The 44,258-nt window shown below is 65.4% G+C and carries 35 protein-coding genes, 3 tRNA genes, 1 pseudogene and 1 riboswitch; of the genes and pseudogenes, 25 read left to right on the top strand and 14 right to left on the bottom strand.

Annotated features, from left to right (window positions below; all coding sequences use genetic code 11):
• From E1N52_RS38195 to E1N52_RS38210, 3 genes are all read right to left on the bottom strand, one after another.
• Positions 1-161 (bottom strand): helix-turn-helix domain-containing protein (locus E1N52_RS38195; RefSeq protein WP_246089378.1); only part of this gene is annotated, 161 nt, incomplete at its 3' end.
• A gap of 261 nt (positions 162-422) precedes the next feature.
• A complete protein-coding gene (locus tag E1N52_RS38205) occupies positions 423-689 on the bottom strand; it encodes a hypothetical protein (RefSeq protein ID WP_133189712.1) in 267 nt (88 codons plus the stop codon).
• A 112-nt stretch (positions 690-801) separates the two neighbouring features.
• Positions 802-1,899, bottom strand: a complete 1,098-nt coding sequence (locus tag E1N52_RS38210) for a substrate-binding domain-containing protein (protein ID WP_133189714.1) — start codon at positions 1,897-1,899, stop codon at positions 802-804.
• A gap of 130 nt (positions 1,900-2,029) precedes the next feature.
• Between E1N52_RS38210 and E1N52_RS38215 the strand changes: the two genes are divergently transcribed.
• The 4 genes from E1N52_RS38215 to E1N52_RS38230 are packed head-to-tail and all read left to right on the top strand — an operon-like array spanning position 2,030 to position 7,304.
• Positions 2,030-2,542 carry an NAD(P)H-dependent oxidoreductase subunit E gene (locus E1N52_RS38215; RefSeq protein ID WP_133189770.1) on the top strand — a complete coding sequence of 171 codons (513 nt, stop codon included), beginning with the start codon at positions 2,030-2,032 and terminating at the stop codon, positions 2,540-2,542.
• Positions 2,539-4,110, top strand: a complete 1,572-nt coding sequence (locus E1N52_RS38220; protein ID WP_133189716.1) for a formate dehydrogenase beta subunit — start codon at positions 2,539-2,541, stop codon at positions 4,108-4,110. The genes E1N52_RS38215 and E1N52_RS38220 overlap by 4 nt, the downstream gene beginning before the upstream one ends.
• Before the next feature lie 13 nt (positions 4,111-4,123).
• Entirely contained in the window at positions 4,124-7,060 is a 2,937-nt protein-coding gene (fdhF, locus tag E1N52_RS38225) for a formate dehydrogenase subunit alpha (RefSeq protein WP_133189718.1), read from the top strand.
• Between the two features lie 4 nt (positions 7,061-7,064).
• Positions 7,065-7,304, top strand: coding sequence for a formate dehydrogenase subunit delta (locus E1N52_RS38230; RefSeq protein WP_042260984.1), 240 nt, complete (start codon positions 7,065-7,067; stop codon positions 7,302-7,304).
• Between the two features lie 44 nt (positions 7,305-7,348).
• Here the strand turns inward: E1N52_RS38230 and E1N52_RS38235 are convergent, their stop codons facing one another.
• The 3 genes from E1N52_RS38235 to E1N52_RS38245 form a co-directional block, all read right to left on the bottom strand.
• Positions 7,349-9,037, bottom strand: a complete 1,689-nt coding sequence (locus E1N52_RS38235) for an FAD-dependent monooxygenase (RefSeq protein ID WP_133189720.1) — start codon at positions 9,035-9,037, stop codon at positions 7,349-7,351.
• 436 nt (positions 9,038-9,473) lie between these two features.
• Complete coding sequence (locus E1N52_RS38240) at positions 9,474-10,556, bottom strand: cation diffusion facilitator family transporter (RefSeq protein WP_246089401.1); 1,083 nt, start codon at positions 10,554-10,556, stop codon at positions 9,474-9,476.
• Complete coding sequence (locus E1N52_RS38245; protein WP_133189724.1) at positions 10,553-10,873, bottom strand: ArsR/SmtB family transcription factor; 321 nt, start codon at positions 10,871-10,873, stop codon at positions 10,553-10,555. Before E1N52_RS38245 ends, E1N52_RS38240 begins: the two co-directional genes overlap by 4 nt.
• A 153-nt stretch (positions 10,874-11,026) precedes the next feature.
• Between E1N52_RS38245 and E1N52_RS38250 the strand changes: the two genes are divergently transcribed.
• On the top strand, positions 11,027-12,964 hold the full coding sequence (locus E1N52_RS38250; protein ID WP_133189726.1) for a tetratricopeptide repeat protein: 1,938 nt from the start codon (positions 11,027-11,029) through the stop codon (positions 12,962-12,964).
• Between the two features lie 84 nt (positions 12,965-13,048).
• Here the strand turns inward: E1N52_RS38250 and tcuC are convergent, their stop codons facing one another.
• Positions 13,049-14,344 carry an MFS transporter gene (gene tcuC, locus E1N52_RS38255; protein ID WP_133189728.1) on the bottom strand — a complete coding sequence of 432 codons (1,296 nt, stop codon included), beginning with the start codon at positions 14,342-14,344 and terminating at the stop codon, positions 13,049-13,051.
• 344 nt (positions 14,345-14,688) lie between these two features.
• On the opposite strand from tcuC, the gene E1N52_RS38260 reads away from it, so the two are divergent.
• Positions 14,689-15,228 (top strand): GNAT family N-acetyltransferase, encoded by a 540-nt coding sequence (locus tag E1N52_RS38260; RefSeq protein WP_133189730.1) that lies wholly within the window; start codon positions 14,689-14,691, stop codon positions 15,226-15,228.
• Positions 15,229-15,327: 99 nt separating this feature from the next.
• Here E1N52_RS38260 and E1N52_RS38265 read toward each other — a convergent pair whose 3' ends face one another.
• Complete coding sequence (locus E1N52_RS38265; protein ID WP_133189732.1) at positions 15,328-16,689, bottom strand: gamma-glutamyl-gamma-aminobutyrate hydrolase family protein; 1,362 nt, start codon at positions 16,687-16,689, stop codon at positions 15,328-15,330.
• 132 nt (positions 16,690-16,821) lie between these two features.
• Positions 16,822-18,579, bottom strand: a complete 1,758-nt coding sequence (locus tag E1N52_RS38270) for a cation:proton antiporter (protein ID WP_133189734.1) — start codon at positions 18,577-18,579, stop codon at positions 16,822-16,824.
• Between the two features lie 213 nt (positions 18,580-18,792).
• Between E1N52_RS38270 and E1N52_RS38275 the strand changes: the two genes are divergently transcribed.
• The 8 genes from E1N52_RS38275 (at position 18,793) to E1N52_RS38310 (ending at position 29,791) form a co-directional block, all read left to right on the top strand.
• On the top strand, positions 18,793-20,172 hold the full coding sequence (locus E1N52_RS38275; RefSeq protein ID WP_133189736.1) for an amidase: 1,380 nt from the start codon (positions 18,793-18,795) through the stop codon (positions 20,170-20,172).
• 139 nt (positions 20,173-20,311) lie between these two features.
• A complete protein-coding gene (locus tag E1N52_RS38280) occupies positions 20,312-20,842 on the top strand; it encodes a disulfide bond formation protein B (protein ID WP_133189738.1) in 531 nt (176 codons plus the stop codon).
• 373 nt (positions 20,843-21,215) lie between these two features.
• The gene (gene xdhA / locus E1N52_RS38285; RefSeq protein ID WP_133189740.1) at positions 21,216-22,772 is read left to right on the top strand and encodes a xanthine dehydrogenase small subunit; all 1,557 of its coding nucleotides are present in this window, start codon (positions 21,216-21,218) and stop codon (positions 22,770-22,772) included.
• A 23-nt stretch (positions 22,773-22,795) separates the two neighbouring features.
• On the top strand, positions 22,796-25,153 hold the full coding sequence (xdhB, locus tag E1N52_RS38290; RefSeq protein WP_425468200.1) for a xanthine dehydrogenase molybdopterin binding subunit: 2,358 nt from the start codon (positions 22,796-22,798) through the stop codon (positions 25,151-25,153).
• Between the two features lie 118 nt (positions 25,154-25,271).
• Complete coding sequence (gene xdhC / locus E1N52_RS38295; protein WP_133189744.1) at positions 25,272-26,330, top strand: xanthine dehydrogenase accessory protein XdhC; 1,059 nt, start codon at positions 25,272-25,274, stop codon at positions 26,328-26,330.
• 40 nt (positions 26,331-26,370) lie between these two features.
• Positions 26,371-27,432 (top strand): adenosine deaminase, encoded by a 1,062-nt coding sequence (locus tag E1N52_RS38300; RefSeq protein ID WP_133189746.1) that lies wholly within the window; start codon positions 26,371-26,373, stop codon positions 27,430-27,432.
• A gap of 193 nt (positions 27,433-27,625) precedes the next feature.
• On the top strand, positions 27,626-28,933 hold the full coding sequence (guaD, locus tag E1N52_RS38305) for a guanine deaminase (protein ID WP_133189748.1): 1,308 nt from the start codon (positions 27,626-27,628) through the stop codon (positions 28,931-28,933).
• A 46-nt stretch (positions 28,934-28,979) separates the two neighbouring features.
• Positions 28,980-29,118, top strand: a riboswitch (yybP-ykoY riboswitch).
• A 100-nt stretch (positions 29,119-29,218) separates the two neighbouring features.
• On the top strand, positions 29,219-29,791 hold the full coding sequence (locus E1N52_RS38310; RefSeq protein ID WP_133189772.1) for a TMEM165/GDT1 family protein: 573 nt from the start codon (positions 29,219-29,221) through the stop codon (positions 29,789-29,791).
• Positions 29,792-29,874: 83 nt separating this feature from the next.
• On the opposite strand, the gene E1N52_RS38315 is transcribed toward E1N52_RS38310, so the two are convergent.
• Positions 29,875-30,573 carry a DUF4136 domain-containing protein gene (locus E1N52_RS38315; RefSeq protein ID WP_133189750.1) on the bottom strand — a complete coding sequence of 233 codons (699 nt, stop codon included), beginning with the start codon at positions 30,571-30,573 and terminating at the stop codon, positions 29,875-29,877.
• 362 nt (positions 30,574-30,935) lie between these two features.
• Here E1N52_RS38315 and pepN point away from each other — a divergent pair, with 362 nt between their 5' ends.
• The 3 genes from pepN (at position 30,936) to E1N52_RS38330 (ending at position 35,048) form a co-directional block, all read left to right on the top strand.
• A complete protein-coding gene (pepN, locus tag E1N52_RS38320; RefSeq protein ID WP_133189752.1) occupies positions 30,936-33,626 on the top strand; it encodes an aminopeptidase N in 2,691 nt (896 codons plus the stop codon).
• A gap of 264 nt (positions 33,627-33,890) precedes the next feature.
• Positions 33,891-34,907 (top strand): class 1 fructose-bisphosphatase, encoded by a 1,017-nt coding sequence (locus E1N52_RS38325; protein WP_133189754.1) that lies wholly within the window; start codon positions 33,891-33,893, stop codon positions 34,905-34,907.
• Between the two features lie 65 nt (positions 34,908-34,972).
• Positions 34,973-35,048 (top strand) — tRNA-Thr (locus E1N52_RS38330).
• A 130-nt stretch (positions 35,049-35,178) separates the two neighbouring features.
• On the opposite strand, the gene E1N52_RS38335 is transcribed toward E1N52_RS38330, so the two are convergent.
• The gene (locus E1N52_RS38335; protein ID WP_133189756.1) at positions 35,179-36,132 is read right to left on the bottom strand and encodes a LysR family transcriptional regulator; all 954 of its coding nucleotides are present in this window, start codon (positions 36,130-36,132) and stop codon (positions 35,179-35,181) included.
• 117 nt (positions 36,133-36,249) lie between these two features.
• Between E1N52_RS38335 and E1N52_RS38340 the strand changes: the two genes are divergently transcribed.
• The 3 genes from E1N52_RS38340 to E1N52_RS38345 all read left to right on the top strand — a co-directional run bounded on the left by E1N52_RS38340 (position 36,250) and on the right by E1N52_RS38345 (position 38,925).
• The gene (locus E1N52_RS38340; protein ID WP_133189758.1) at positions 36,250-37,368 is read left to right on the top strand and encodes an aldo/keto reductase; all 1,119 of its coding nucleotides are present in this window, start codon (positions 36,250-36,252) and stop codon (positions 37,366-37,368) included.
• Between the two features lie 552 nt (positions 37,369-37,920).
• Positions 37,921-38,070, top strand: coding sequence for a hypothetical protein (locus E1N52_RS44390; protein WP_027795377.1), 150 nt, complete (start codon positions 37,921-37,923; stop codon positions 38,068-38,070).
• A gap of 264 nt (positions 38,071-38,334) precedes the next feature.
• A complete protein-coding gene (locus E1N52_RS38345) occupies positions 38,335-38,925 on the top strand; it encodes a chorismate mutase (protein ID WP_133189760.1) in 591 nt (196 codons plus the stop codon).
• A 6-nt stretch (positions 38,926-38,931) separates the two neighbouring features.
• Here E1N52_RS38345 and E1N52_RS38350 read toward each other — a convergent pair whose 3' ends face one another.
• Together E1N52_RS38350 and E1N52_RS38355 are read right to left on the bottom strand one after the other, a co-directional pair.
• A complete protein-coding gene (locus E1N52_RS38350) occupies positions 38,932-40,098 on the bottom strand; it encodes an exonuclease domain-containing protein (RefSeq protein WP_133189762.1) in 1,167 nt (388 codons plus the stop codon).
• A gap of 278 nt (positions 40,099-40,376) precedes the next feature.
• Positions 40,377-40,580 carry a cold-shock protein gene (locus E1N52_RS38355; RefSeq protein WP_028205165.1) on the bottom strand — a complete coding sequence of 68 codons (204 nt, stop codon included), beginning with the start codon at positions 40,578-40,580 and terminating at the stop codon, positions 40,377-40,379.
• 413 nt (positions 40,581-40,993) lie between these two features.
• Between E1N52_RS38355 and E1N52_RS38360 the strand changes: the two genes are divergently transcribed.
• Positions 40,994-41,194 (top strand): hypothetical protein, encoded by a 201-nt coding sequence (locus tag E1N52_RS38360; protein ID WP_133189764.1) that lies wholly within the window; start codon positions 40,994-40,996, stop codon positions 41,192-41,194.
• A 535-nt stretch (positions 41,195-41,729) separates the two neighbouring features.
• The gene (locus tag E1N52_RS38365) at positions 41,730-42,881 is read left to right on the top strand and encodes a porin (protein ID WP_133189766.1); all 1,152 of its coding nucleotides are present in this window, start codon (positions 41,730-41,732) and stop codon (positions 42,879-42,881) included.
• 89 nt (positions 42,882-42,970) lie between these two features.
• Here the strand turns inward: E1N52_RS38365 and greB are convergent, their stop codons facing one another.
• On the bottom strand, positions 42,971-43,531 hold the full coding sequence (gene greB, locus E1N52_RS38370; protein WP_133189768.1) for a transcription elongation factor GreB: 561 nt from the start codon (positions 43,529-43,531) through the stop codon (positions 42,971-42,973).
• Positions 43,532-43,659: 128 nt separating this feature from the next.
• Here greB and E1N52_RS38375 point away from each other — a divergent pair.
• From E1N52_RS38375 to E1N52_RS38385, 3 genes and pseudogenes are all read left to right on the top strand, one after another.
• Positions 43,660-43,736 (top strand) — tRNA-Arg (locus E1N52_RS38375).
• Positions 43,737-43,817: 81 nt separating this feature from the next.
• A tRNA-Arg gene (locus tag E1N52_RS38380) sits at positions 43,818-43,894 on the top strand.
• A gap of 122 nt (positions 43,895-44,016) precedes the next feature.
• Positions 44,017-44,258: pseudogene (locus E1N52_RS38385) on the top strand (IS256 family transposase); the annotation flags it as partial.

A 44,258-nucleotide genomic window follows, 5' to 3' on the forward strand; every position in this document is an offset into this window, starting at 1 on the left:
GGCACCGTGGGGGAATTTGCCTGCGCCGCCGCGAATTGCTCCTGGTACTTACGGATCGTCTTCCGGTCAACGCCCGTAATCCGGGCGATCTCCCGCTGACGTTTGCCCGCTGCGACGAGCGTGGCGATGGTTGTTTGCAGATGCGGCTTCAAGACATTCACTCCAACAACCCCTCTTCTTCATTCGAGGGGTGCAAGGTAACGTCCTGCCAGACCGCGCCAGCATCATGCTCCGCGTGTCTCTAGGTGGGGGATTTTGAGGTGCCCACAGGTGGGGGAATTTGCCCGCCCATCGGGGCCACGATCCCGACGCCGGCCGCGCCGGCATAGCGCGCACAAAAAAACTCGCGACAGCCCGTTCGGGCCTCGCGAGTTTTTCTTTGCTCCATAGGCGGCGCAACTTTCGCGTGCGCCCCTAGATCATCAATTGTCCTGCGGGCACTGCAGATTACAGCCGTTCTGATCACCCAGATCGCCACGCTTACGTGCGGCACTCGGCTTGCCATGCTGATACTTGGCAGACGGCGCCGAAGCGGCGAATTGCATCTGCGGATGCTCGTTGAACTTGAACTGATCGCTCAGAATGCCGCCAGGCACGCCCGGCGAGTTCTGCGCAAACGCAACGTTGAACGTAGCAAACAACGCTGCCGCCGTTGCGGCTGCAGCACCAACTTTGAGGACAAATTTCATGGTCGATCGGCGCGACGGGCGCGCATCTGAAACGTGAGAGCGAATACAAACTGAAAGTATCACAAAAAGCGCCTTCGTCTGCAGCGTAGTCCGTCCAATACGTTGCCTTCTATTACAGCGCCTGCGCCTCGCCCTCACGCGGCCCACCCCATGCGGCTTCGAGTTCCACCACGTCGCCGCACGTCGCCGGATCGTATCCCTCCAGTTGCGCAACGGATGCGCGGAACCCCGCACCGCGCAATAAACCCAAGACGGTCGCCAGAGGCTCGTGCGCGAGATGGCCGCGATCGCACGCGAAATAGTAGTCTTCGTCGGCGATTTCAATGAAATCGAGCCCGAAATGGTGCGCCGCCGGCGCAACGCCGAAGCCCACGTCGGCCATTCCGCTCGCCACAAATGCGGCGATCGCCGAATGCGTGAGTTCCGACGACGCGTAACCGTTCACGCGCTCGGGATCGACACCGATGCGCGTGAGCAGCAGATCGATCAGCATGCGCGTGCCGGAGCCCGGCTGCCGGTTCACGAAGCGGATATCGCCGCGCGCGAGGTCGGCGAGCCCTGTGATCTGCTTTGGGTTGCCGCGCCCGACGAAGAGTCCCTGCTTGCGTTGCGTGAGATGGATGAGCACGTGCCGCTGGGGGTCGAGCCAGCTGCGGTAGGCGTTGGCGCAGGCTGCCCGAAAATCGCCGCGCGGCAGATGAAAGCCGGCGAGATCGCATTCGCCGCGCGCGAGCGCCGTGATTGCATCCACGCTGTCACGGTATTTGATCTCCACGGGCACCTGGTCGGCGACGAGCGCCGTCACGAGCGCCGCCACCGCGTAGCCGTGCGAAGCATGGATGCGCAGGTCCTGCGCATCGGGCGCGAGCCAGCGGTTCAGGTCGCTCGCCACTTCGCTCGCCAGCGCCTCGAGGTTGCCCTGCAGCCGCTCCCCGCACAGGCGCTGCGAGCGCAGCACGGCCTCGCCCAATTGGGAGAGCACGGACCCGCGGCCGCGCGCTTTCGCGATCAACGCGCCCCCCAGGCGCTCCTCGACTTCACGCAAAACGCCCCACGCATGGCGATAGGACAAACCCTTACGCTGCGCGGCCTGCGCGATGCTTCCTTCCTCGGCGACGAGCGCAAGCAACGGCACAACGTCCGTCAGGCTTGCCTCGCGGCCCTCCGCGTCGCGCACGACTAGCTGCGCGTGGCATTCGACCTTGATCATTATGAAATTTTCCTTCCTATTGCGTCCGCCTTTCCACGGGCCTATTGTTCGGTCAGACAACAAGACAACCGCAGCATAGATGCACACTTTATGAATAACAAGTGCATATATGCCCAGGAGAAGCCCCATGATGGAAGAGACAGCTGTTAGCGCGCCGGACGATCTCGTCCTGCGTCACGCGCAACCAGGCCGCACGCTGCTTGCGATCCTGCATGCGATCCAGGACGAAGTCGGCTTCGTGCCGCCGGCCACGGTCGTGCCGCTCTCGAAGGCGCTGAATCTTTCTCGCGCCGAAGTCCACGGCGTGATCACCTACTATCACCACTTCCGCACCGCCCCGCCCGCGCCGGTCACGGTTCAGCTTTGCCGCGCCGAGGCCTGCCGCAGCATGGGCAGCGAGGCGCTCGCGCAGCACGTCGAGGCGCATACCGGCTGCCGGTTCGGACAGCACGGCCACGACGCGGAACATGCGCACGCGCATGAAGGTCCGGTCGCGCTGGAGTCCGTCTATTGCCTTGGCCAATGCGCGCTCTCGCCCACCATGATGATTAACGGCACGTTGCACGCAAAAGTGACCCCGCAGAAGTTCGACAAGCTCTACGCTGCCGCACTCGCGACCGTGCGCACCGAGGAGGCCGCATGACACGCGTCTACGTTCCCCGTGACTCCTCGGCGCTTGCGCTCGGCGCGGACGCCATCGCCGAAGCCATCGAACGCGAAGCCGCCGCGCGCGGCGCGAGCATCGAACTCGTGCGCAACGGCTCGCGCGGCCTGCTCTATCTCGAACCGCTCGTCGAAATTGAAACGCCCGATGGCCGCGTCGGCTATGCGAACGTCGAACCCGATGAAGTGGGCGCACTCTTCGACGCCGGCTTCCTGCAAGGCGGCCAGCACGCACGCAGCGTCGGCCTCGTCGAGCAGATTCCGTATCTGCGCAAGCAGCAGCGCCTCACGTTCGCGCGCATCGGTATCACCGACCCGCTATCCACCGACGACTACGTCGCCCACGGCGGCCTCGAAGGATTGCGCAATGCGTTGAAGATGACCGGCGCCGATATCTGCGAAGCGCTGCTCGAGTCGGGCCTGCGCGGCCGCGGCGGCGCGGCGTTTCCGGCCGGCATCAAGTGGCGCACGGTCGCGAACGCGCAAGCCGATCAGAAGTACATCGTCTGCAATGCCGACGAAGGCGATTCGGGCACGTTCTCCGACCGCCTCGTCATGGAAAGCGACCCGTACGTGCTGATCGAGGGCATGACGATCGCGGGCATCGCGGTGGGCGCGACCGTTGGCCATATCTACGTGCGCAGCGAGTATCCGCATTCGATTGAGGCGCTCGAAGAAGCCATTCGCCGCGCACGTGCTGCCGGCTGGCTCGGCGACGACGTGCTCGGCAGCGGCAAGCGCTTCGAGCTGTTCGTGGCCAAGGGCGCGGGCGCTTACGTGTGCGGCGAGGAAACGGCGCTGCTCGAGTCGCTCGAGGGCAAGCGCGGCATCGTGCGCGCGAAGCCGCCGCTGCCCGCGCTTGCCGGCCTCTACGGCAAGCCCACGGTCATCAACAACGTCATCACGCTCGCCACGGTGCCGATCATCTTCGCGAAGGGCGCGGCGTTCTACAAAGACTTCGGCATGGGCCGCTCGCGCGGCACGCTGCCGTTCCAGCTCGCGGGCAATATCGCGCGCGGCGGCCTCGTGGAGCTTGCGTTCGGCGTCACGTTGCGCGAGCTGATGGTCGACTACGGCGGCGGCACCGCCAGCGGCCGTCCGGCACGCGCCGTGCAGGTGGGCGGCCCGCTCGGCACCTATCTGCCCGAAAGCCAGTGGGACATTCCCATGGACTACGAAGCGTATGCGGCGGTGGGCGCGGTCGTAGGTCACGGCGGCCTCGTCGTCCACGACGACACGTCGAATCTCGCCGAACTCGCCCAGTACGCGATGGAGTTTTGCACGCTCGAATCGTGCGGTAAGTGCACGCCGTGCCGCATCGGCTCGACGCGCGGCGTCGAGGTAATCGCGAAGATCCGCAAGGGCGACACGTCCGAAAAGCAGGTCACGCTGCTGCGCGACCTGTGCGACACGATGGTGTCCGGCTCGCTGTGCGCGATGGGCGGCATGACGCCCTACCCCGTGATCTCCGCACTCAACCATTTCCCAGAAGATTTCGGTCTCGAACCCGTCGCCCAACACGCAGGCCAACAACCGGCGGCTGCCTGAACGAGGAACCACCATGTCCGACACGCTCATGTCCCAAGCCGGTGGTTGCGGTTCCGGCAATTGCGCCTGCAAGTCCCAGGCAAAGAAGCAACGCTCGCCCTTCGACGATACCGATTTCGGCACGCCGCTCGTTCACGCCGACGTGGACGTCACGCTCGAAATCGACGGCCAGTCCGTGACGGTGCCGGCCGGCACGTCGGTGATGCGCGCCTCCATCGAGGCCGGCATCAACGTGCCCAAGCTCTGCGCCACCGACTCGCTCGAACCGTTCGGTTCGTGCCGTCTGTGTCTCGTGGAAATCGAAGGCCGCCGCGGCTATCCCGCTTCGTGCACGACGCCCGTCGAAGCGGGCATGAAGGTGCGCACGCAAAGCAATCAATTGCAGAAACTGCGCCGCAACGTGATGGAGCTCTACATCTCCGATCACCCGCTCGACTGCCTCACCTGCCCCGCCAACGGCGACTGCGAGCTGCAGGATATGGCCGGCGTGACGGGCCTGCGCGAAGTGCGCTACGGCTTTGACGGCGCGAATCACCTGAAAGACAAGAAGGACGAATCGAATCCGTACTTCACGTACGACCCGTCGAAGTGCATCGTCTGCAATCGTTGCGTGCGTGCGTGTGAAGAGACGCAAGGCACGTTCGCGCTGACCATTGCCGGGCGCGGCTTCGAATCGCGCGTAGCCGCCGGCGCGAGCGAATCGTTCATGGACTCGGAGTGTGTGTCGTGCGGCGCCTGCGTGGCCGCGTGCCCGACCGCGACGCTGCAGGAAAAGACCGTCGTGATGCTGGGCCAGGCCGAGCACTCGGTCGTGACGACCTGCGCCTATTGCGGCGTGGGCTGCTCGTTCAAGGCCGAGATGAAGGGCAACGAAGTCGTGCGCATGGTGCCGCACAAGAACGGCCAGGCGAACGAAGGCCACGCCTGCGTGAAGGGCCGCTTCGCGTGGGGCTACGCCACGCACAAGGATAGGATCAAGAAGCCGATGATCCGCGCGAAGATCACCGATCCGTGGCGCGAAGTGAGCTGGGACGAAGCGATCAACTATGCGGCGAGCGAGTTCCGCCGCATCCAGGCGAAGCACGGGCGCGATTCGATCGGCGGCATCACGTCGTCGCGCTGCACGAACGAGGAAACGTACCTCGTGCAGAAGCTCGTGCGCGCCGCCTTCGGCAACAACAACGTCGATACCTGCGCACGCGTTTGCCACTCGCCCACCGGCTACGGTCTCAAGACGACGCTTGGTGAATCGGCGGGTACGCAGACCTTCGCTTCGGTCGATCACTCCGACGTGATCATCGTGATCGGCGCGAACCCGACCGACGGCCACCCGGTGTTCGGCTCGCGTCTGAAGCGCCGCGTGCGTCAGGGCGCGAAGCTCATCGTCGTCGATCCGCGCCGCATCGATATCGTCGACACCGCGCACGTGAAGGCCGAGTATCACCTGCAACTGCGCCCGGGCACCAACGTCGCGATGATCAACTCGATCGCGCACGTGATCGTGACCGAAGGGCTCGTGAATGAAGCGTTCGTGGCCGAGCGCTGCGAAACGCGCGCGTTCGAGCAATGGCGCGATTTCGTCTCGCTGCCGGAAAACTCGCCCGAAACGATGGCCGATGTCACCGGCGTGCCCGCCGAGCAAGTTCGCGCCGCCGCGCGCCTCTATGCGCAGCAAGGCAATTCGGCGATCTACTACGGCCTCGGCGTGACGGAACACGCACAAGGCTCGACCATGGTGATGGGCATCGCCAACCTCGCGATGGCCACGGGCAACATCGGCCGCGAAGGCGTGGGTGTGAATCCGCTGCGCGGCCAGAACAACGTGCAGGGTTCGTGTGACATGGGTTCGTTCCCGCACGAGCTGCCTGGCTATCGCCACGTGGGCGATTCGATCGTGCGCGGCGAGTTCGAGGCGGCCTGGAACGTCGCGCTGCAAAGCGAGCCGGGCCTGCGCATTCCGAACATGTTCGAAGCGGCGCTCGACGGTACGTTCATGGGCCTCTACTGCCAGGGCGAGGACATCGTTCAGTCCGACCCGAACACCCAGCACGTGGCGGCAGCGCTTTCGTCGATGGAATGCATCGTCGTGCAGGACATTTTCCTGAACGAAACGGCTAAGTACGCACACGTGCTGTTGCCGGGCTCGTCGTTCCTCGAAAAGGACGGCACGTTCACCAACGCCGAGCGCCGCATCTCGCGCGTGCGCAAGGTCATGCCGCCGATCGCCGGCTACTCGGACTGGGAAGTGACGATCCTGCTCTCGCGCGCGCTCGGCTACGAGATGGACTACACGCATCCGTCGCAGATCATGGACGAGATCGCGCGCCTCACGCCCACGTTCCACGGCGTCTCGTACAAGAAGATCGACGAGATGGGCAGCATCCAGTGGCCGTGCAACGAAGCCGCGCCCGACGGCACGCCGATCATGCACATCGACGAGTTCGTGCGCGGCAAGGGCAAGTTCGTCATCACGAAGTTCATCGCCTCGCCGGAGAAGGTCACGCGGCGCTTCCCTCTCCTGCTCACGACGGGCCGCATCCTCTCGCAGTACAACGTGGGCGCGCAAACCCGACGCACCGAGAACTCGCGCTGGCACGAAGAAGACCGCCTCGAGATCCACCCGGTGGACGCCGAAGATCGCGGCATTCGCGACGGCGACTGGGTGGGCATCGAATCGCGCGCGGGGCATACGGTGCTGCGCGCGAAAGTCAGCACGCGCATGCAGCCGGGCGTGGTCTATACGACGTTCCATTTCCCCGAGTCGGGCGCGAACGTCATCACCACGGACGCCTCCGACTGGGCCACGAACTGCCCCGAGTACAAGGTGACGGCCGTGCAGGTCAGCCACGTGCAGCAGCCCTCGGAGTGGCAGCGCGAATACTCGCGCTTCAACACGACCCAGCTCGAGCTGCTCAGCAAGCGCGAACCGCTTACAACCTCAGGGAAATAAAGCGATGAAAGCTGATCACTTGATCGAAATGGCGAACCAGATAGGCATGTTCTTCGATTCGCTGCCCGATCGCGAGGAAGCGCTCACGGGCATCGCGGAGCACATCCGCAAGTTCTGGGAGCCGCGCATGCGCCGCACGCTGCTCGCGGCGCTCGATGGCGAAGGCGAGCAAGCGGGCTTCACGGAGATCGTGCTCGCCTCGCTCACGAAGCATCGCGAGGCGCTGACGCCCGCGGCGGCTTGAGCCGGGCCAGCCGGCCCGTCACATGAGACGCACGGCGCCGCGGTTCAGACCGCCGGCGCCTGTCCAAAGCCCGCAGCCGCGTACCACGTCTCGCAGTGGCGCAGCAGCGCGTTGAGGTCCGACGCGGGCCGCCCCCGCGCGCCGATGTAGCCGTCGGGCCGCACCAGATAAAACGCGGGCCGCGTGCGCCCGTACGATTCGGTAAGCGTTGCCGCACCTTCGCCCGCCAGCGGCGTCTCGCCGTTTGAGAGTTCGGCGATCCACCAGACCCGCAGCGCCTGCGGAAACAGCCGCTCGACGGCTTCGGCAAAACGCTTGAGCGTTGCGCCCACTTCCGCGCTGTTTTTTGCCGCTGCGGCCTCGCCGTCACCCTCCACCAGCAGGAACAACGAAAAGCACGCCGGGTCGTGCAGATCGAAGATGCGCCCCTTGCCCGGCGCTTTGCCTAACGGACCGTCCACCACGCGCACGAATGCGTCCGGGGCGCGCTCGCCCGCGCGCGGGCCGCCGTCCAGCACACGCTCGAGCGTGAGCGGGCTGCGGCGATACTGGATCGACAGCTCGCTCACCGCCTGGCGCGCTGCGTCGCGCAGCGGCCCGAGCGCGACGAGCGCCGGCATCACGCGCTCGCGCAGCAGCTTGAGCGGGCCGTGATCGGCCTCCACCAGTTGCGTCATGAAGCTCGTCTGCTGCAGCACGAGCCGCTCGATCGGGTAACGCTCCGCGTGATAGGTGTCGAGCAGGCGCTCGGGCGCGCCGCGCGCGTGCACGCGCGCGATCTTCCAGCCCAGATTGAAGGCTTCCTGAATGCCCGTGTTCAAGCCCTGCGCGCCCGCGGGGCTGTGCACGTGGGCAGCGTCCCCGGCAAAGAAAGTGCGCTCGACGCGCAGCTGCCTCACCATCCGGCTATTCACGCTGAAATACGAAGCCCAGCTCATGTCCGAGACGGACACCGGATGATGCACGCGCTGCAGGATGATGTCGCGGCACTCGGCCAGTGTGGGCACGGGGATCGTGCCTTCGGGCGCAGCGGGCAGCATGGCCTTGTGATCGGCGATCAGGCGGTAACGGCCGTGGCCGAACGGGAAGAGCGCGGCGAGACCGTCGCCCGAGGCGAAGATGTGGAACTCGTCGTCGGACCAGGGCGTGCTCGCGCTCAGGTCGGCGAGCAGGAACGATTGCGCCATCGTCTCGCCGTCGAACTTCATGTCGAGGCGATGGCGCACGGTGCTATGCGCTCCGTCGGCGGCAATCACGTAAGCGCAGCGCACCGACTCGACGCGCCCGTCGGGGCGGCGCACTTCCGCGCTCGCCCCGACCGAGCCCTGGGTGTACTCCAGCAGTTCGCAGCCGCGCTCGATCTCCACGCCGAGCGTCTTGAGATGCCCGCCGAGGATGCGTTCGGTAACCGTCTGTTCAATGAAGAGCAGATAGGGATAGCGCGTGAAGAGCGGATCGAAGTCGAGCCGCGCGCGGCGCTGGCCGTTCGAATAGAGATTCGCAATATGGGCGCGGTGGCCGAGTTCGAGAAACGGCTCGACGATGCGATGCTGCTCGAACAGTTCGAGCGTGCGCGCCTGAATGCCGATCGCCCGCGAGTGGCGTCCGGGCTGCGGCGCGCGATCGATCAGCCGCACGGGGATATGCGCGCGCGCAAGACTCATCGCGGCGGCGAGCCCGGTGGGTCCCGCGCCCACGATGAGCACGGGCGCGAGAGAAGAAGCCACGGCCATGCAGACCTCCATGCGCTCGACACGATACAAGGGCCTGCTCACATGAATAACAGGCTTGCGAACGCGCCTTGCCGGCTGCAGTGCAAGGAGGGCGGCGCGCCGTTTGGCCGAGCCAAATGCCCCGAAGGAAATCCCCTTGGGGGTCAAGCGACGCGCGACGCTGCAATGCGGCCGGCAAGGCACGTTCCCCAAACCAACTAATTGCATTACAGGGGCTGGCCACCAGAAGGGCCGATCGCTGCGTCATGCTCCTCACGAATACGTTGAGTATTCGCTTCGTCGCAATCCTTGCGCTCGGCCCTTCTGGTGGCCAGCGCAAGCCTGTTATTCATGTGAGCAGGCCCTTAGTGTATCGCCCGCGCCGGGACCGGTCGCGCGGCAGCGCATCAAATGCGCGCTGAATCGGGCGGGAAGTCGCTGCTCGAATGGCCGCGCTTCAGTGCGCGTGCGGATGCCCGTGCGCTGGCGTGTGCCTGTGCACGCCGTCCGGCATGTCCAGTGCGCAGCGATGCTCGCTCGTGCCGAGGTCCACCTGCAACGTCACGTGCCGCATGCCGAAGCGCACCTGGAGCAACTCGACCATATGATCGAGCGCGGCGTCGCCGGGGTGCCCCGCCGGCATCACGAGGTGCGCGCTCAGCGCGCAGCCCGTGGTCGAAAGCGCCCAGACGTGCAGGTCATGCACGTCGACGACCCCCTCCTGCTGCGCGAGGAAGCCGCGCACGCGCACGATGTCGACGTTCTCGGGCACGGCGGCAAGGGCAAGCCGCACCGACTCGCGCAACAGCCCCCAGGTGCCATACACGATCACGAGCACCACGGCGATCGACATGAGCGGATCGATCCAGCTCCAGCCGGTCGCAAGGATCAGCAGACCGCTCACGGCCACGGCGGCGGAAACGCCGGCGTCGGCGGCCATGTGCAGGAAGGCGCCGCGAATGTTCAGGTCGTCCTTTTGCCCGCGCATGAAAAGCCAGGCCGAAAAACCGTTGACTACCATGCCGATGGTCGCGACGACGAATACGTCGAAACCCGCGACCGGCGCCGGATTGAACAGCCGGCCAAGCGCTTGCGCCAGGATCGCGCCGCATGCGAGCAGGAGCAGCGCGGCGTTGGCGAGCGAGGCGAGAATCGACGAGCTGCCGAAGCCGAACGTGAAGCGCGCCGACGGACGGCGTGTTGCGAGCCACGCGGCGCCCCAGGCGAGCAGCAGGCCAAGCACATCGGAGAGATTGTGGCCGGCGTCGGCCAGCAGCGCGGTGGAATGCGCAAGCACGCCGTACACGGCTTGCACGACGACGATGAAGACGTTCAGCGCGACGGCGACGGCGAACGCCCGGCCGTGCCCCGCGGCGGGCACGTGATGATGGTGATGGTGGCCGTGCGCGTGACCATGCCCGTGCTGCGCGTGGTCATCGTGCGCATCGTCATGCGCATGGCCGTGGTCGTGCTGGTGCTCGCCCGCGTGTATCCCGGCGCCTTTGGCGTCATGCGCGTGTTCGTGATCGGCTGCGCTCATGCGCCCTCCTGCCATTGCGTCGAGGGCTCTGCCACGTGCTCCAGCATGCCGGCGATCATTGCGCTGATATGCGCATCCGCAGCCGCATAGAACACCTGCTTGCCCTCGCGCTCGGCACGCACGACGCGCGCGGCGCGCAAAAGCCGCAGATGATGACTCACGAGCGACGGCGACAAACCGAGCGTGTCGGCGATCGCGCCCACGGCGATCCGGCCCTGAACGCAGGCGAGCACGATACGCAGACGCGTTGCGTCGCCGAGCAGACGGAAGAGGTCGGCGAGCGGTACGACGCGCTCGTCATCGGAAACTGGGGTCATGATTACACACTATACATATGAACAAGTGTTCATATGTTAGTTCAGCAACAGATGCAGGTCAACTTTCATTCAACATTCGGCCAACTTCGGGAACGGGTCCGCGAGTGTGGGAAAATGCCGCCTTTGTGTCTCGATCGCTTTGCTTCTTCAGTCATGGAACAGCTTTTTGTCCGCGCGTACGCCGCACATCGCGACGGCCGGCTGGACGACGCCGAGCGCGACTATCGCGCGACGCTCGCCGCCGATCCCGTGCACGTCGATGCGCTGCATCTGCTCGGCGTGCTACGGCATCAGCGAGGCCAGCACGCCGAAGCCGCGGACCTCGTGCGCCGCGCGGTCGCTTTGCGCCCCGACGACGCCGCGCTCCAGCTGAACCTCGGCAACGCGCTCAAGGCGCTCGGCGAGCTGGAAGGCGCGATCGAGCGCTTTCGCAACGCGCTTACGCTCGCGCCCGCCTTTGCCCTCGCACATTACAACCTCGGCAATGCCTATGCGGCGATCGGGCGCCACGAGGACGCAATGTACGCGTTCGGCCAGGCCGTGCGCCTGCAGCCCGGCGACGCCTCCTCGCACAACAACCTCGGCAACGCGCTGCACGCGCTCGGCCGCCATGCCGAAGCCGCCGACTCGTTTCGCCGCGCACTCAAGATCCGCCCGGGCCACGCAGGGGCGCACAACAATCTCGGCATGTCGCTCAACGCGCTTGGCGACAGCGCGGGCGCGCTCGAACAGTTCCAGAAGGCGCTGCGCGTGCAGCCGCGCTTCGTCGCCGCGCATTTCAATCTGGCGAATACGCTCGATGCGACCGGCCATCACGGCGAGGCCGTGGCCGCTTTCGAAACGGCGCTTTCGCTACAGCCGCATTTCGGGCCCGCCCTCTTCGGGCTCGGCAATGCGCTCGCCGCGCTCGGCCGCCACGATGAAGCCATCGGACCCTACGAGCGTGCGATCGGCTTCGATCCGAAATTTGCCCTTGCCTGGCTTGCGCTCGGCGTGGCGCATCACGCGCTCGGCCGCCATGCGGCCGCGCTGCGCGCCTTCGACGAAGCGCTGCGCGTGCGGCCCGATCTGGCCGCCGCGCATTTGAATCGCGCGCTCACGTGGCTCACGCTCGGTGACTTCCGGCGCGGACTACCCGAGTACGAATGGCGCCTCGACCCGGCCGCACGCGACGAGGCGCACGCCAACGCACCGCGCGGCGCGGGCTACGCCCTGCCCCCGCCGGTGAGTGCACCGATTGCGCCGCGCACGCCGCAAAGCGCGCTGCCACGCTGGCACGGCGAGCCTCTGAACGGCCGCACGCTGCTGATCGAGGCCGAACAGGGTTTCGGCGACACGCTTCAATTCGTGCGCTTCGTTCCGCAAGTCGTCGCGACAGCACAGAAAACCGGCGCACGCGTCGTGCTCGAAGTGCAGCGCGCGCTCGTGCCGCTCATCGCGCCCGCGGCGGAAGCCTGGCGCATCACGCTCGTTGAGCAGGGCGCGCCCCGGCCCGCCGCCGACCTGCACTGCCCGCTCCTCTCGCTGCCGCTCGCGCTCGGCACGAGCATCGACACGCTGCCCGCGCGCACGCCCTACCTCAACGCCAGCGCGGCCTACGGGCGCAAGTGGCGCGGGTCGCTCGGCGGCCAGGCGCGGCGCAAGATCGGCCTCGCGTGGTCCGGCCGCATCCAGAAGCACGAGAATCGGGCGATTGCGCTCGCCGCGCTCGAACCGCTCTTCGCGCTCGATGGTATCGACTGGATCGTCCTGCAACCCGAACTCAGCGCCGCGGAACACGCCGCGCTCGACGCGCATCCACGGGCGCGCACGATCCACCGGCTCGGCGGCAAGCTGCAGGATTTCGCCGATACCGCGGCCGTGATCGAACGTCTGGACGGCGTCGTGTCGATCGATACCTCGATCGCCCACCTCGCGGGCGCGCTCGGCGCGAAGCTCTGGGTCATGCTGCCGTTCGCCGCGGACTGGCGCTGGTTTGCGGGCACCGACGAAAGCCCCTGGTACCCGCGCGCGCGGCTCGTGCGTCAGCCGCGCCCGCATGCATGGGCGGAAGTCGTGGAAACGGTCGCGCGCGAGTTGCGCGACGCGTAAGCGGCACAATGAAAAACGGGGCGCCTGAGCGCCCCGTTTTTTTCTTTCGCCGCGCGATCGCGGATCAATCGGTCGATTCGCCGATCAAGCCGCCTTGTACTGATTGCGCGCTTCCGGCGTGCGATAGAGCACGAGCGTCGCGATGAGGCCGCACACGCCCGCGACGCCCATCCACGCGCCCGGCGCAGCCTTGTTGCCGCTCACGTGAATAAGGTACGTCGAGATCGCCGGCGTGAAACCGCCAATCGTCGTCGCGAGGCTGTAGGCCAGTGAGAAGCCGGCGGTGCGCACGTCGGCGGGCATGACTTCGGTGAGCGCCACGACCATCGCGCCGTTGTAGCAGGCATAGAGGAACGACAGCCACAGTTCGACCGTGAGCAGGCGGCCGAACGACGGCTCCGCCACGAGCCACTGCACCGTGGGATACGCGGTGAGGATCGTGAGCACGGTGAAGGTGATCAGCATCGGGCGGCGGCCCACGCGGTCCGAAACCGCGCCGGAAACCGGCAGCCAGAAGAGGTTCGACAAGCCGATGCAGACCGTCACGATCAGCGTGTCGATCTCGTTCAACCTGAGCACTTCCTTGCCGAAGGTCGGCGTGTAGGCGGTGATGAGGTAGAACGACACGGTGGTCATGATGACCATGCCCATACCGGCAATCACGACGCCCCAGTTCTGCACCATCGACGCCATGATTTCGCCCATCGACGGACGATGCTTCTTCTTCGCGAACTCCTCCGTTTCCTGGAGCGAGCGACGAATGATGAAGAGGAACGGCACGATCAGGCAGCCGATCAGGAACGGCACACGCCAGCCCCAATTCGTCATGTGCTCGACGGGCAGCAGGCGATGCAGCAGCACGCCCAGCAGCGCGGCAAACACCACGGCGACCTGCTGGCTGCCCGACTGCCACGAGACGTAGAAGCCCTTGTTGCCCTTGGTCGCGATCTCGGAGAGATAGACCGAGACGCCGCCCAGTTCCACGCCCGCCGAGAAGCCCTGCAGCAGGCGCCCCACCAGCACGAGCGCCGGCGCCAGTATGCCGATGGTCGCGTAACCCGGCACGACGGCAACCGCGAGCGTGCCGAACGCCATCAGGCCGAGCGTGAGCATGAGGCCCTTGCGGCGGCCGTGATGGTCGATGTACGCGCCGAGGATGATGGCGCCGAGCGGACGCACGAGGAAGCCCGCGCCGAACACGGACAGCGTGAGCATCAGCGAAGCGAACGCATTGTCACTCGGGAAGTAGGTCCGGGCGATCGCCGAAGCGTAGTAGCCGTAGACCATGAAATCGTACATTTCCAGGAAGTTGCCGCTGACGACGCGGAAAACTGTCCGGAACTTTGATTCGCTTGGGGATGCGTGGGACGCGGTAGACATGACACTCTCTGAAGAGACTGACCGGGAAGCCTGAGCGGCTCGCGGGACAGTGAGAAACAATCACTCGCGGTAAAGCGAGGGTCGCGCGGGCGCGCGCGCGGGCATTTTATTGTGCGGTACGCGCCGGGACTCAGATATTCGGGCATTTCCTTAAAAGAGGCTAGCAAAAAGCATCAATGGAAGTCATTTCTTCCATTTTTATTACGATTACACTTCGTCACGCTTTCATGCGTGGCAAGCCCGCCGCGAATATCCTCGAATGGGGCAAAATACTTTGCAGCAGGGCTCGGCGCGCGGCCCCCGACGCGCGCCCTGATCCGGACGCCCGCACGTCCTCCATCCGCATGACCGAAATCCCAGCCCTCACGCTGCGCCCGGCCACCGTCGCCGATGCTCCCTTGCTCGCCGCCATGCACGCCGCAAGCTGGCAGGCCACGTATCGCGCGCTGCTGCCCGCCGCGTTTCTCGAACGCGAAGTCGACGCCGAGCGAGCGGCTTACTGGCGCGCGCGCATGGAGGCGCCAGGCGGCGAACGGAGGCTCGTGCTGATCGCCGAGCTTGCATCGGGTGCTGCCGTAGGCTTCGTGTGTGTCGAACGCCAGCCGGGCTCCCCTTGGGGCGTACTGCTCGACAATCTGCATGCGCTGCCGGCGCATCAGGGCACGGGCGTCGGCAAGCGACTCATGCGTGCGGCGCAGGACTGGGCGCGCGCCCAGGGCGAGACGCAACTGTATCTATACGTGCTCGACGGCAACACGCCCGCGATTGCGTTCTACGAGCGCCAGGGCTGGACCTACTCAGGCTCGGAACCCGACCGCATGGGCGGCATCGACATCACGGCACTGCGTTACGTCTACCGGCTCGACGAGCTGCGAAGCACGTAGGACTCCGAGGAAGGAGACCGAAATGAAAAAGCCGCGCGCAGGTTGCGCGCGGCCAGGACGGGATTGCTGCGATGCGTTGTGACCGCCCGCGGTTCGCAATCAGAAGCGCGTTTCGCGTGCGGCTCGCAAGAAGGTGTCGAGCAGCGGCGTGCAGTCGAGCAGTTCGGGGCCGCCCGCGCGATGGAACTCGGGGTGCCACTGCACGCCCACGACGAATGGCGAGCGCCGGTAACGCACCGCCTCGATGAGCCCGTCGCCCGCCGAAACGGCCTCGACGGTCAGGTCTCGTCCGAGGTTTCTCACGGCCTGATGGTGAATCGAGTTGACGATCGCCTCGCGCCGCCCGGGGAACATGGTCGCGAACGTCGAGCCCTGCGGGAACGTGACCGCGTGGCGATGCTGGTCGTAGTGTTCGCTCACGTGCACGCCGGCCGTCGGCACGTCGGAAGCGATGTCCTGGTACAGCGTGCCGCCAAACGCCACGTTGATGAGCTGGCAGCCGCGGCACACGCCCAGCACGGGCTTGCCCGATTCGACGAACTCATGCAGCAGTTCGAGTTCGTACATGTCGCGCACACGGTCGCCCGGCCATTCGGGGCGCGGCGAGACTTCCGCATACGTCTGCGGCGAGACGTCGGCGCCACCCTGGAGCAGCAGGCCGTCGAGATGCTTCGCATAGTCGCGCAAGCGGATATTGCTCGGGTGCAGCATCCCCTGGTGCCCGACCGTCGGGATCATGAACACGATGACGTCTCGAGACATCACCCAGTGTGCGATCGATTCCTCCAGGTATTGCAGCGTCTTGCCGCGCAGCCCTTGTGCACCCGGCTCCGGGTGAAAGATCCGCGCCGAGACGCCAATGCGCAGCGTACGCTGCGTGATGCGCTGACCGGCGCGGTCGAACATTTGCCGTGCTCGCGCCACGACGATGCGGCCGAACACCGCCCAGGCCGAATCGCTCGCGCGCAGATAACGCGGCGGCTCCGGCGGAATGGCGCCGGGCGGCGGCGGGTGATGTGCCGTAAAGTCGGGCGCCTGGCCGAAGCCGGCGGGCGCTGCACCCGGACGTTGCGGCGCAGCAGAAGCTGCCGTGTCGCCAGTGCTCGCCGGTTCGGTATGCGGGGCCGGCGCGGGCGCGGATTTGCCGGCCTCGGCGGTTTCGCTGATCGGAATACTCGGCGTCGTGCCCGCGGGCGCCTGCTTCGGTAGCTCGCCAGCGGTGGAAGCCGCTGCCGCCTCCCCAGCGCCAGGCGTGACGGTCGATGCGCTTTCGGGCACATCGGTCGAAGCGCGTTGCGCGGCTTCCCCAGAGGGCGAACCCGTGGGAGAAGCGGAGGGCGATGAAGAGGGGGAACCGGCGGGAGGAGAGGACGAGGGCGCGGGGGCGCCGGCAGGACCGGCATCGGCAGGACGGTGTGCGCCGTCAGGGACCTCGGGGTGGTCTGATTTGTTATCGCTCATGACGTGGGGTCAGGCGCGCGGCGCGCGAACGAATGAACAGGCTTTGATTATCCGTCGCACGGCACGCCGCCGCCACCCCCGCACACAATTGCTCACATCCCGTCACACCAGGGGGCATCGCACACGCCTCGATCAGGCATCCGGCCGCTCGTCGAAGGTCTCGCGCAACGCAATCTGCATCGACGCGTGGATCTTCACGCACCAGCGCCACAGCAGCATGGTGAGCGCCGCCGCGCAAACCAGCACGCCGACGAGGAAGCCCGTGGGCGGCAGGATCGTCCCCGAGAGCGCCGCCACGAGCAGGAACACGCCGAACATCGAGACCACGGGCACCAGTTCCGCAATCACATGACGGATCGCGCGCGTAAAGCGCCCTGCCTTCTCCGGCTGCACGCTCACTTCGGCGAGCAACAATGCGAGCGACTGCGTCTTGCGCCACACCGCCACGAGAAACGGCATCGCGAGCACGAGCGCGGCGCTCCAGAGGACGACGCGCTGAATGCGCTCGTCGGCGATCCAGTGCGCGAGCAACGGTGACGCGTAGCGCGCGCCATACGAAACGCCGATGAAGATCGCCGAGACGAGCGCGAGATTCACGGCAATCTGCACGACGATGCGCTTCGTGAGCGAAAAGATCGTGGGTCCGTCCGAGCGCGGCACGAGGCAGCGCAGCCATTGGCTGTACATGCCGAACACGTTCGAGACGGCGGGTGGCATGGCGCGCGCGAGGCGCTGCGAGAGCGGATCGGCGATGCGGATGAGATAAGGCGTGGTGAGCGTCGTGATGGCCGAGACGGTCACGGCGATCGGATAGAGAAACGCGCTCGTCACCTTCAGCGTGAGACCGAGCGAGGCGATGATGAACGAGAACTCGCCGATCTGCGAGACGGTCATGCCCACGCGCATGGCGGTGCGCCCGTCGCGGCCCGCGAGAAAGGTGCCGAGGCCGCACGACACGAGCTTGCCGAGCACCACGGCAATCGAGATCACGGCGATCGGCCAGGCGTAATCGACCAGCACGAGCGGGTTGAGCATGAGCCCGATCGTCACGAAGAAGATGGCGGAGAACGCGTCGCGCAGCGGCGCGACGAGATGCTCGATGCGATGCAGATGGCGCGACTCGGCCATGACCGCGCCGATCAGGAACGCACCGAGCGCGATCGAATAATCGAGCTTCACGACGAGCAGGCAAAAGCCGAAGCAAAAGCCGAGCACCGAGACGAGCAGCATCTCGTCGTTGCCCACGCGCGCGATATAGCCGAGCACGCGCGGCACGATCAGGATGCCCGCGAGCAGCGAGACCAGCATGAAAAGCAGCAGCTTGCCGAGCGTGATGAGCGCGATGCCCGGCGAGAGTTCGCCCGTCTGCGCAATGCCGCCCAGCAGCACGAGCATGGCGATGCCGAGAATATCCTCGACGATCAGGATGCCGAACACGAGTTGCGCGAACGGCTCGCGCTTCACGCCGAGATCGGAGAGCGCCTTGACGATGATCGTGGTCGAGGAGATGGCGAGAATCGCGCCGAGAAACAGCGAATCCATCGTGGCCCAGCCGAACGCGCGACCGATCTCGTAGCCGATCCACAGCATCAGCACGATTTCCGAGAGCGCCGCGACGATGGCGGTTGCGCCCACCTGGAAGAGCTTGCGCAGGCTGAATTCGAGGCCGAGCGAGAACATCAGGAACACCACTCCGAGCTCGCCGAGCGTCTGGATGGTCTGCTCGTCGTGAATGAGCTGGAACGGCGGCGTGTACGGCCCGATGATCACGCCCGCCGCGATATAGCCGAGCACGACCGGCTGCTTCAGGCGATGAAACAGCACGGTGACGACGCCTGCGAGCGCCATCACGACTGCCAGATCCTGAATGAAGCCGATTCCGTGGTGCATAAAGGTCTTTCCTTACAAATAGCTATCGAGTCTGAGCATGTTACCCGATGCACGGCGTGAGCCAAATCGCACGCAAGGAAAAAAGCCGACCTACAATGATGCGACCCTTGCAGGCGCCGCCCGCTCTCGGCGCCCGTCGCCGGCGGCCTGGCCGCCTGCTCCGCTGAACTTCGCGCAGCGCGCCGCCGCGCATTGACCGAGTCTTCCGCCGCCATGACCACCGCTTTTACCCCGTTCCCTCCCCTCGCCCAGCTCGCGGCCGATCTCGCCGCGGGCCGCACGACGAGCCGCGCGCTCGCCGAGGCCGCGCTCGAACGCATCGCCGACCCGGCCGGCCAGGGCGCAACCGTCTTCACGCACGTCGATGCCGAGCGCGTGCGCGCCGCCGCCGACGCGCACGACCGCCTGCGCGCGTCCGGCACCGTGCTTTCGCCGCTCGCGGGCATCCCCGTCTCGGTGAAGGATCTGTTCGACGTGGCGGGCGAAGTCACGCGCGCGGGCTCCACGGCGCTCGCGAATGCGGCGCCCGCCAAAGAGGACGCCACGGCCGTCGCGCGGTTGCGCCATGCGGGAGCGGTGCTGGTCGGCCGCACCAACATGAGCGAATTCGCGTTCTCGGGGCTCGGCTTGAATCCGCACTACGGCACGCCGCTTTCGCCGTGGCGCCGCGGCGTGGCAGGCGATGCGCGCGTAGCGGGCGGCTCCTCCTCGGGCGCGGCGGCTTCGGTCGCGGACGGCATGGCCGCCGTCGCGCTCGGCACCGACACCGGCGGCTCCATCCGCATTCCCGCCGCGTTCTGCGGCCTCACGGGATTCAAGCCCACCGCCGGGCGCATTCCAAAAACGGGCGGCGTGCCGCTCTCCCCCACGCTCGACTCGTTTGGCCCGATCGGCAACACGGTGGCGTGCTGCGCACTCGTGGACCGCGTGCTCGCCGGGCTCGCGCCGCGCGTGCCGGCCGCGCGCCACCTCGAAGGCGTGCGCCTCGGCGTGCTCACCAACTACGTGACCGACGGCGTGGACCCCGAAGTCGCGGAAACGATCGATACGGCGCTCAAGCATCTGGATGCGGCCGGCGCGATCGTGAGCGAAGTCCGCTTTGCCGCCTTCGAGCGCTTCGCTGAGATCAACCGTATCGGCTTCTCGCCGATGGAAGCGTATGCGTGGCATCGCGAGCTGATTGCGAAGCATCGGGACCAGTACGACCCCCGCGTGCTCGTGCGGATCCTGAAGGGTGAGCACGCTACGGCCGCCGACTATCTCGATCTGATCGCCGCGCGCGCAGCGGTCATGGACGAGGCTGAGGCTACGCTCTGGTCGCGCTTCGACGCCGTGGTCGCGCCGACCGTCCCGATCGCGCCGCCTCCCGTCGACCCGCTTGCCGCCGACGACGATGTCTTCGCGCGCACCAACGCGCTCGTGCTGCGCAATCCGAGCGCGTTCAACTTCCTCGACGCGTGTGCGCTCTCGCTGCCTTGCCACCACTACGGCGCAGCGCCGGTCGGGTTGATGCTCGCCGCCGCGCCCGGGAACGACGATGCGCTGCTCGCCATTGGCCGCGGCGTCGAGGCGGTGCTTGCGCCGCTGCGCTGACCTGAGCCGGAATCGCTCAAACAACCCCTGCGCGCGAGCGAGGACACGTCCGCGCCGCGCGCACCCTTCGCGCTAGAATCCCGTCACGCCGTCGCAGCCGCCTCTACGCTGCGCCAGATAACCCGAACGAACGAGCCTCATGAACGACGATAACGCGCTGTTGCGCCGCGAGCGCGGCCTGCTGGTCCTCCTTGGCCTGATCTGCCTCGCGCTTCTTGGCGGCGCCCTGTACTTCCAGTATGTCGAGCATCAGGACCCGTGCCCGCTGTGTATCCTGGGGCGCTATTTCCTGATCCTGATTGCGGTTTTCGCCTTTCTCGGCGCGCGTATGACGAGCTGGCGCGGCGTGCGCGTGCTCGAAGCGCTCGTGGTGCTTTCGGCGGCAGGCGGCGCGGTCGCGTCCGCGAAGCTCGTCTGGGTGCAGGCGTTCCCCAACTACAGCTGCGGTTTCGACACGCTGCAGCCCATCGTCGATGGCCTGCCGTTTGCACACTGGCTGCCCGGCGTGTTCAAGGTGCAAGGCCTGTGCGAAACCACCTATCCGCCGACGCTTGGCCTGACCATGCCGGTGTGGTCGCTGCTCGCCTTCGTCATCGTGTTCCTGGCCGTGATCCTGAGTCTGTGGCGCAACCGGCGCCGCCAGGTGTCGTGGCCCGGCATCCGCCGCTGACCGGCTAAAGGGCGCCACGAGCCTTTTCAGGCTCCATCACCTATTCCACCGCTTCCGCCGCCCGGCCATCGGGCGGCCTCCCCCGCCAGCGCGATTCGAGCGTGAGCCTTGCACGGCAGCATCGAATTGCGCACGACTTGCGCACCCTCCCGGCAATCGAGGCGCGATCGCCGCACGCGACGGCTTTCCATCGCCGTGCGCGCTGTGACGGCGTCATGACCCAAATCACATAACCCCCATCTTGCGGGGGAAATACTTTCCTGCGGCGAGCGGTGCTATCTTCGGAACTGGATGGCGATCTACGTGCGCGAGGCCGGTGTTGGCGCGCCCCTCTCGTAACGCGCGCCTGATCCGCAATGTCCCCGGGTTCACCATGACAACGCAAACCATCCGCTTCCTCCACCGAGGCGCCGTGCACGAAGTGCGCGACCTGCCTCCCACCCGCACGGTGCTTCAGCATCTGCGCGAGGATCTGCACGCCTGCGGCACCAAGGAAGGCTGTGCGGAAGGCGACTGCGGCGCGTGCACGGTCGTCGTGGGCGAACTCGACAGCGAAGGCCATCTCGCGCTCAAGGCCGTCAACGCCTGCATCCAGTTCCTGCCGACCCTCGACGGCCGCGCGCTCTATACCGTCGAAGACCTGCGTCAGCCAGACGGCGCACTGCACCCGGTCCAACAGGCAATGGTCGATTGCCACGGCTCGCAGTGCGGCTTCTGCACGCCGGGCTTCGTCATGTCCTTGTGGGCGCTCTACGAGAACCAGCCTGCCGGTGCGGGCCTGCCGACCCGCGAGGAGATCAACGAGGCGCTCTCGGGCAACCTGTGCCGCTGCACTGGCTACCGGCCCATCATCGAAGCGGCGCTGCGCATGTTCGACGAAACCTGCCATGCGCGCGTGGCGCTCGATCGCGCTCGCGTCGAGGCGCAACTGCGCGCGCTGCAGCGCACCGGCACCTTCGAATATCGCGGCCCCGACGTGCGAGGCGCCGCGCACGGCGAAAGCACGTTCTACGCACCGCGCACGCTCGCAGACTTCGCGACGCTGCGTGCCGCGCATCCCGACGCGCGCGTGCTCGCGGGCAGCACCGATATCGGCCTGTGGGTCACGAAGCAGTTCCGTGAACTTGGCAACCTCATCTACACCGGCAACGTCGCGGAACTGACGACCGTTTCGCGCGACGCCCAGACGCTCACGATCGGCGCGGCCGTCTCGCTCGAAGATGCCTACGCCGCACTCGCCATCGATTACCCCGAACTCGCGGAACTGTGGGCGCGCTTCGCCTCGCTGCCCATTCGCAACGCGGGCACGCTTGGCGGCAACGTCGCGAACGGCTCGCCGATTGGCGACTCGATGCCCGCGCTGCTCGCGCTCGACGCCACGCTCGTGCTGCGCCGTGCGGGGCGCGTGCGCACGCTGCCGCTTGCGGCCTTCTACACGGGCTACCAGAAGAACGCGCTCGAAGCGGGCGAATTCGTCGAAGCGGTCCGCGTGCCCCGCCCCGCGCCGACGCTGCGCTTTCGCACCTACAAGGTCTCGAAGCGCTACGACCAGGATATCTCGGCGGTGTGCGCGGCGTTTGCACTTGACGTGCGCGAGGATGGCACACTCGCGAGCGCGCGTATCGCCTACGGCGGCATGGCCGCGATTCCGCAACGCGCCGCGCTTGCGGAAGCCGCGCTCATCGGCTCGCAATGGAACGAAACCAGCGCGCAGCACGCGATGGATGCGCTCGCCACCGACTATCAGCCGCTCACGGACATGCGCGCGAGCGGCGCCTATCGCATGAAGGTCGCGCGCAATCTGCTGTGGCGCTGCTGGCTCGAAACGCGCGACGACGCCCCGCTCGCGCTGTGCGACGTCAACGCGTTCGCTTTCGCCGAAGGCGACGACGAAGGCCAGGGCTTCGCAGCCGCGGGAGTCACGCCATGAACGATCAGGCCGAAGCGCTCGTCATGCGCCAGCAATCAGGCACCGGGCACGCCCACGAGCGCGCGCTCGGCGCGCCGCTGCCCCACGAATCCGCCGATGCGCACGTGAGTGGCGAAGCGCGCTACACCGACGACATCCCCGAACTGCACGGCACCGTGCACGCGGCGCTCGGCCTTGCACGCCATGCGCACGCGCGCATCGTCGCGCTGGATCTCGATCGCGTGCGCTCGTCGCCGGGCGTGCTTGCGGTGCTGACAGCCGCCGACATCCCCGGCGAGAACGACTGCGGCCCGGTCGTGCACGACGATCCGGTGCTCGCGAGCGACGTCGTGCAATATCTCGGGCAGCCCGTGTTCGCGGTGATCGCCACGAGCCACGAACTCGCGCGCCGCGCCGCGGCCCTTGCTGCCAGCGAAGACGTCGTGCGCTACGCGCCGCTCGAACCCGTTCTCAGCATCGAAGAGGCGCGCACGCGCCAGCACTACGTGCTGCCGCCGCTGCGTCTCGTGCGCGGCGCGCCCGATGCTGCGCTCGCCGCTGCGCCGCATCGCCTCGCGGGCACGTTTGCCGTGGGCGGCCAGGAGCAGTTCTATCTCGAAGGCCAGGTGGCCTACGCGCTCCCGCAAGAGCAGACAGGCATGCTCGTCTACAGCTCGACGCAGCATCCGAGCGAAATGCAGCAGGTCGTCGCGCACCTGCTCGGTTGGCCCGCGCATCGCGTGAGTTGCGAATGCCGGCGCATGGGCGGCGGCTTCGGCGGCAAGGAATCGCAGTCGGCGCTGTTCGCGTGCGTCGCCGCTCTCGCGGCGCACAGGCTGCAACGCCCCGTGAAGCTGCGCGCGGATCGCGACGACGACTTCATGATCACCGGCAAGCGCCACGATGCGCTCTACACGTACGAAGCGGGCTACGACGACGCAGGACGGCTGCTCGGCGCGCGCGTCGAGATCGCGCTGCGCGCGGGCTATTCCGCCGATCTTTCGGGCGCGGTCGCCACGCGCGCCGTATGTCACTTCGACAACGCCTACTTTCTTTCGGATGTCGAAATCGTCGCGCTCTGCTGCAAGACGAACACGCAGTCGAACACCGCGTTTCGCGGCTTCGGCGGCCCGCAAGGCGCGCTCGTGATGGAGGTGATGCTCGACGAGATCGCAAGGCTGCTGGGCCGCGATCCGCTCGATGTGCGGCGCGCGAACTACTACGGCATCGGCGAGCGTGATGTCACGCCGTACGGCCAGCGCGTCGAGGACAACGTGCTCGCGCCGCTCACCGACGAACTGCTCGCGTCGAGCCGCTATCATGAGCGCCGCGCGGCCATCGCCGCGTACAACCGCACGAGCCCCGTGCTCAAGCGCGGCCTGGCGCTCACGCCAGTCAAGTTCGGCATCTCGTTCAACGTGCCGCATCTGAACCAGGCGGGCGCGCTCGTGCATGTGTACCGCGACGGCTCGGTGCTCGTGAACCACGGCGGCACCGAAATGGGCCAGGGGCTCAATACGAAGGTCGCGCAGGTCGTGGCGGGCGTGCTCGGATTGCCGCTCGCACGCGTGCGCGTGAGCGCCGCCGATACCTCGAAGGTCGCCAATACGTCGGCCACGGCGGCCTCCACGGGCAGCGACCTCAACGGCAAGGCCGCCGAAGACGCCGCGCTCACGATCCGCGCGCGCCTCGCGGCCTTCGCTGCCGCACAATACGGCGGCGCGGCCGAAGACGTCGCGTTCGAAGATGGCCAGGTGCGCGCGAATGGCAAGGCGCTTGCATTTGGCGAATTCGTCGAACTCGCGTACATGAAGCGTGTGCAACTGTGGTCCGATGGCTTCTACGCCACGCCCAAAGTGCATTGGGACGCACGCACGCTCACCGGCCATCCGTTCTACTACTTCGCCTATGGCGCAGCGGTGTCCGAAGTGGTCGTCGATACGCTCACGGGCGAATGGAAGCTCGTGAGCGCCGATGTGCTGCACGACGCGGGCCAGTCGATCAATCCGGCCATCGATCTCGGCCAGGTGGAAGGCGGCTTCATCCAGGGCATGGGCTGGCTCACCACTGAGGAGCTTTGGTGGAACCGCGACGGGCGCCTCATGACGCATGCGCCGTCCACCTACAAGATTCCGGCGGTGAGCGACACGCCAGAGGCGTTCAACGTGAAGCTCTATCGCAGCGGCGGCAACGACAACGTCGAGCCGACAGTGTTCCGCTCGAAGGCCGTGGGCGAACCGCCCCTGCTGTTGCCGTTCTCTGTATTTCTCGCGATTCGCGACGCCGTGGGCGCGGGAGTGCCCGAGGCGCGCGAGGCAGCGCCGCTGCGCGCGCCCGCAACGCCCGAAGCGATTCTCGATGCGCTGGACGCGCTGCGGGAAAACCATCGCAAAATAGACTGACCGCGCGAACCTGGCGGCGCCTCGCACACTCCAACCGCGAAGCGCAGCCCGCGCGAGGCCACGAAGATTAACCGGCGGCACAGGCAATAACGTGCCGCCCCGTAGGGAGAAGCGCCAGATGCAAGCCTGGCTTTCCGATCTGCAGCAACTGCTCGCGCACGGCGACGCCGCCGTGCTGGTCACCGTTGCGCGCGTCGAGGGATCGGCGCCGCGCGAGGCAGGCACGAAGATGATCGTCACGCGCGAAGCGGCCCGCCACACCATTGGCGGCGGCCACCTCGAATGGAAGGCCATCGAAATCGCACGCCAGGTGCTGCGCGACGGCATGCGCACGCCGCACGCGCGGCGCCTCGAGCGCCTCGCGCTCGGGCCGAGCCTCGGCCAGTGCTGCGGCGGCGCCGTGGTGCTCGCGTTCGAGCGCCTCGACGTAGCCGACCTCGGCTGGCTCGCCACGCTCGCGCGCCGCCTCGCGGCAGGCGCGTCGACCGTGCGTAGCGTATCATTTCGCTCCTCGCGGAACGGGAGCCCCGAAGGCGAAGGCACCGCGGCCGATCCGGCCATGCTTTCCGAGCCGGAACCGGGCGTGGAAGCGCCCGACTGCCTGCTTTGGGAAACCGGCGGCGCGCTGCTCCTCACCGAAACCATCGCGCCGAACGATTTTCCCGTCGTGCTGTTCGGCGCGGGCCACGTGGGCGCGGCGCTCGTGCGCGTGCTCGGCACGCTGCCCTGCCGCGTGCTGTGGGTCGATGAGCGCGACGCGGCGTTTCCGACGCCTGAGGCGTTCGCGCTGCTGAACGCGCCCAATGTGGCGATCGACGCCAACGACGCGCCCGACGAAGCCGTCGACACGGCCCCGCCCGGCACGAGCTTCATCGTGATGACACACGATCATTCGCGCGACCTCGATCTCGCCGAGCGCATCCTGCGCCGCGGCGACTTCGTGTTCTTCGGCATGATCGGCTCGCACACGAAGCGTAAGCAGTTCGAGCACCGGCTCGCCGCGCGCGGCATCGATCCCCTGCAGATCGCGCGCATGAACTGCCCGCTCGGCGTGGACGGTATCGTCGACAAGTCGCCCGAAGTCATCGCCGTGTCGGCCGCCGCGCAACTGCTGCAGGCGATCGAAGCGGCGAAGCTGACGAGCGCAGCGCATGCCGGCGCCACCCATTCCGCGTGATGTCAAACACTGAAGAACCCATAAGCGAATCGAACCGAACATGACGATCACGACCACCGCCAACACCGCCGCCAACGCAAAGGCGCTCGTCGAAAAGGCCGCCAATGCGCCGAAGGCCGAGTTGCACATCCATATCGAAGGCTCGCTCGAACCCGAGCTGATCTTCGCGCTCGCGCAGCGCAACAACGTGAAGCTCGCCTACGACTCGATCGACGCGCTGCGCGCCGCCTACGCGTTCACCGACCTGCAGTCGTTCCTCGACATCTACTACGCGGGCGCGAGCGTGCTGCTCTCGGAGCAGGACTTCTACGACATGACGATGGCGTACTGCGAGCGCGCGCTCGCCGACAACGTCGTGCACACCGAAATTTTCTTCGATCCGCAGACGCACACCGAACGCGGCGTGCCGATCGAAACCGTCGTTGCGGGCATCGACCGTGCGCTTGCCGACGCCGAAAAGCGCGGCCTCACGAGCAAGCTGATCCTGTGCTTCCTGCGCCATCTGAGCGAAGCCGATGCGCTCGCCACCTTTGAAGCCGCGCGCCCGCTGTTCGAGCGCCATGCGCGCCTGATCGGCGTGGGCCTCGACTCGTCCGAGCGTGGTCATCCGCCTTCGAAATTCGAGCGCGTGTTCGAGAAAGCGCGGGCGACGGGGCTGAAGCTCGTCGCGCACGCGGGTGAGGAAGGCCCGCCCTCCTACATCTACGAAGCGCTCGATCTGCTCAAGGTCGACCGCGTCGATCACGGCGTGCGCAGCATCGAAGACGCGGCGCTCGTCACGCGTCTGGCCGACACGCGCGTGGCGCTTACGGTGTGCCCGCTTTCGAACACCAAGCTGTGCGTGTTCGACGACATGACGCAGCACACGCTCAAGGCCCTGCTCGACAAGGGCGTTGCGGTAACCGTCAATTCCGACGATCCGGCCTACTTCGGCGGCTACGTCAACGAGAACTACCGCGCCATCATCGAAGCGCTCAAGCTCGACGACGACGAGGTGTACACGATCCTGCGCAACGGCTTCGAGGCGTCGTTCGTCACGCCCGAAGAGCGCGCCGCGCTGATCGCAAAGCTCGACGCGAACTGGAGTCGCGCAACGGCTTAAAGCGTGGACTCAAGCGCAGACTAAAACGCGGACTCGTCCGCACAGCAAGCCCCAGCCCGGGCTGTCACACGAATCCGGTCCAGCGCGCAAGCGCCGGACCGTGGGCCCTCTCGCGCCGCAATTTCAGGAGCGGCATGCGTGATGCGGGGCATGCATTGGACGAATACCTGAATTTATCGGAGACGAAGTTCCCATGACTCAATCGGCTTACCGCGCAAAACTGTTGACGTTCACCGGCGACCCTGCGCAATCGTCCGACGCCGCTGTCTTTGACGAAGACGGCGTCGTGATCGTCGAAGACGGCCACGTGGTCGCCTCGGGCGCGTGGTCCGCGCTCAAGGCGCGCGTCGATGAAAACGCGACGGTCCACAATCTGCGCGACAAGCTGATCGTGCCGGGCTTCATCGACACGCACATCCACTATCCGCAGACGGACATGATCGCCTCGCCCGCGCCGGGTCTGCTGCCGTGGCTGAACACGTACACGTTCCCGACCGAGCGCGGCTTCGAAAACGAAGCGGTGGCGCAGGACACGGCGCGCTTTTTCGTCGACGAGCTGCTCGCCTGCGGCACGACCACGGCGCTCGTGTACTGCACCGTGCACAAGCAGTCCGCCGACGCGCTCTTTACCGCGAGCGAAGCGAAGAACCTGCGCATGGTCGCGGGCAAGGTGCTGATGGACCGCCATTGCCCCGAGTTCCTGCGCGACACGCCGCAAACGGGCTACGACGACAGCGCCGAGCTGATCGAGCGCTGGCACAACCGCGGGCGCCAGATGTACGCGCTCACGCCGCGCTTCGCGCCCACTTCGACCGAAGCGCAGCTCGAAGCGTGCGGCGCGCTCGCGAAGGCGCATGGCGACATCTTCATCCAGAGCCACGTGGCCGAGAACCCGGACGAGGTGAAGTGGGTCAAGGAGCTGTTCCCGGGCCATCGCAGCTACCTCGACGTGTACGATCACTACGGACTCCTGCGCAAGCGGGCCGTGTACGGCCACTGCATCTGGCTCGACGACGAAGACCGCCGCCGCATGGCGCATACGGGCACGGTCGCGGCGCACTGTCCGACCTCGAATCTGTTCCTCGGCAGCGGCCTGTTCGACTTCGACAAGGCCGGCGAATCGTCGATGCCCGTGACGCTCGCCACCGACGTGGGCGGCGGCACCTCGTTCTCCATGCTGCAAACGATGAACGAGGCGCACAAGGTCGCGCGCATGGGCGGCCACCACCTGACGGCCACGCGCATGTTCTGGCTCGCGACGGCGGGCGCGGCGCAGGCGCTCGATCTCGCCGACAAGATCGGCACGCTCGCGCCCGGCAGCGAAGCGGACTTCGTCGTGCTCGATGCGCAGGCCACGCCGCTGCTCGCACGACGCACGGCGCGCGCCGAGACGCTTGAGGAGTTGCTGTTTGCGCTCGCCCTGCTCGGCGACGACCGCGCCGTGTTCGAGACCTACGCGGCAGGCAAACGCGTGCACAGCCGCGACGGCGCGCGCCGCTGAAAGCCCCGCCCAGCGCGGGTTGCGGAAAAAAGCGCCATACTGTGATCCGCGCTTCATTGGGGAGTAGCCGCCTCGCATCGCGCCGCAGCACCGGTCTTCGGATCCCGGGCTTGCCGCGCGCGAATTCGCGGGGGCGTCCGTCAACAGACCTGGCCTCTACGGCCATGGCGGACGCAGCCTTTGTCCCGGGCCCGGCGAGACCGATGACCCATGACCGCCGCCACAGGGCCCGGCGGTTCGTGGGTCGTCGCTCGCACGCATCACGGCCCGAGGATCCATCACAACGTGAACCAGGCCTTTCTGGTTTCGGCCGGCGCGGTCGCGCTCGCCGAAATCGGCGACAAGACGCAGCTGCTCTCTCTCGTGCTCGCGGCGCGCTACCGCAAACCGCTGCCGATCATCCTCGGCGTGCTCGTCGCCACGCTCGTCAATCACTCGGGCGCGGGCGCGCTCGGCACGTGGCTCGGCGCGTTCGTCACGCCAGGCGTCATGCGCTGGGCGCTCGCCGCCTCGTTCGTCGCCATGGGACTCTGGATCCTCGTACCGGACGAGCTCGAAGAAGGCGAGGCGAACGTGAACCGCTCGCAGCTCGGCGTGTTCGGCGCCACGGTGGTGACTTTCTTTCTCGCGGAAATGGGCGACAAAACGCAGATCGCGACCGTGGCGCTCGCCGCGCGCTTTCAGGACTTCTTTGGCGTCGTGGCGGGCACGACGCTCGGCATGATGATCGCCAATGTGCCCGCGATCCTGCTCGGCGACCGCTTCGCCCACAAGCTGCCGACGAAACTCGTGCATGCCGTTGCGGCGGTGCTGTTCGTCGTACTCGGCGTGCTCGCGATTCTGGGCGTGGGGTTCTGACGTGCTGCCGCAAACGACATAAAAAAACGCGCCGGACATAAGTCCCGGCGCGTCGTTTAGTCGGCAAGCGCGACGATACGTGCCTATTTCGCCGGCGCGTTCCCCGTCGCGGCCGCCCCCCCCTGCCCCGCAGCCGCCGGGGCCGCAGCTGTTTCATTCGGCGCACCGCCGTTCTTGCCGACCGGGATCTTGACCTCCGTGACGGTGCCGTTGGCCAGCGGGAAATTCCCGAGCGCGCTCTGCACGAGAAATGGCATCACGCGCACGAGCGAGGGATCGTCGCCCGAGGTGCGCGCCTGCACGTTATAGACCTCCTTGCCGCTCGCCTTTTCCGTGATGCGAATGCCGAGCGCATGCGAATACACCGGATAGCTCTGGTTCACGTAGGCAGGCTGATACGGTCCCCACGCGCCCCACGGGTTCCACGGTCCCCAGTACGGGCCCGGCCAGGGGTTGTAGAAGACGGGCTGCGCGACCGTCACCGTGTCGGTGCGGCTGCCGTAGGCGAGTCCCACCAGATAGCGTGCTTGCGGCTCGGGCACGAGGCGGAACGCGTGCATGGCGAGCCCGTTGGCCACGAACTGCTCGTAGGTGCTCTGCTCGATGCTCTGGTTCTGCTCAGGGCTGCGTTTGAACGCGAAGGTGCGCGTGGCGTCGCTGCCGCCGTCCCATGCGGAGAAGGCGGTCACCTGGCTCGTGACGTACGTCGTGCAGCCGGAGAGCGTGAGAGCGAGCGCCGCCAGCATCAGGAGGGCGCGGCGGGTCCATCTGTCGTGCATCATGGTCTTCTCGTAGCAGTGTTGCGTCAGTTGGAAAAGTGCAGTCGTGGGGGCCGCTCTCTCCGATACGATCGTTGCGCCGCGCTTATTCCGTGTCCGTTCCGTGCGCATTCCACGCCGGTCGTGTCTTGTTTTGCGCTCAGCCTGCCGCGCGGCAGGGCCTGATCATACTGACTCGCGGCCCGGCGCGAAAGTTCGAAGGCCGTGCCCCGACGGACAAAGCGGCCCGAGCCTTTGTACAATGGGGCGATCCGCCGCGCTCCCGCGACGGCAGGCAGCGCCCGCGAGCGCACACGCCGCCGCGGCCGGCCCATTCGATCAACACCGAGCGATCCACCCCGATCCGACACGCCCCCATCCAGACCATGTCCGATACCGCCACGCCCACCGTGATCCGCCGCGAAGACTACGCGCCGCCCGCGTTTCTGATCGAAACCGTCGACCTCGAATTCGACCTCGTGCCCGAGCGCACGATCGTCAAGAGCACGTTGCGCGTACGTCGTAATCCCGACGCGCAACCCACCGCGCATCTCGAACTCATGGGCGAGCAGCTCGAATTCATCGGCGCGGCGATCGACGGCAAGCCTTACGCGAATGTGCAGGCGCACGAACACGGGCTCACGATCGAGAACGTGCCCGAAGCCTTTGAGCTCACGCTCACCGGCGCGTGTGCGCCCGCCGCCAACACCACGCTCTCGGGCCTGTACGTGTCGAGCGGCAACTTCTTCACGCAGTGCGAGGCCGAAGGCTTTCGCCGCATCACCTGGTTCCTCGACCGGCCCGACGTGATGGCGACCTACACGGTGACGCTGCGCGCAGACAAGACCGCCTACCCGGTGCTGCTCTCGAACGGCAACCTGATCGCCGAAGGCGAGCTGCCCGACGGCCGCCACTATGCGAAATGGGAAGACCCGTTCCGCAAGCCGAGCTATCTGTTCGCGCTCGTGGCGGGCAAACTCGTGGCGCTCGAAGAACGCATCCAGAGCGGTTCGGGCAAGGAAAAGCTGCTGCAGGTCTGGGTCGAGCCGCACGACCTCGACAAGACGCGCCACGCCATGGACTCGCTCATCCACTCGATCCACTGGGACGAGCAGCGCTTTGGCCTCGAACTCGATCTCGACCGCTTCATGATCGTCGCCGTGAGCGACTTCAACATGGGCGCGATGGAGAACAAGGGGCTCAACATCTTCAATACGAAGTACGTGCTCGCGAATCCGGAAACGGCCACCGATGTCGACTTCGCCAACATCGAGGCCGTGGTCGGTCACGAGTACTTCCACAACTGGACCGGCAACCGCGTGACCTGCCGCGACTGGTTCCAGCTGAGCCTGAAGGAAGGCCTCACGGTGTTCCGCGACCAGGAGTTCTCGGCGGCGATGTCGGGCGGCGACGAGAACGAAGCGGCGCGCGCGACGAAACGCATCGAAGACGTGCGCGTGCTGCGCCAGATGCAGTTCGCCGAAGACGCAGGCCCGATGGCGCATCCGGTGCGCCCCGAGAGCTACGTCGAGATCAACAACTTCTACACGATGACCGTCTACGAAAAAGGCGCGGAAGTCGTGCGGATGTATCAAACGCTGCTCGGACGCGACGGCTTCCGCAAAGGCATGGACCTGTACTTCCAGCGCCACGACGGCCAGGCCGTGACCTGCGACGATTTCCGCCACGCCATGGCCGACGCCAATGGCCGCGACCTCGCGCAGTTCGAGCGCTGGTACAGCCAGGCGGGCACGCCGCGCGTGAGCGTGAGCACGAGCTATGACGAAGGCACGCGCTGCTACAGCGTGACGCTCACGCAGGGCTACGCCAACGGCTCGCCCGCCGCGCGCGAAACGCAAAAGGGCCCGCTGCACATTCCGTTTGCGATCGGCCTGATCGGCCCGGACGGTGCGGACCTGCCGCTGCGCCTCGAAGGCGAAGCCGCCGCGCACGGCACGACGCGCGTGCTGGAGCTGACCGACACGCAGCAGACGTTCACGTTCGCCGATGTGATGGCCAAGCCCCTGCCCTCGCTGCTGCGCAACTTCTCGGCGCCGGTCATCGTCGACTACGACTACGGCAACGACGAACTCGCCTTCCTGCTCGCGCACGACAGCGATGCGTTCAACCGCTGGGAAGCGGGCCAGCGCCTCGCGACGCGCGAACTGCTCGCGCTTGCCGGGCGCGCCGCCGCGGGCCAGCCGCTCGAAATCAACGACGCGCTCATCGATGCCTTCCGCCGCGTGCTGACCGACGAATCGCTCTCGCCGTCGTTCCGCGAGCTTGCGCTCATGCTGCCTTCGGAGACGTACCTCGCCGAGCAGATGACCGAATCCGATCCGGCCGCCGTGCATGCCGCGCGCCAGTTCGTGCGCAAGCAACTGGCAACGGCGCTGCAAGGAGAATGGCTCGCGGCCTATGAGCGCAATGTCACGCCGGGCGCGTATGAACCGACGCCCGAGGCGGCGGGACACCGTGGGCTGAAGAACCTCGCGCTCTCGTATCTCTCGGAACTCGACGATTCCTCGCAAGCGGTACGGCTCGCCACCGCGCAATACGACGCCGCGAACAACATGACCGACCGCTCGGCGGCGCTTTCCGCGCTGTTGAACGTGCAAGCGGCCACGGGCGGCGACGTCGCGCGCCGCGCGCTCGAAGACTTCTACGTGCGCTTCGACAAGGAACCGCTCGTGATCGACAAGTGGTTCGCGCTGCAAGCGACGCAACGTGGCACGGCGCAACGCCCGACCATCGAGACGGTGCGCGCGCTCATGGGCCACCCGGCGTTCAACATCAAGAATCCGAACCGCGCACGCTCGCTGATCTTCAGCTTCTGCGCCGCGAATCCCGCGCAGTTCCACGCCGCCGACGGCTCGGGCTACGCGTTCTGGGCCGACCAGGTGATCGCGCTCGACGCGCTCAATCCGCAGGTCGCGGCGCGCCTCGCCCGCAATCTCGAACTGTGGCGCCGCTTCACGCCCACGCTGCGTGATGCGATGCGCGCGGCGCTGGAGCGCGTCGCTGCTGAAGCCAAATCGCGCGACGTGCGCGAGATCGTCGAAAAGGCACTGGCTTGATCAGACAAAACATAGCCAATCGGCAGACAACGCGCGGCGGCTGAGCAGCGCCGCGCGGCGTCCCACGAACCGGCCTTCGCGCCGGTTTTTTTGCGCATTTTTTCACGATTATTTTTGGCGGCGCGAAGCGACCCGTCGCCGCGCGAAAAGCCGCTCCAGCAAGCCCGGCCGCGCCCCGCGCTTTATTTTGCGCGGCTGTGCGGCGGGCGGTCACAGTCGAGCGGGTAGAATTGCGACATCCCTAAGCGTATCCGGAGTACTGCAATGGCTTTGCAACGTCGCACCACCCTCACCAAGTACCTGATCGAGCAGCAGCGCCAGCACAGCAACCTGCCCGCCGACCTGCGTCTTCTGATTGAAGTCGTCGCGCGCGCGTGCAAGGCGATCAGTTTCAACGTCAGCAAGGGCGCGCTCGGTGACGCCCTCGGCACGGCCGGCAGCGAGAACGTCCAGGGCGAAGTGCAGAAGAACCTCGACATCCTCTCGAACGAAATCCTGCTCGACGCCAATGAATGGGGCGGCAACCTCGCCGCGATGGCTTCGGAGGAAATGGAAACGTTTTTCCCGATTCCGGCCAACTATCCGAAGGGCGAGTACCTGCTCGTGTTCGATCCGCTCGACGGCTCGTCGAACATCGACGTGAACGTGTCGATCGGTACGATCTTCTCGGTGCTGCGCTGCCCGGACGGCCAGCAGGCGACCGAGGAATCGTTCCTGCAGCCCGGCACGAAGCAGGTCGCCGCAGGCTACGCCGTGTACGGCCCGCAAACGGTGCTCGTGCTCACGACGGGCCATGGCGTGAACTGCTTCACGCTCGACCGCGAACTGGGCTCGTGGGTGCTCACGCAAAGCGACATGCGCATTCCGGAAGAGACGCGCGAATACGCGATCAATGCGTCGAACGCACGCCACTGGTATGAGCCGGTGCAGAAGTACATCGGCGAACTGAACGCCGGCAAGGACGGCGCGCGCGGCGAGAACTTCAACATGCGCTGGATTGCCTCGATGGTCGCGGACGTGCACCGCATTCTGAACCGCGGCGGCATCTTCATGTACCCGGCCGACAAGCGCGATCCGTCGAAGCCGGGCAAGCTGCGCCTGATGTATGAAGCGAACCCTATGTCGTTCATCGTCGAACAGGCGGGCGGCATGGCGACCAACGGCGAAGAGCGCATTCTCGACATCCAGCCGAAGAGCCTGCATGAGCGCGTTGCCGTGTTCCTCGGCTCGAAGAACGAGGTCGAGCGCGTCACGCGCTACCACCACGAAGCCAAAGAATGAAAAAGATGAGGAAAGGGCTTGCATAGTTCGCAGCAACTTCCTATAATCTTTCTTCTCTGATGCACGCCGGAATAGCTCAGACGGTAGAGCAGCGCATTCGTAATGCGAAGGTCGGGGGTTCGATTCCTCTTTCCGGCACCAGGATTCAAGCAAAAAGCCCAGTCTTCGGACTGGGCTTTTTGCTTTGTGGCGTCGTCGTGCGGCACTCGGTGCGCTACGCCTAACCGCTTTGGTCACCTCACCCCATCGCCCCTGCTCGCGCTACCTGAGCTTAGGCGCCCTCACGCTTCTCGCGCAAAAAGTCGATGAACGCACGCAGCTTGGGCGGCAACTGCGCGCGCCCGGCCGTGTACAAATAGAACCCCGGAAACGACGCGCCCCACGGCTCGAGCACAGGCACGAGCCGGCCCTCCTCCAGCGGCGCACGCACGTAATCTTCGATCACGTGCAGAAGACCCACGCCCTGCTCCGCCGCGCGCACCATCGTACGCAGATCGTTCGTCACGAAGCGGCCCTCGGTGACCACGTCGAACACGCGCCCAGGATCACCCGGCTGCGCGAACTCCCAGCGGTAGACGCCGCCCGTCGCGAAGCGATAGTGCAGGCAATCATGCGCGGCCAGGTCGTCGGGGGTGACGGGCCACGCGTGGCGCTCGAAGTATTCCGGCGACCCCACCACGACGATGCGAATCGGCCCGCCGATCGGCACCGCCACCATGCCGGGCGCAACCGATTCGCCGAGGCGAATGCCTGCATCGAAGCCGTCGCCGACCAGATCGGCAAAACCATCGTCGAGCGCGAGTTCGAGCTTGATCTGCGGATAGCGCGTCATGAATTCCGCGAGGTGCGGCATGACGAGCAACTCGCTCGCCACGCGCGGCAGGTTGATCCGCAACGTGCCGGCCGGCGCGTCGCGCGAGGCGTCGAGCGCATCGAATGCCGCCTCGATCTGTGAGAGTGCGGGCTGAACGCGCGCGAGAAACTGCGCGCCCGCCTCGGTCAGCGCGACCCGGCGCGTCGTGCGATTGAAGAGCCTCACGCCGAGCTGCGCTTCGAGCGCACGCACGGTTTGCGAAAGCGCCGAAGTCGAGAAGCCCGAGGCGGAGGCCGCACGCGTGAAGCTGCCATGGCGTGCGACAGCAGCCACCGCCAGCAGCGCGGGCAGGCGTCCCGCCAGTCCCGACGCGGCGGGCGGCGCTAACGCTGGAGCGGAAACCGGGCCCATGTCGTCTCCATTGTGAAGCCTGACTTCACAGTGCTTTCAGGTGAACCCGATTTTTCCACAAAAAGGAATAGCGCAAGATGAGTTCGCGTTCGCCACTTACTCTTTGAGGAAACCGCCATGAAACTCGACAGCTATACCCTGCTCGGCCGCTCGGGCCTGCGCGTCAGCCCCATCGCCCTCGGCACGATGACGTTCGGCACCGAATGGGGCTGGGGCGCCGACGAAGCCGCCGCACAGCGTCTCTTCGACCTCTATGTCGACGCAGGCGGCAATTTCATCGATACCGCCGATCTCTATACAGAAGGGACGAGCGAGACCTGGGTGGGCCGCTTCGCGGCGGCTCGAGGTCTGCGTGAGCGGCTCGTCATCGCTACCAAGTATTCCTACAACGCCGAAGCGGGCAATCCGAACGCCGGCGGAAACCATCGCAAGAACCTGCTGCGTGCACTCGACGGCTCGCTCAAGCGCCTCGGCACCGACTACATCGATCTCTATTACCTGCACACGTGGGACCGCATGACGCCCGTCGACGAAGTGATGCGCGCAATGGACGACGCAGTGCGCGCGGGCAAGATCCGCTACGTGGGTCTCTCCGACGTGCCCGCCTGGTACGCAGGCCGCGCGCAGACGCTGGCCGACTGGCGCGGCTTCGAGCCGGTCGCGGCCATGCAGCTCGAATACTCTCTGATCGAGCGCAACGCGGAACACGAATTCGCCGATCTCGCGACGCAACTCGGCATGGGGCTCGTGCCGTGGAGTCCGCTCGGCATGGGCGTGCTGTCCGGGAAATATCGGCCGTCGCAGGCAAGCGAAGGCGTGAGCGGTGCCGGCCGCCTGCAGACGATGGGCGCCAAGCCGCCGCCCGGCTTCGACAAGCTCTCGGCGCGCAACTTCGCGATCGTCGCCGAGCTCGAGCGGGTCGCGCACGAGGCCAACCGGCCCATGGCGCAGGTTGCGTTGAACTGGCTCTATCAGAAGCGCGGCGTGGCGAGCATCATCGTGGGCGCGACCAGGTCAGAGCAACTCGAAGAGTCGCTGGGCGCGCTCGACTTCACGCTCGCACCCGAACTGGTCGCGCGTCTCGATGCGGCCTCCGAGCCCGCACACCCGTTCCCGTACTACATGTTCGCGGACGTCCACCAGTCACGTATTCACGGCCAGGTGGACGTGCGCGCGACGCCCGCGAACCATGCTCACGTGCAGCGCGTGCCGGCGCCGCCGGAGGCGCAAACGTAACGAATTATCGGAGTGCATCAATAGGCCGCGCCCGAATGCGCGGCCATTTACGCACGTTCGGTCATTAATCGCGGCCAAATGACGCGCAACAAAGTATTAATCGCCCAGTCGGATAGAAACGGTCGCTTACATAGTTTTAATTCTTATTAACGTTTCGACGTCAACGGCTCAGCATAATCGACCGTTGTAGACAGATGGTGTATGCACGCCGAAGCCGGAGGGACCGGCCCGCACTTGCGGCGCCGCGCAATACGAACGCGGCAAGACGGCAGGACCCGCGCGGTGCTCAGAGCCGCGGGAAGCGCGTTCGAGGCGTTGTGCGAGTGCAGCAGATGCTGCGCGGGAGAGTTGGGAGAAACGTGGAACGTGCGCGATTCACGCAGCATGCGGCAGTGCGAAGGACATCTCAACAATTATATTCCCGCGCCGTTAATCAGTTGTATCGCTGTGCGAAGAAAGCAACACGCGTGCGAGAAAAGCACTGTTACCGTAAGCGGGACTAGCGCAGTAGAAGTACCGAGCCGGATAATCGGCTTACATAGGAGAAAGATCATGGACGCCAAACCGCCAAGGATTCCGACCCCGGACCAAGTCTTCAGCCCGGATCCGGAACCGGTGGCCGTTGAGTTTCTCGGCGACGAATTGCCCGCTCACGTGCGCGCATTTCTCGACGAGCAACGCAAGGCACACGAACAGAAGTGACGGGGAAACGCACACGTTCGCGCTCGTGCGCTCACGCACGCTGCAGACGTTCGTGTGCCAAAAGACACGCGTAGTTCGGGGACGCGCGTGTCGTGCTGCGCGCGCAGTTTTGCGCCGTAGCAGCTAGCACCCGGCGCGCTCGATCGCGGGCGCGCCTTGATGTGACCATCTCGTTCGACCTCAGCGGCGTTAGACGCAAGCGCACCATGCGCACCATAACCGGCTATGCTTCGGTTTTTATTGCCGGCGTCTCTCTTCCCCTCGATGACATTGCTGACCCGTGTGAGCGCGCGTTGCGCTGCTGCGCTGCTCTTCGCCCTGCCGATCGCATCCGTCCACGCCGACGGTGACGACACCGCCCTGACCAACCTCGTCGCGCTCGTTTCACAGCGGCTGGCGCTAGCCGAGCCGGTCGCGCACTGGAAATGGCAGCATCACAAGCCGATCACCGATACGCCTCGTGAAGACGCCCTGCTCGCCGATGTGCAAAAGCGCGCCACGGTAGCCGGCGTCGATCCCGCGTTTGCGCGCGCGTTTTTCCGCGATCAGATCGATGCCAGCACGCAAGTGCAGCAGTCGCTGTTCGACACATGGCGTGCCTCCCAGGCACCCAGCGACCCAGCACCGGATCTCGCCACGGCGACGCGGCCACAACTCGACAGACTCACCGGACAATTGATCGGTGCGCTCGCTCGCGTGCAACCCCTGCGCGGCGCGCCGGATTGCCCGGCGCGTGTCGCAAGAACAGTGGCGAACTGGAAGGAGCTCACGCGATACGACTCCGCGCGCACGAATGCGATGAACCAGGCGCTGGAGCATGTGTGCGAATCGGGCGGCGTAGGCGGAACCGCCTAAACGCTGTTATGCCGCGCTCGTGAGGCCGTCAGCCTCGGAAGCCTGCAGCACCTGCACGCGCAGGCCGCGTTCGAAGTGCGTCTGCAGGATGCGCCAGGTCGCAAGCTCGAATACCCGCTCGGCGCTGTGGTCCACCAGCGCCCCGGCCTCGGCCGTGCTGGGAAAGGCGCCCATATAGCACCAGCGATCGATCAGGTGATAAACGTCAGCGCCGTTCGTCGAGTCCTGCTCGAGTACGACGACTGCGCCGCCGAATGGCCAGGGCGCCGCCCCGAGATCGGCGGGGTCGCGCTTCGACACACGCGGCACACGGTTGAACGAAGGCTTGAGCATTGCGATCCATTGCGCTTCGACGAGGAGCGCACCAAGTTCGCCGCCTGTCGCACGCCACTCGACGCGACGGACCTGTTGCGCCATCCGTTGTTCGCGCGACGAGCGCCGCTCACCTGAAAGATGCGCGCGCACGCGCTGGCGCACCCGCACGCTGCGCCCCACGTAGAGCGGAACGTCGTTCTCGCCATAGAACGCATAAACGCCGTGACCTGCCGGCGCCGTATCGATTAGTTCGTCGGTGATGTCGCCGGCCAGTACATGACGGCGCGTCGTGCGCTCGATCTGCGACGCCAGCGCTTCTCCCGGCACCAGCGCCGGCAGGCGTTGCCAGAACTGCCAGAGGAGATCGGCGTCGGCGAGCGCGCGGTGGCGATCCGACGGCACGAGCGCGTGGCGTTCGACCAGCGCGTCGAGCCCGTGGCGCTTCTCACCCGGAAAAAGCGCCCGCGACAGTCGCACGGTGCACAGCACATCGGGATTGAAGGAATAACCGGCACGCTCGAACTCTGCGCGCAGAAAGCCGCGATCGAAGGCCGCGTTGTGCGCGACGAAGAGCTTGCCGGCGAGCCGCTCATGGAGTTGCGCGGCAATGTCGGCGAAGCGCGGCGCGCCGCGCACCATCTGGTCCGTAATGCCGGTCAACTGCTGGATAAAGGGCGGGATTGGCTGACCAGGATCGACGAGGGTGCTCCAGCGTGTCACCTGCCCTTGTGCCACCTCCACGACGCCAACTTCGGTAATCCGGTGCTCGCCTACCGAACCGCCGGTCGTCTCGAGGTCCACGAAGACGATGGGAAGGTCGCCGGCGGGCTGTGCGGCGCTCAAGGAGGATTCAAACATGGGGAAAACGAGAGGGGAAATGGAAAACGGCCCAAGTATGCACCGTTTGGACGCCGCGCGCCGACGGTTCTGGTGGTCTAAGTGCGACTTTTGGCTTTTAGTGAAAACCCGAATCGGGAGAATCGCGAATTCCCAGGGTTTTCCCGATTAATTCCATGAATAAAAAAGACTACTCAAATTACCTGGATATCAATATGCCAAAAATAAAAAAGCCCCGGGGTTTGCCCGGGGCCTAGTGATGCATGAGCGCTCGCGCAGCGAGCGCTCGCACGCTGTACTTACAGCGGCTGGATGTTCGCGGCCTGCTTGCCCTTCGGACCGACCTTGACGTCGAACGACACACGCTGGTTCTCCTTCAACGACTTGAAGCCGTCGGCACGGATTTCCGAGAAGTGCGCGAACAGATCGTCGCCGCCGGCGTCAGACGTGATGAAGCCAAAGCCCTTCGCATCATTGAACCATTTGACGATACCGGTTTCCATGTTTCAGTTTCCCTCGAGATTTTAATGACGCGGGCAATAACCCTCACGCCGTATCCAGCCAATTCCCGCCGTCCCGCTTCGGCACATTCCAGATTTTGAAATTGCAGCAGAACGAAAATCAGCTTTGCCGTTATACGGGGAACGTCAATCGCCAGTCAAGCGAATTTTTTATAACAGCTTTCCCGATTCAGCAATAAAAGCGGTACGCATCAAAAAGCCGCAAGAAAACCGTATGCCATCCGAATGAATATATAAAACTACGTCGTTTTTACCCGATTATCTCGCTCGCGCCATTTCTACCGGGAAGTTTTCCCGAAGTGTAACAATTCGTGTCAAACGTAAGTGTTTCTCCCGGTTGTTCGAGTAATACATTCAATTCATGATCCATATTGTTAGCGGCATCGGAGGTCATCATGCTGACAACTCTGCGGCGATGGATTCACTGGCTCGTACAAACGGACGGGATTGCGCCAACGGCTGAAGAAGTCGAAACCTATGGCGCATGGCACGGGGACCACTGGCACAACCTGCTGTGTTCCCCTATGGACGCAAGGCACTACGTAATGGAAGACTGGAGCCTTCAGCCAGAACCGCCGCAAGCGGGCACCCAGTAAGGTACGCGTAGCGCGCGTGGCTGAAGACAGGCAAAAAAAAGCGCGGCTGAAAAGGCCGCGCCGACAAAGGTTTGGAGATCTTTTTCGTCAACGAAAAAGTCTGCTTCGAAAAGCAGCGATTGAAGTATAGCCGGACCCAGGTCTCGCGATTAAGTATACGGCGCACAATCATCTGTTACGCTGCGCGCAATAATCAGTTGAAATCGTTTTAGGCCGTTTTTCGCAACCGATTGTTGTAGCGATCGCACAACGCTCGATCGGTTGACAGTTTCCTCCCCCTCCCGAGAAATCCGCTCAAAGCCTTTACCAGCAGGGCTTAAGACGAGCGAGATAATCATTTCCGATAGCGCAATACTTTATTGCGGAATTCGGAATACCCCCTCTTCGAGCACCCTCTCTACACTCTGCCTGTCTGGAAACCGTCTCGGACCGATTAATTCGTACCACGCGAACTTTGCCTCTCGCTGCGCTTCGCATGGTCGGTTTCCCAAACAGGGTTCAACGAAACCCACCTCTGTTCTCGGAGTTTACAAAGATGAAAAAGACTCTCATGGTCGCCGCCCTGACGGGCGTTTTTGCAACGGCTGCACACGCGCAAAGCAGCGTTACGCTGTACGGCCTGATCGACGCAGGCATCACCTACGCAAACAACTCCGGCGGCCACAGCCTCTGGAAGGCATCGAGCGGCACCGTCAACGGCAGCCGTTGGGGCCTGCGTGGCGCTGAAGACCTCGGTGGCGGTCTGAAGGCTATCTTCACGTTGGAAAACGGCTTCAACATCCAGAACGGTACGCTGGGTCAGTCGAGCCGCATGTTCGGCCGTCAAGCGTTCGTCGGTCTGGCAAGCGACCAGTACGGCGCGGTCACCCTCGGTCGCCAGTACGACTCCGTGGTCGACTACCTCGCACCGCTGTCGAACACCGGCACGCAATACGGTGGCACGATCGCAGCCCACCCGTATGACAACGACAATCTGAACAACTCGGTCCGTTTCAACAACACGATCAAGTATTCGAGCGTCAACTACGCTGGCTTCAAGTTCGGCGGCACGTACTCGTTCTCGAACAGCACCGAATTCGCGAACAACCGCGCGTACAGCTTCGGCGCGACGTATAACTACGCCGGCCTGAACGTTGCTGCTGCTTACCTGCACGCAAACAACGACATCAACAACCAGCAGTTCAACTCGTCGTCGTTCTCGGGCGCACAGGCAGGCGACTACACGTTCGGCGCAGGCCGCCAAAGCACGTTCGGCGGCGGCGTGAACTACACGTTCGGCCCGGCAACGGCAGGCTTCGTCTACACGCAGACGCAACTGGGCAACGCGATCAACATTTCGCCGGCGCAGTCGGGTACGTCTAAGGGCATCTCCCTGGGCGGCAACAGCGCACGCTTCCAGAACTTCGAAGGCAACATCCGTTACGCTCTGACCCCGGCCCTGAGCCTGGCTGGCGCGTACACGTACACCCGTGCGAACTTCGGCGGCGGCGTGAACCCGAACTACAACACGGTCGCACTGCAGTCGGACTACGCACTGTCGAAGCGCACCGACGTCTACCTGCAAGGCGACTGGCAGCACGTGTCGTCGAACCAGGACGGTATCGGCGCGTACCTGAACGGTCTGGGTTCGGCTTCGACCCGTCAAGACCAGGTTGCTGTGACGGTTGGTATGCGTCACCGCTTCTAAGCAGCACGCTGCTGGCCGCCTCGGCCAGCACTGCAGCTGAAAAAGGCACCCTCGGGTGCCTTTTTTTATTTCTGCGACAACGGATGCACTCAGGCGCGCGGCGGATAACGCACTTCCAGGACGTCGATCGGCTCCGGCCCCGCCGGCGTGTACAGCGTGACCTGATCGCCGATCTTCGCCTTCAGCAGCGCCCGCGCGATGGGTGAAACCCAGCTCACGTGGCCGCGGTCGAGATCGACCTCGTCGATGCCGACGATCGTGATCGTATGCGCCTCGCCGTCCTCGGTGCCGTACTCGACCGTTGCGCCGAAGAACACCTGGTCGACGCTCTCCTGCCGGCTGCTGTCCACGACTTCGGCCAGATCCAGCCGCTTCGTGAGGAAGCGGATACGCCGGTCGATTTCGCGCAGCCGTCGCTTGCCGTAGATGTAATCGCCGTTTTCGGAACGGTCGCCGTTCGATGCGGCCCACGAGACGAGCTTGACCACTTCCGGCCGCTCTTCGTCTATCAGGTGCAGCAATTCGCTGCGCATGCGCTCGTAGCCAGCGGGTGTGATGTAGTTCTTGGCGCCGGCGGGAATTTCCGGCTGACCGGCTTCGAGATCGTCGTCGTCGTTGTCGGTCGATTCTTTGACAAAGGCCTTGTTCATGATGGGATCACTGCGGTACGGGTACTGATTCATTCACGACTATCAGCGTACACGAACCTCGCCGCAAGACAAATCACGATAAGGGCCTTCCCTTTTTTCGAAGGCCTGCTATAATCTCTTTTCTGCGTGCGGCTGTAGCTCAGTTGGATAGAGTACTTGGCTACGAACCAAGGGGTCGTGGGTTCGAATCCTGCCAGCCGCGCCACTTATTCGAAGCGTTTCCCGTCTGTTTGAGTTGGGAAGGGTTTCAAGCAGTATAGTGTTGTAAGTAGTATCGTTTTAGCGTGCGGCTGTAGCTCAGTTGGATAGAGTACTTGGCTACGAACCAAGGGGTCGTGGGTTCGAATCCTGCCAGCCGCGCCACCAAATGAAGGGCCTTTCCGAATGGAAAGGCCCTTTGTCTTTTCAGCTGCGGAATTACGTGCGCCTGGGGGCCTGTCATAAATTTTGTGTGTAAGGCATAACATGTAGCTCAAGGAGCATGTATGCCACGCAAACCCAAGACGTCCCCCGAGGCCCTGACGGCGTTGCCGTCCATTCCGAAGGAACTGATCGACCAGTTCGTGAAGGGGCCGATGACGGCCGAAGCGGTGCATGCCGCCTCAGCGGCGTTCAAGAAGGCGCTGATCGAGCGGGCGCTGGGCGCCGAACTTGGACACCATCTGGGCTATCCGGCCGGCGCCGTGCGGCCCGAGAACGCGACCAACCAGCGCAACGGCAAGAGCGG

It is taken from the genome of Paraburkholderia guartelaensis, from assembly GCF_004353905.1.
In the GTDB taxonomy this organism is placed as follows: domain Bacteria; phylum Pseudomonadota; class Gammaproteobacteria; order Burkholderiales; family Burkholderiaceae; genus Paraburkholderia; species Paraburkholderia guartelaensis.

What these genes read in the sequence shown, in the direction of transcription:
- E1N52_RS38205 (WP_133189712.1), bottom strand. Translation starts at nt 689, where the DNA reads ATGAAATTTGTCCTCAAAGTTGGTGCTGCAGCCGCAACGGCGGCAGCG.
- E1N52_RS38210 (WP_133189714.1), bottom strand. Translation starts at nt 1,899, where the DNA reads ATGATCAAGGTCGAATGCCACGCGCAGCTAGTCGTGCGCGACGCGGAG.
- E1N52_RS38215 (WP_133189770.1), top strand. Translation starts at nt 2,030, where the DNA reads ATGGAAGAGACAGCTGTTAGCGCGCCGGACGATCTCGTCCTGCGTCAC.
- E1N52_RS38220 (WP_133189716.1), top strand. Translation starts at nt 2,539, where the DNA reads ATGACACGCGTCTACGTTCCCCGTGACTCCTCGGCGCTTGCGCTCGGC.
- fdhF (WP_133189718.1), top strand. Translation starts at nt 4,124, where the DNA reads ATGTCCGACACGCTCATGTCCCAAGCCGGTGGTTGCGGTTCCGGCAAT.
- E1N52_RS38230 (WP_042260984.1), top strand. Translation starts at nt 7,065, where the DNA reads ATGAAAGCTGATCACTTGATCGAAATGGCGAACCAGATAGGCATGTTC.
- E1N52_RS38235 (WP_133189720.1), bottom strand. Translation starts at nt 9,037, where the DNA reads ATGGCCGTGGCTTCTTCTCTCGCGCCCGTGCTCATCGTGGGCGCGGGA.
- E1N52_RS38240 (WP_246089401.1), bottom strand. Translation starts at nt 10,556, where the DNA reads ATGAGCGCAGCCGATCACGAACACGCGCATGACGCCAAAGGCGCCGGG.
- E1N52_RS38245 (WP_133189724.1), bottom strand. Translation starts at nt 10,873, where the DNA reads ATGACCCCAGTTTCCGATGACGAGCGCGTCGTACCGCTCGCCGACCTC.
- E1N52_RS38250 (WP_133189726.1), top strand. Translation starts at nt 11,027, where the DNA reads ATGGAACAGCTTTTTGTCCGCGCGTACGCCGCACATCGCGACGGCCGG.
- tcuC (WP_133189728.1), bottom strand. Translation starts at nt 14,344, where the DNA reads ATGTCTACCGCGTCCCACGCATCCCCAAGCGAATCAAAGTTCCGGACA.
- E1N52_RS38260 (WP_133189730.1), top strand. Translation starts at nt 14,689, where the DNA reads ATGACCGAAATCCCAGCCCTCACGCTGCGCCCGGCCACCGTCGCCGAT.
- E1N52_RS38265 (WP_133189732.1), bottom strand. Translation starts at nt 16,689, where the DNA reads ATGAGCGATAACAAATCAGACCACCCCGAGGTCCCTGACGGCGCACAC.
- E1N52_RS38270 (WP_133189734.1), bottom strand. Translation starts at nt 18,579, where the DNA reads ATGCACCACGGAATCGGCTTCATTCAGGATCTGGCAGTCGTGATGGCG.
- E1N52_RS38275 (WP_133189736.1), top strand. Translation starts at nt 18,793, where the DNA reads ATGACCACCGCTTTTACCCCGTTCCCTCCCCTCGCCCAGCTCGCGGCC.
- E1N52_RS38280 (WP_133189738.1), top strand. Translation starts at nt 20,312, where the DNA reads ATGAACGACGATAACGCGCTGTTGCGCCGCGAGCGCGGCCTGCTGGTC.
- xdhA (WP_133189740.1), top strand. Translation starts at nt 21,216, where the DNA reads ATGACAACGCAAACCATCCGCTTCCTCCACCGAGGCGCCGTGCACGAA.
- xdhB (WP_425468200.1), top strand. Translation starts at nt 22,796, where the DNA reads ATGCGCCAGCAATCAGGCACCGGGCACGCCCACGAGCGCGCGCTCGGC.
- xdhC (WP_133189744.1), top strand. Translation starts at nt 25,272, where the DNA reads ATGCAAGCCTGGCTTTCCGATCTGCAGCAACTGCTCGCGCACGGCGAC.
- E1N52_RS38300 (WP_133189746.1), top strand. Translation starts at nt 26,371, where the DNA reads ATGACGATCACGACCACCGCCAACACCGCCGCCAACGCAAAGGCGCTC.
- guaD (WP_133189748.1), top strand. Translation starts at nt 27,626, where the DNA reads ATGACTCAATCGGCTTACCGCGCAAAACTGTTGACGTTCACCGGCGAC.
- E1N52_RS38315 (WP_133189750.1), bottom strand. Translation starts at nt 30,573, where the DNA reads ATGATGCACGACAGATGGACCCGCCGCGCCCTCCTGATGCTGGCGGCG.
- pepN (WP_133189752.1), top strand. Translation starts at nt 30,936, where the DNA reads ATGTCCGATACCGCCACGCCCACCGTGATCCGCCGCGAAGACTACGCG.
- E1N52_RS38325 (WP_133189754.1), top strand. Translation starts at nt 33,891, where the DNA reads ATGGCTTTGCAACGTCGCACCACCCTCACCAAGTACCTGATCGAGCAG.
- E1N52_RS38335 (WP_133189756.1), bottom strand. Translation starts at nt 36,132, where the DNA reads ATGGGCCCGGTTTCCGCTCCAGCGTTAGCGCCGCCCGCCGCGTCGGGA.
- E1N52_RS38340 (WP_133189758.1), top strand. Translation starts at nt 36,250, where the DNA reads ATGAAACTCGACAGCTATACCCTGCTCGGCCGCTCGGGCCTGCGCGTC.
- E1N52_RS44390 (WP_027795377.1), top strand. Translation starts at nt 37,921, where the DNA reads ATGGACGCCAAACCGCCAAGGATTCCGACCCCGGACCAAGTCTTCAGC.
- E1N52_RS38345 (WP_133189760.1), top strand. Translation starts at nt 38,335, where the DNA reads ATGACATTGCTGACCCGTGTGAGCGCGCGTTGCGCTGCTGCGCTGCTC.
- E1N52_RS38350 (WP_133189762.1), bottom strand. Translation starts at nt 40,098, where the DNA reads ATGTTTGAATCCTCCTTGAGCGCCGCACAGCCCGCCGGCGACCTTCCC.
- E1N52_RS38355 (WP_028205165.1), bottom strand. Translation starts at nt 40,580, where the DNA reads ATGGAAACCGGTATCGTCAAATGGTTCAATGATGCGAAGGGCTTTGGC.
- E1N52_RS38360 (WP_133189764.1), top strand. Translation starts at nt 40,994, where the DNA reads ATGCTGACAACTCTGCGGCGATGGATTCACTGGCTCGTACAAACGGAC.
- E1N52_RS38365 (WP_133189766.1), top strand. Translation starts at nt 41,730, where the DNA reads ATGAAAAAGACTCTCATGGTCGCCGCCCTGACGGGCGTTTTTGCAACG.
- greB (WP_133189768.1), bottom strand. Translation starts at nt 43,531, where the DNA reads ATGAACAAGGCCTTTGTCAAAGAATCGACCGACAACGACGACGACGAT.